This window comes from Parabacteroides sp. merdae-related_45_40 (assembly GCF_001915675.1).
This window is the reverse complement of record NZ_MNQY01000122.1, coordinates 1-57,671: the sequence shown is the minus strand read 5'-3', so window position 1 is coordinate 57,671 and position 57,671 is coordinate 1. Positions and strand designations below refer to the sequence as shown.

The 57,671-nt window shown below is 43.6% G+C and carries 32 protein-coding genes and 1 pseudogene (1 of these 33 running past the window's edge); 16 read left to right on the top strand and 17 right to left on the bottom strand.

From position 1 onward, the window contains the following. From BHV83_RS16795 to BHV83_RS16760, 8 genes are all read left to right on the top strand, one after another. Positions 1 to 1,855: the 3' portion of a SusC/RagA family TonB-linked outer membrane protein gene (locus BHV83_RS16795; RefSeq protein WP_286757795.1), read on the top strand. The gene continues 1,304 nt to the left of window position 1, outside the view; the window shows 1,855 of its 3,159 coding nt (coding positions 1,305-3,159); the start codon falls outside the window, past its left edge; it ends in the stop codon at positions 1,853 to 1,855. A 19-nt stretch (positions 1,856 to 1,874) separates the two neighbouring features. Then, positions 1,875 to 3,413: a RagB/SusD family nutrient uptake outer membrane protein gene (locus BHV83_RS16790; protein WP_122131163.1), complete on the top strand. Its 1,539-nt coding sequence runs from the start codon at positions 1,875 to 1,877 to the stop codon at positions 3,411 to 3,413. Positions 3,414 to 3,495: 82 nt separating this feature from the next. Next, positions 3,496 to 4,980 (top strand): aryl-sulfate sulfotransferase, encoded by a 1,485-nt coding sequence (locus BHV83_RS16785; protein ID WP_119216426.1) that lies wholly within the window; start codon positions 3,496 to 3,498, stop codon positions 4,978 to 4,980. A 1-nt stretch (position 4,981) separates the two neighbouring features. Further along, the gene (chrA, locus tag BHV83_RS16780) at positions 4,982 to 6,160 is read left to right on the top strand and encodes a chromate efflux transporter (RefSeq protein ID WP_122121809.1); all 1,179 of its coding nucleotides are present in this window, start codon (positions 4,982 to 4,984) and stop codon (positions 6,158 to 6,160) included. 4 nt (positions 6,161 to 6,164) lie between these two features. Continuing rightward, complete coding sequence (locus BHV83_RS16775; RefSeq protein WP_122205558.1) at positions 6,165 to 7,172, top strand: sulfotransferase family protein; 1,008 nt, start codon at positions 6,165 to 6,167, stop codon at positions 7,170 to 7,172. Positions 7,173 to 7,190: 18 nt separating this feature from the next. Further along, positions 7,191 to 10,175 (top strand): glycoside hydrolase domain-containing protein, encoded by a 2,985-nt coding sequence (locus BHV83_RS16770; RefSeq protein ID WP_122205557.1) that lies wholly within the window; start codon positions 7,191 to 7,193, stop codon positions 10,173 to 10,175. A gap of 102 nt (positions 10,176 to 10,277) precedes the next feature. After that, complete coding sequence (locus BHV83_RS16765; RefSeq protein WP_122205556.1) at positions 10,278 to 13,439, top strand: DUF5107 domain-containing protein; 3,162 nt, start codon at positions 10,278 to 10,280, stop codon at positions 13,437 to 13,439. Between the two features lie 43 nt (positions 13,440 to 13,482). Continuing rightward, complete coding sequence (locus BHV83_RS16760; RefSeq protein ID WP_122205568.1) at positions 13,483 to 14,712, top strand: alpha/beta hydrolase family protein; 1,230 nt, start codon at positions 13,483 to 13,485, stop codon at positions 14,710 to 14,712. A 781-nt stretch (positions 14,713 to 15,493) separates the two neighbouring features. Here the strand turns inward: BHV83_RS16760 and BHV83_RS16755 are convergent. From BHV83_RS16755 to rbr, 8 genes are all read right to left on the bottom strand, one after another. Further along, positions 15,494 to 16,207, bottom strand: coding sequence for a carbon starvation CstA family protein (locus BHV83_RS16755; protein WP_005639576.1), 714 nt, complete (start codon positions 16,205 to 16,207; stop codon positions 15,494 to 15,496). A gap of 76 nt (positions 16,208 to 16,283) precedes the next feature. After that, positions 16,284 to 21,122, bottom strand: coding sequence for an efflux RND transporter permease subunit (locus BHV83_RS16750; RefSeq protein WP_122205555.1), 4,839 nt, complete (start codon positions 21,120 to 21,122; stop codon positions 16,284 to 16,286). Next, positions 21,119 to 24,226 carry an efflux RND transporter permease subunit gene (locus tag BHV83_RS16745; protein WP_286757793.1) on the bottom strand — a complete coding sequence of 1,036 codons (3,108 nt, stop codon included), beginning with the start codon at positions 24,224 to 24,226 and terminating at the stop codon, positions 21,119 to 21,121. Before BHV83_RS16745 ends, BHV83_RS16750 begins: the two co-directional genes overlap by 4 nt. Next, a complete protein-coding gene (locus BHV83_RS16740; RefSeq protein WP_374938852.1) occupies positions 24,223 to 25,281 on the bottom strand; it encodes an efflux RND transporter periplasmic adaptor subunit in 1,059 nt (352 codons plus the stop codon). Before BHV83_RS16740 ends, BHV83_RS16745 begins: the two co-directional genes overlap by 4 nt. A 1-nt stretch (position 25,282) precedes the next feature. Further along, on the bottom strand, positions 25,283 to 26,758 hold the full coding sequence (locus tag BHV83_RS16735; protein WP_374938851.1) for a TolC family protein: 1,476 nt from the start codon (positions 26,756 to 26,758) through the stop codon (positions 25,283 to 25,285). Between the two features lie 37 nt (positions 26,759 to 26,795). Beyond that, the gene (locus tag BHV83_RS16730) at positions 26,796 to 30,068 is read right to left on the bottom strand and encodes a golvesin C-terminal-like domain-containing protein (RefSeq protein ID WP_286757792.1); all 3,273 of its coding nucleotides are present in this window, start codon (positions 30,066 to 30,068) and stop codon (positions 26,796 to 26,798) included. A 16-nt stretch (positions 30,069 to 30,084) separates the two neighbouring features. Beyond that, positions 30,085 to 30,978, bottom strand: coding sequence for an ABC transporter ATP-binding protein (locus tag BHV83_RS16725; protein ID WP_122204919.1), 894 nt, complete (start codon positions 30,976 to 30,978; stop codon positions 30,085 to 30,087). A 164-nt stretch (positions 30,979 to 31,142) separates the two neighbouring features. Then, positions 31,143 to 31,721, bottom strand: a complete 579-nt coding sequence (rbr, locus tag BHV83_RS16720; protein WP_005639590.1) for a rubrerythrin — start codon at positions 31,719 to 31,721, stop codon at positions 31,143 to 31,145. Between the two features lie 300 nt (positions 31,722 to 32,021). Here rbr and BHV83_RS16715 point away from each other — a divergent pair, with 300 nt between their 5' ends. Continuing rightward, positions 32,022 to 33,698, top strand: coding sequence for a SulP family inorganic anion transporter (locus BHV83_RS16715; RefSeq protein WP_005639592.1), 1,677 nt, complete (start codon positions 32,022 to 32,024; stop codon positions 33,696 to 33,698). A gap of 87 nt (positions 33,699 to 33,785) precedes the next feature. Here the strand turns inward: BHV83_RS16715 and BHV83_RS16710 are convergent, their stop codons facing one another. Beyond that, on the bottom strand, positions 33,786 to 33,950 hold the full coding sequence (locus BHV83_RS16710) for a hypothetical protein (protein ID WP_005645178.1): 165 nt from the start codon (positions 33,948 to 33,950) through the stop codon (positions 33,786 to 33,788). 164 nt (positions 33,951 to 34,114) lie between these two features. On the opposite strand from BHV83_RS16710, the gene BHV83_RS16705 reads away from it, so the two are divergent. Both BHV83_RS16705 and BHV83_RS16700 read left to right on the top strand, forming a co-directional pair. Then, positions 34,115 to 34,753 (top strand): hypothetical protein, encoded by a 639-nt coding sequence (locus BHV83_RS16705; RefSeq protein ID WP_286757788.1) that lies wholly within the window; start codon positions 34,115 to 34,117, stop codon positions 34,751 to 34,753. Beyond that, complete coding sequence (locus BHV83_RS16700) at positions 34,747 to 36,918, top strand: T9SS type A sorting domain-containing protein (RefSeq protein ID WP_286757786.1); 2,172 nt, start codon at positions 34,747 to 34,749, stop codon at positions 36,916 to 36,918. The genes BHV83_RS16705 and BHV83_RS16700 overlap by 7 nt, the downstream gene beginning before the upstream one ends. Positions 36,919 to 36,990: 72 nt before the next feature. Here BHV83_RS16700 and BHV83_RS16695 read toward each other — a convergent pair. The 3 genes and pseudogenes from BHV83_RS16695 to BHV83_RS16685 all read right to left on the bottom strand — a co-directional run bounded on the left by BHV83_RS16695 (position 36,991) and on the right by BHV83_RS16685 (position 40,678). Beyond that, a pseudogene (locus BHV83_RS16695) lies at positions 36,991 to 37,745 on the bottom strand (radical SAM protein). Between the two features lie 86 nt (positions 37,746 to 37,831). Further along, the gene (locus tag BHV83_RS16690) at positions 37,832 to 39,859 is read right to left on the bottom strand and encodes a helix-hairpin-helix domain-containing protein (protein ID WP_122205550.1); all 2,028 of its coding nucleotides are present in this window, start codon (positions 39,857 to 39,859) and stop codon (positions 37,832 to 37,834) included. 12 nt (positions 39,860 to 39,871) lie between these two features. Then, positions 39,872 to 40,678 (bottom strand): PorV/PorQ family protein, encoded by an 807-nt coding sequence (locus BHV83_RS16685; RefSeq protein ID WP_122205549.1) that lies wholly within the window; start codon positions 40,676 to 40,678, stop codon positions 39,872 to 39,874. A gap of 242 nt (positions 40,679 to 40,920) precedes the next feature. Here BHV83_RS16685 and BHV83_RS16680 point away from each other — a divergent pair, with 242 nt between their 5' ends. Beyond that, positions 40,921 to 41,526: a DUF4294 domain-containing protein gene (locus tag BHV83_RS16680; protein ID WP_122205548.1), complete on the top strand. Its 606-nt coding sequence runs from the start codon at positions 40,921 to 40,923 to the stop codon at positions 41,524 to 41,526. Here BHV83_RS16680 and BHV83_RS16675 read toward each other — a convergent pair. Further along, positions 41,518 to 42,048, bottom strand: a complete 531-nt coding sequence (locus BHV83_RS16675; protein WP_005639610.1) for an RNA methyltransferase — start codon at positions 42,046 to 42,048, stop codon at positions 41,518 to 41,520. The genes BHV83_RS16680 and BHV83_RS16675 overlap by 9 nt on opposite strands. A gap of 753 nt (positions 42,049 to 42,801) precedes the next feature. Here BHV83_RS16675 and nadA point away from each other — a divergent pair. Beyond that, entirely contained in the window at positions 42,802 to 43,788 is a 987-nt protein-coding gene (gene nadA / locus BHV83_RS16670; protein ID WP_286757781.1) for a quinolinate synthase NadA, read from the top strand. Between the two features lie 75 nt (positions 43,789 to 43,863). Here the strand turns inward: nadA and porZ are convergent, their stop codons facing one another. From porZ to leuS, 4 genes are all read right to left on the bottom strand, one after another. After that, positions 43,864 to 46,194, bottom strand: coding sequence for a type IX secretion system anionic LPS delivery protein PorZ (gene porZ / locus BHV83_RS16665; RefSeq protein ID WP_286757779.1), 2,331 nt, complete (start codon positions 46,192 to 46,194; stop codon positions 43,864 to 43,866). Positions 46,195 to 46,207: 13 nt separating this feature from the next. Beyond that, positions 46,208 to 46,789, bottom strand: a complete 582-nt coding sequence (locus BHV83_RS16660) for a non-canonical purine NTP diphosphatase (RefSeq protein ID WP_005639618.1) — start codon at positions 46,787 to 46,789, stop codon at positions 46,208 to 46,210. Between the two features lie 84 nt (positions 46,790 to 46,873). Next, positions 46,874 to 47,752 carry a YitT family protein gene (locus tag BHV83_RS16655; protein WP_005639620.1) on the bottom strand — a complete coding sequence of 293 codons (879 nt, stop codon included), beginning with the start codon at positions 47,750 to 47,752 and terminating at the stop codon, positions 46,874 to 46,876. A 10-nt stretch (positions 47,753 to 47,762) separates the two neighbouring features. Then, positions 47,763 to 50,600: a leucine--tRNA ligase gene (gene leuS / locus BHV83_RS16650; RefSeq protein WP_122205544.1), complete on the bottom strand. Its 2,838-nt coding sequence runs from the start codon at positions 50,598 to 50,600 to the stop codon at positions 47,763 to 47,765. A 446-nt stretch (positions 50,601 to 51,046) separates the two neighbouring features. Here leuS and cas9 point away from each other — a divergent pair, with 446 nt between their 5' ends. The 3 genes from cas9 to cas2 all read left to right on the top strand — a co-directional run bounded on the left by cas9 (position 51,047) and on the right by cas2 (position 56,730). Then, positions 51,047 to 55,345: a type II CRISPR RNA-guided endonuclease Cas9 gene (cas9, locus tag BHV83_RS16645; RefSeq protein ID WP_122205543.1), complete on the top strand. Its 4,299-nt coding sequence runs from the start codon at positions 51,047 to 51,049 to the stop codon at positions 55,343 to 55,345. A gap of 123 nt (positions 55,346 to 55,468) precedes the next feature. Next, positions 55,469 to 56,398 carry a type II CRISPR-associated endonuclease Cas1 gene (gene cas1, locus BHV83_RS16640; RefSeq protein ID WP_119216499.1) on the top strand — a complete coding sequence of 310 codons (930 nt, stop codon included), beginning with the start codon at positions 55,469 to 55,471 and terminating at the stop codon, positions 56,396 to 56,398. Continuing rightward, on the top strand, positions 56,398 to 56,730 hold the full coding sequence (gene cas2, locus BHV83_RS16635) for a CRISPR-associated endonuclease Cas2 (protein ID WP_122205542.1): 333 nt from the start codon (positions 56,398 to 56,400) through the stop codon (positions 56,728 to 56,730). The genes cas1 and cas2 overlap by 1 nt, the downstream gene beginning before the upstream one ends. Positions 56,731 to 57,671 lie beyond the last annotated feature (941 nt).

Below are 57,671 nucleotides of genomic sequence, written 5' to 3'. Positions count from 1 at the left end.
TTATAATGAAGATGGTACGTATGGACGTGTTCCAGGTGGTCGTGGGGATAATCCATTGGCCAATTTGCTAGAACGTAAAAAAGAAATGGTAAATGACAAGTTCAACGGAACAGTTTTCCTTGAAGTCAATCCATTTGATGGATTTACGGCTAAGGCTACAGCCGGTGTCGAATTGTTGCATAATTTCAAAGGTTCTTATTTGCCGAAATCTACTACTTATGCAGGAGAAATAGAAGGGGGTATTGCTTCTACGTATGATTTCAGGTCAACTCGACAGGTGTTTGAAGGTATTTTAAATTATATGAAAACTTTCAACAATATACACGACTTGAATGTAATGTTGGGGTATTCGTATGAGAAGTACAATGCGGAGTCTCGTTCGGCAAACGGAAAAGGTTTCTCTACCGACTTGTTTGAATGGAACAATTTGGGGGCAGCTTCGATTAAAGGAGTCTCTTCTTCTAAGACAGAGAATTTGTTGGCCTCATTCTTTGGTCGTGTAAATTATACGTTCAATGATAAGTATTTGGCAACGGTAACAGTTCGTCGAGATGGTTCTTCTCGGTTTGGAGCTAACAATCATTGGGGAACATTTCCTTCAGGATCTTTGGCATGGCGTGCCAGCGAAGAAGATTTTGTGAAGAATTGGGGTGTTTTCAGCAACTTGAAAGTACGTGCCGGCTATGGTGTTACTGGGAACGAACGTATTGGCGATTATGCATCGTATGCGTTGGTTTCTACCAATCATGTCACTTTAGATGGTTCAAACAATATGCCGGGTACGCATCTTAACCAAAGCAGTCCTGAAAATGCCAGTTTGAAGTGGGAAACGACAACTCAGTATAATGTCGGTTTCGATATGGGCTTTTTTAACAATCGTTTGTCTGTTACTTTAGATGGTTACTGGAAAAAAACAAAAGATTTGTTACTGAAAGTTTCCTTACCTTATTATACCGGTTTTACTTCCGGTCAGCAGAATGTTGGTGAGATATCGAATCGCGGTTTTGAATTGGATATTACTTCTCATAATTTGACTGGTGATTTCGTTTGGGACACAAAGTTTAATTTAGCACTCAACCGGAATAAGGTATTAGACTTAGGAAGTAGTGGTGACATACGTATCACTTCTTCAAAACCGATGGGAACTGTATCGGAAAATGATTATGCTATCGTACGTGAAGGAGAGCCTCTGGGCTCTTTGTATGGATGGAAGTATATAGGTGTATTGCAAGAAGGTGAATCGTATGCTGCTCAACCGAATTCAAAACCAGGTGATCCGAAATTCGAGGATGTGAATAATGATGGTAAAATCGATGCAGATGACCGTACAATTATAGGCAATGCCAATCCTGATTTGATTTTTGGTTTGACCAATAACTTTGCCTGGAAAGGATTTGACTTGTCAATTTTCTTCCAGGGATCTATTGGCAATGATCTGTTAAACATGACACGTATGAATTTGGAGTGGAAACGTACTACAGACGCATTGAATCGTTGGACACCTTCAAACAAGAATACAGATATCCCGCGTAACGGTTTCTACTATTCGCAGTATGGCGGATATGTGAACGACCATTTTATCGAAGATGCTTCATTCCTTCGTTTGAAGAATTTGACATTGGGTTATACGATTCCGTTTAAAAAGATAGTAAGTTCTTGCCGGGTTTATTTCTCAGCCGAGAACTTGTTTACAATCACAGGTTATTCCGGTTGGGATCCGGAAGTGGATACAAAAGCTAACGAGGCTGCCCAGTCAGGTGGAAGCCAACAAACGGCAAATGCTGGTGCAGGTATGGATTTCAATGCTTATCCTGCTATGCGTACTTATACGGTAGGTTTGAATATTACGTTCTAATGGAAAGGAGAATTTGAAAATGAATTGTAAGAAATATTTATTAGGTCTGGTTACGATGGGGTTGGTTACGGCTTGTACCGATCTGGATCCTGAAATATATAGTAATTTGACGACAACGAATGCTTATAGTACGGAGTCGGATATTGAAGCAGCCGTCGTGGGTTTATATTCGGATATGAATCCTTATCCGGGAGATGCTTGGTTATATTACGGGGGGTATATGATTATGATTACCGATTATGCTACCGATATAGGTTATTCTACAGCGGCTGGCGACCCGACTAAACTAAGTAATATGACGTATGATGCCAGCAACCGCTATTTCAGTAACAACTGGAGGGATATGTATAATGTGGTATCGAATGCCAATACGATTTTAGATAATGTGGATGCTGTCAATATGTCGGAAGAAAAGAAGAATCTGGTGAAGGGGCAGGCTAAATTTTTGCGTGCAATGGCTTATCGTGATTTGACAGATGCATGGGGAGCAGTTCCTTTTATCACTTCGTTGGTGAAGAATCCTTTTACAATGAATGATGCGACATTGACTCCGGTATCCGAAATTGAAGCGACATTGATTTCTGATTTGAAAGAATGTATCAACCTTTTACCTGCTAGCTGGAGTGGTCAGGATTTGGCTCGTGCCACGAGTGGAGCCGCCGCTACGTTGCTGGGAAAGATCTACTTGCGTAATCATGATTATGCGAATGCGAAAACATATATCGACATGGTGTTGAACAGTGGCCAGTATGAATTGGAAAGTGATTTCAAATATGTATGGTCGGAAAACAACAAATATGGAAAGGAAATGATTTTTGCTTTATTGCATGAAACGGGAAATAATGCTGCCGAGATTGCCTGTCACTTTGGTCCTTCGGATCATCCGGAAGTACCGGGGCGTTGGCAATATTATGGCGTATCCCTTCCGTTTTGGCGTAGTTATGACAAAGAAGATCCACGCCGTGAGTTCTTTTATTATGATTATACGGGAGATGCAAAACGGGATGATCAATCTGATTACGGTTTCCATTACATGGTTCCGGAAGAGGGGGTAACGGTTGTTCCGAATGATACGACCAAGTATATGCAAAATGTAGCTACCATGAAATATACGTACGACATGATTTCAGATGCTTATTATGATGGGCGTACGATTTGTATTTTCCGCTTGTCGGATGTGATCCTTTGTAAGGCGGAAATCGAGAATAACTTGAATGGTCCGGCTGCAGCTCTTCCTTACTTGAATCAGATTCGTGCTCGTGCCGGTGCTCCGGAATATGGAAAGCATAATCGTTTCCCAGCTCCTTCAACAAAAGAAACAATGAATGATGCTATTCTTAAAGAACGTGGTTATGAACTTGTGTTTGAATTCCAGCGTCGTGCAGACTTGATTCGTTTTGGAAAATATGAGGAAGTCGTAAATGCGCATTTAAAGAAGCTGGGTATCGCTCAGCCGACAAATGTAACTTCTAGTTTGCGGTATTTCCCGTATCCGTTGAATGATGCTCAATTGAATCCGAATTTGGCAGCAGAGAATCCTTCACGGTTGCCGAAATAAATAATCTTCAAGGGGGGGCTGTGTTCCTTAATTCCGACTTTTGACATGCCCCCCTTACATTTAATTAATACATAAGATCGATATGAAGCGTTTGATAGGAATTGTTGTTGCCATCTGTTTGTTGTCAGCTATTTTTATATGGATTGAAAAGAATACATTGAGATCGATAACTCTGACTTCACCTCGTAATACAGCCATGTATAATAAGGTAGATGTTTCAATAGCCAAGCCAGCTCCTGTATATATTGAATATACGGAAAAAAAGACCGGGAAGTCTTATCGGACCCGAACTTCTCCGGCGGATACGCTTCATCATTTGGATTTGTTACTTTTGAAGGCTAATACCGAATATACTTATCGAGTGGTTATCGATAACCTTTTTAAGCAAAAATCAAAAGAACTGACTTTTAAAACTCGTGAGCAGTCTTCTTGGTTGGTCAATCATTGGTTTAATGAACTACATCCGCATGACACAACGGCTTTGGGGGATGGGATGATATTAATTTGTTTTGGTCGTTTGCCTGGCTACATGGCATTGATTGACAATGAGGGTGAAGTACGTTGGGTTTGGCAGGTGGATGATATTGGAGTACGTGCAGCTTCTATTACGCCGAGAGGTACATTCCTGGCAATGCTGCGTCCGTTTGTGAAGGACGTAATAGATGATTATACGATGACTCCGGAGCAAGTACGCAACGATGAACATAAAAAACCGATGCGTCGAGGTTCGATTGGGTTTGCCGGCGGAACCGGGCTGGCGGAAGTATCTCTGACGGGCGAAACGATGTGGCGCCTAGACTTGGATAAGATAGAAAAGGAAAAGGATTATCAGGTGATTCATCATGATGTATTAATGGATAAAGACCATCATATACATACATTGTACCGTCCGAAGAAGATTGCTACAATATCCGTAAACGGTAAAATGGAGACGGATACGTTAGGGGGCGATGGCATTATGGTTATCGATACACTGGGGAATGTGTTAAAGACATGGTCTGCCTGGGATGTATGGGATATAGAGAATGATCCGTATATCGGAGAATACCGATACGATCGTTTTCATATCAATGGGCTTTGTTTTGATAGAGACGATAATTATTTATTATCGGCCCCTATTGAAGATCAGATTTGGAAGGTGGATGCCAAAAGCGGTGAACTGGTCTGGCGTTTTGGGAGGGACGGAGACTTTAGAATGGATACAACGGCTTATTTCTCTTTCCAACATTCACCTTATATTATGGAGAATGGCGATCTGATGCTTTTCGATAATGGTTTACATAATCAACGTTCCGGAGGTAAGGCTTTCCGGTTGGATGAAGAGAACCGTACGGCCCAAATAACAATCAATGCTTTATTACCTGCCGATAAATATACTTCGCGGATGGGCAATGCCTCTATTTTGCCGAATGGGAACTTACTGCAATGTAGCTCGAAGACCGGTTCGGTGATGGTTACGGATAAGGAAGGAAAGGTTCTTTGGGAAAGTGTCCTGCATTTTGCTCCTTATCGGGCAGTGTATGTTCCGGTAGAAACCTGGGATAAATATTTTAAAGAAATCAAGTAATATGGAACGTGCATCGCTATCCTATATCTTCTTTACATTCCTGAAATTGGGAGCTACGGCATTTGGCGGTTATATGTCGCTAGTGGCTATCGTACAGAAGCAGTTAGTGGAAGTAGACAAGAAACTGAAAGAAGAAGATCTGCTGGATGGGATTTTCCTGACCTCCGTACTGCCAGGACCCGTAGCCGTAAATACGATTGCCTATGTCGGGTACCATTTAAGGGGGATACCGGGGGCGGTTGTGACTTTTGCCGGAATCATTATTCCCTCGTTCTTACTGGTTATATTTCTTTCGTGGTTGTATTTCTCCTACGGAAATATACCTGCGGTAAAGAATGTGTTCAGCGGAATCACTCCGGCTATTACTGCTTTGATCGTTACGGTGGCTATCGGGATGACACGTAAGACGATCAAATTACCTGCCCAATGGGTTCTTTGCCTGCTGGCGGCTTTGTTGCTGATTTTTATCGGTGGTTTTACGGTTACTTTTCTGTTGATTATCGGTAGCGGGATAGTCGGCGGTTTCTTGTTTCGCCAGTCTGTGGGACAAGAGTTGATATCAGATGGGGAGAAGCGGACGGGTAGCAGGCAGCTGATGACTTCCGGGATTGTTCTTTTGCTATTACTCTGTATCTTACTTTGGGGAGGACAATATCCGGGTGCTCCAGAAGGTATTCAGATTGTATCGACCTTCTCCGGTATCAGCCTGACTTTGTTCGGAGGAGGATATGTTGTTATTCCGGCTTTGCATGAGTTGTTCGTGGATAACTTGAACTGGCTGACCTCGGCTGAGTTTGCCGACGGGATAGCGATAGGGCAGATCACTCCCGGACCGATATTTATTACAGCGACCTTCATCGGGTATAAAGTGGCAGGTATCACGGGGGCGTTGCTGGCAACGTTGGCGATGTTCACTCCGCCGGCTGTATTAACCGTCTTATTATCCCGTTTTGTAAAAATACTGAATCAGTCATCCGTTGTAAAAGCAGCCATGAAAGGGGTACGGGCGGCTGTTATCGGAATGATCTTTGCTTCAGCCGTTACGATCGGACAGACGATTATGCTGTCGGTTGTTTCGGTTATTATCTTCCTGGTTACATTTTTTATTTCACTAAAATACACAATCAGTCCGGTTTACCTGATCATCGGAGCAGGTGTGGCGGGCTTTATCTTATTCTAATTCTATGAATACAATACAAGGTATACAAATGATTGGAACCCAGCGATCCGGATCCAATCTGTTGCGTGTCATGCTAGATGGAATCCGGGAGATCGCTGCTCCCCATCCTCCGCATATTCTTCAGCGTTTCTTACCATTGCTTCCCAAATATGGCGATTTGACGGATCAGTCTAATTTTTATCGGTTGGCACAGGATGTGTGCGAGTTAGTCACAGTGAATCCGGTTCCCTGGGAAGGTATTACGATTCGTGCAGATGAAGTAGTAGCAGCCTGCAGGCAACAAACGTTGTATGAGTTGTTCCGGGTGATTTATGAATCAGCAGCCCGTCAGACCGGAGCTTCTTTCTGGCTATGTAAAAGCATGAAAAATATGCTGTATGCAGAAGGCATTGAATCTACCGGGATTTCTCCTTATTATATCTATCTATACCGGGACGGTCGTGATGTCGCTCTTTCGTTTAAAAAGGCTATTGTCGGAGAGAAACATATTTATGCACTGGCTGAAAATTGGAAAAAGGATCAGGAAGCTGCTCTCCGTTTGAAGGACAGGACGGCGGCCGATCATTTCTTTATGCTGAATTACGAAACACTTATTGCCAGTCCGGAAAAAGTGATGCGGCAGCTTTGCAATTTCCTGCATCTTCCTTATTCTGATAGGGTGATGGATTATTATAAGAGCCGCGAGTCTGAAAATACAGCGGTTGCAGGCAAAATGTGGGCAAATGTAACCAAACCGATCCTGAAAGACAATACAAAAAAGTTTCTGCGTGAATTATCTTCCGAAGATATTGCTATCTTTGAATCCGTAGCCGGAGATCTATTGCAGCAACTGGGGTATTCCTTATATACTCCCCTTGATCTGTTAAAAGGCAGTTTCTCTGACGAGGAAATAGTGTTTTTTAATGAGGAAAACATACGTTTGAAGAATGTCTTTATCCAGCAGGCTGATCCGGCCGATCTGGCGAAAAGACGTCCGCAGGATGAATTGATCAATCGTATAAAGCAATATTAAAGATAAATACTAGTGCACATGAAACAATTGCTATTTACACTTTTTTGCCTGTTTGCCTATAGTAGTTTGCAGGCACAGGCTGTACCCACAGACGAACTTTATGGGGTAGGTATATGGAATGCCGATTCATTGGGAAACCATCGGGTAATTGTCTCTGTAGATAAACCGGCCGATGCTGTATTGGCAACGATCGACTGGCGTCGCCGCGATCTGAACCCGGAAGCAAAAAATCTGATCGTTGTGGATGCTGCAACCGGTGAACGTATTACGAATGTATGCCGCTTTACTATCGACCGGGAGCGGGGAGAGGTGGTTTTCCAGCCGCAGACTGTTCCGGGAGAATATTATATCTATTATCTGAAGAATGTAATGAGCGGTAGTCCTTACTATCCGACCGTTAATTATCCGGCTTTCGAGAATACGGCTTCGGCTGACTGGGTAAAGAAAAATAAACTGTCCGGGAAGAAAGCACCTGCCCTTCCGGCGGCTAAAGTCGTACAGTTCCAGGCAATCAATGAGTTGAACAGTTTCTATCCGATGGAAGTGATCGCTACATCGAACGAGACTGCCCGATTATTAAAAGAACATCCCGGGGAGAAATATATTCTCTTTACGGAAGACCGCAAATTCCCCATCCGTATGACAACGGATATTCCTTATAAATGGATTGCTGACGATCGGCATGATTTCTTTAACGGGCAGGCGGATAAGGGAGAGTATTATGTCTTTCAGTTAGGTGTTTGGGCGGCACGTTCGAATGTAGAGAATCTGCATGTCGATTTCTCTGCCCTTACGAATAAAGCGACCGGCGAGCAGATACCAGCCTCCTCATTTACCTGTTTCAATACGGAAGGGACGGATGTGACCGGTACCGTCTTTGAAAAGAATTGCTCTGTGGATAAGGGTAAAGTGCAGGCATTATGGGTTGGAACCCAGTTGCCGGAGCATCTTTCTGCAGGTACTTATCAGGGAACAGTGACTGTCTCTGCTGCCAATGCCGAAAGCAAGACCGTACAGGTCTCTCTGAATGTTTCGGAAAATGTAATTGCCAATCATGGAGATAATGAACCTTGGCGTCATTCCCGTCTGCGTTGGCTGAACTCGCAGATCGGTTTTGATGATGAGGTGATTGCCCCTTATACGCCGCTAGTGATGAAGGATAAAACGATCAGCTGCCTGGGACGCGAGATTAAACTCTCTGACTTAGGTTTGCCGGAACATATTACCAGTTATTTCAAAGAGACTATGACGGGCATCGGTACGAATGGCCGTAGCGTATTGGCTGCTCCTATGGAACTGGCTGCCGATGGCGGTGCATGGGAAAACCTGAACTTCGAAATCACCAAACATAAACAAGGTGCAATCGCCTGGAAAGCCCTTAACCAAAACAGCCGTTTCCTGATGGACCTGGAAGGAGAGATGGAATCGGATGGAAACATAGCATATAAAGTGACATTGGTCGCCCGTGAAGATGCTTCTGTGGAGGATGTAGCGTTGCGGACACATTTAGCATCCGGTGTCGGACGTTATATGATGGGTTTGGGAGAGAAAGGCGGTTACTGTCCGAATGATCTTCGCTGGAAATGGGATGTAGAGAAAAACCAGGATGCTGTTTGGGTGGGTGATGTCAATGCCGGTATCCAGATCCGCCTGTATGATAATAAATACGAACGTCCGCTGAATACCAATTTCTATCATCAGAAACCGTTGCACATGCCGGTATCCTGGTGTAATGCCGGAAATGGAGGTATCGATATTCATAATGCTGCCGATGGAACACGTATTAATGCTTATTCCGGTAAGCGCAGCGTGAAAAAAGGAGACCGGCTGTATTATTATTTCAACCTGGCGTTGACTCCGTTCCGTCCGATTGATACGGATAAACAATGGCGCGAACGCTATCATCATAACTATGAGTTCCTGGATGGTATACAAAAGCGAGGTGCCAATGTCATCAATATCCATCATGCGAATGCTATCAATCCGTTCATCAACTATCCGTTCCTGCGTACCAAAGAGATGAAAGCGTACATCGATGGTGCTCACGCCCGCGACATGAAGGTGAAAATTTACAATACCGTTCGTGAGTTGTCCAACAGCTGTGTGGAAATGTTTGCTTTGCGTAGTCTGGGGAACGAGATCTTCTCGGAAGGTCCCGGTGGCGGCTTCTCCTGGTTACAGGAACATTTGGACCAGAATTATATCGGCGCCTGGTTTGTACCCGGACTGAAAGATGCAGCGATTGTGAACAGTGGCATTTCCCGCTGGCATAACTATTATCTGGAAGGTCTCGACTGGCTGATGAAGAACGTCGGTATCGACGGGCTGTATATCGATGACCTGGCTTTCGACCGGATGACGATGAAACGTATCCGCAAAGTGATGAACCGTACGAATCCGGGAGCTATGATCGACCTGCATTCTGCCAATCAGTATAACCCGAAAGACGGTTTTGCCAATAGTGCCAATCTGTATCTGGAACATTTCCCCTACCTCGACCGTCTGTGGTTCGGTGAATACTTCAATTATGATTTCCCGCCGGAGTTCTGGCTGGTTGAAGTTTCCGGTATTCCTTATGGTTTGATGGGCGAGATGCTGGAAGGAGGCGGTAATCCGTGGCGCGGCATGCTGTATGGCATGACAGGACGTAGTCCTCGTGTGGATAACGGACCGCTGTGGAAACTGTGGGATTCTTTCGGTATGCAGAATAGTGAAATGATCGGTTACTGGGTGAAAGACAATCCGGTGAAGACGGGTAGCGAAAAGACGTTAGCGACCGTTTACAGCCACATGGGTGATAAAGCACTGATCTCATTGGCTACCTGGGAAGATACGGATGCCAAAGTGAAGCTTTCCATCGACTGGGCTAAACTGGGTCTCGATCCTTCGAAAGTGACATTGCATGCCCCGGCTATCGAGAATTTCCAACAGGAAACAACCTGGAAACCCAGCGATGAGATTGTTGTTCCGAAAGGGAAGGGCTTGTTAATTATTGCAAAATAACCTCTTCCGATATAGTATAATTTACCGGAAATGTACTCTTTAACCGTATATAAGGAGGATTAAACTCCTTATATACATTATTGTCCATATAAATGAATTACCATGAAAAAGATGCTCATCCTTCTTTGTGCAACCTCTTTGTTGCAACCCTTGTTTGCACAGCAAGCGACTGTAACCGAGACAGTAGAGACAGTTAAAACCTATCCTTTCTCTGATCCTGATCCGGTGGCTGATCCCTCCGATCTGTTTTATCCTTATTTCCGTTTTGATGGTTTTTCTGCTAAAGGAATCAACCGGCAATGGAAAGTAGTCTCTCTTGAAAATGATTATATCAAACTGACCCTCTTCCCCGAGATAGGTGGAAAGATCTGGGGAGCCGTAGATAAAACGACGGGTAAGGAGTTTATCTACAACAACCACGTCGTGAAATTCCGTGATATTGCGATGCGTGGTCCGTGGACATCAGGCGGTATCGAGTTCAACTTCGGTATCATCGGTCATGCACCGACTTCCAGTACGCCGATCGACTATGTGACCCGACAGAAACCGGATGGAAGCGTGAGTTGTTATGTATCCTCCTATGAACTGGTTACTCGGACACTGTGGACTGTGGAGGTGAATCTTCCGAAAGATAAGGCTTACTTTACGACGACAACGACCTGGCATAACAGTTCATCCATTGACCAGCCTTACTATCAATGGATGAATGCCGGCTATCCGGCAGCGGGGAATGCCGAGTTCTGCTATCCCGGAACCAATTATATCGGACACGGAGGCGAACTCCATTCGTTTCCTTTGGATGAACAGGGCCGGGATATCTCCTGGTATGAAAAGAACGACTTCGGTAATTCCAAATCGTATCATATTGTAGGGAAGTATAACGATTTCTACGGTGCTTACTGGCACGACAACGATTTCGGCTCTATCCATCATGCGGGTTATGACGAGAAACTGGGAATGAAAATTTTCCTTTGGGGACTTTCCCGGGAGGGAGGTATCTGGGAAGATTTGTTGACGGATACGAACGGGCAGTATATCGAACTGCAATCGGGTCGCATGTATAACCAGCCGGCTTCCAATAGTAGCTTAACTCCTTATAAACATACGGCATTCGGTCCGCAGGCGACCGACAGGTGGACTGAGTACTGGTTTCCGGTAAAAGGAATAAAAGGAGTCTCAAAGGCGAGCCGTATCGGAGCGCTTAACGTGTTGAGGGAAGATGGCTTTCTGAAGTTATATTTCTCTCCTTTGCAGAAATTATCTACAACCATAAAACTCTATGAAGGAGAAAAGGAAATGAACTCCATCCCGTTGAACTGCGGTGTACTGGAAACCTGGAAAGATTCTATCCCATTGAATAAGGCTGTTGCCGCCGGTCGACTGAAAGTCGTCGTAGGCGAAGACTTGCTGGTGTATTCGGAAGTACCTTCGGATAACATCACCAGTCGCCCGAAACAACTGCCTGCCGATTTTGACTGGAGTTCGGCATATGGTCTTTATACGCAGGGAGAACAATGGATGAATCAGAAAGTACTCGACAAGGCAGAAAAGTTTTTACTGGCTTCCCTCGAAAAAGATCCTTATTTCGTGCCTGCACTGACTGATCTGGCTTCCCTCTATTATCGTCAGGGACGTTATGAGGAAGCGCTTGCCCGTTGTAAAACAGCGTTAAGCATTAACACGTACGATGGAGATGTCAACTATCTGTATGGATTATGCAACATGGCATTGGGAAATCATACGGATGCCAAAGACGGCTTTTCTGTAGCTTCTTATTCTCCGAGAGTCCGTAGTGCAGCCTATGAGAAATTAGCTGAAATGTACCTGATGGATAGGAACTGGGCAAAGGCTGAACATTATGCCTTGAGAAGTAAAGAGTTCAATCAAATGAATCTGAGTGCTGACCATGTTTTAATGGTGGTTTATCGTAAGACGAACCAGCCGGAGAAAGCTAAAGCGCTTATCGATCCGTTGCTGGAAGACCTTCCGCTGTATCATGCAGCACGTTTTGAACAGCTCTACCAGGGGGAAGGCTCCGGTCATCCTATCGATGATCTTCAGTCGTTGATTCGCAACGAACTGCCTTTCGAAACCTACATGGAACTGGCTGAATGGTATGAATCGGTCGGTTGCACAGAAGAAGCATTGTCTCTCCTGTCATGTGCAGGTAACTATCCGATTGCTCTTTACAAACAGGCTTATTTATTGCATCAGGCTGGCAACGACGATGAAAGCCGCGGAATGTTGCAACGCGCCGGAGCTCTCTCTCCGGCAATGGTATTTCCTTTCCGTCCTTCTTCTTTAAAAGCGTTGGAATGGGCGAAGACGGTACAGCCGGACTGGAAGATCGATTATTATGAAGCATTGATCCGGTGGGCTAACCAGGATAAGGCAAAGGCGTTGGAGCTGCTGGAGAATTGTGGTGAAGCCGACTATGCACCATTCTATTTAAGCCGTGCCTCTTTAAAAGAGGGCGAATCCCGGTTGGCTGACCTGTTGAAAGCAGAGCAGATAGAGATGTCATGGCGTACCGGATTTGCTTTGATCAACCACTATGTCGCCAATAACCAGTGGCAGAAAGCTGTTGAGACAGGAAAGAAGTATACGAAGAAGTATCCGTCGAACTATTATATTGGTTTGAAATATGCAAAGGCTTTATGTGAGACAGGCCAGTATCAACCTTGTATCTCTCTGTTGAGCCGGATGCAGGTTCTTCCGAATGAAGGTTCGTATGCAGGACGCGCTGTTTATCGCGAGGCTAATTTGTACCGGGCAATGGAACAACTGAGCCATAAGAATTATAAACAGGTAGTGAAGAGTGTGGAGACATCAAAAGAATGGCCGGAAAATTTGGGTGTCGGAAAACCATACGACAATATGATTGACAACCGTCTGGAGGATTATCTGGAAGCAAAAGCAGCGGCAGGGCAGGGAGATAGCCGAAAAACATCTGCTTTATTAGCTGCCGTAGCCGACTATACGATATCCCGTTCTCATTTTGAGTCTGGTAATCTGTTAAGTGCATTGGCTTTGCGCGAGTCAGGAAAAGTGCAGGAAGCAGATCATATGGTAGCTGCCTGGAGCACAGATTTCCCTGAAAATCGTGTAGTCCAATGGTGTACGGCTATTTATCGGGGAGAAAAAGAAAAGGCTGTGGGAATGCTTCAGTCGCGTAATGACCAAACGAATACGACACCCTGGGAGGCATCTTTCCGTGATTCTAATTTCGATTTGATCGTTCGTTTATTTTCAACAGAACAGTGATATTTATATGATGGTCGTATAGAAATTGAATTAAATGAATATCATGTATAAAATAATTAATACATTATTTACTCTGCTGTTGATCTTGCCGGTAATGGGACAAACGTCTGATCTCAACAATTCTTTTAGGATAACAGCAAATCGTGAAGATGGTCGTTTCTCAAGTTCAAGAGGAGCTGTCCAATATATGTTGAAGCAGAAACCTGCGTTTACTTTCAATCCGGCATTTACGGCGACGGAGTTTAAGAAATGGCAGTTGGACTTGTGTTCCACTATGAAAGAATTGATACGTTTTCCGGAGGTGAAAGACCAGCCCGCCCCAGTACGTATCAAAATGGTACAGAGGGATGGCTATCGGGTGGAGAAATGGGAGTCTTATCCGTTGCCAGGAAGTGTTGTTCCTTATCTGGTATTGATACCTGACGGGATCGATACTACTCAGGATAAGGTGCCTTCTGTGCTTTGTATACCGGGTTTTGGTGGCAGTAAAGAGGAACTGGCGGGTGAGACGGAGGGTGATTACGGTTTGACATCGTTGCCTGTTAAGCCGGTGCGAAAGAATGCGATGGCTTTGCATTATGTAAAGAAAGGTCTGGTTGCGGTTGCTGTAGATAACCCGTCGTGCGGCGAGCTTTCTGACAACGGGTATTTCGATTATCTCAATACTTCGCGTATCTTATTGGAAGTGGGATGGAGCTATCTAGGGCTGACTGCTTGGCAAGACTGGAATATTCTGAACTGGATGAAAGCACAGAGCTATATAGATAAAGAACGAGTTATTATCAGTGGCTTTTCTTTGGGGACCGAGCCGTTGATGGTCTTAGGAGTTTTGGATCCGTCTATCTATGCCTTTGTATATAACGATTTTCTGTGTCGTACACTTGAACGGATTTTGGTGATGACAAAACCAGATGAGAAGGGGAGGCGACCTTTTCCGAATTCTATCGAGCATTTGATACCTGGTTTCTTGACACAGTTTGATTTTCCTGATTTGGTCGCAGCCTTGGCTCCCCGCCCTGTTATTTGTACCGAAGGAGGACTTGACCGTGACTTTGAGCTGATAAAGGAAGCCTATCGGATAGTAGGTAAACCGGATAATTTTACGTTCTATCATTATAAGAAGTTTGCCAACCCGAAAGACCGACAGCAGATAGATCGAGTACCCGAGGGCATTGATCTGGATACATTCTTCCAAGTGGTTAATGTCGATCCAATGAATCATTATTTTAAAGCAGAATTGGTGTTACCATGGATAGACAAGGTGTTGAAATAGATTTTTTAATTTATTTTGGTTCTTCGTCACTTTCGGGACAGCAAATATGCTAAAGGGCTTTATATATGGACTATGCCAGCATATTTAAGGGAATAAATATTCAGTGTTATAAAATGGAGTTAGGGACATTTACTGAATATCCCTAATTAATAATATGTTGTTTATGTGAATTATGCCCCCAAAAAACATATGAACAAACAGAAGCAGTTTTTGTTAAAAACGAAATATTTCCCCGAATAAAAAACAGAGTATAAAATCCCTCCAAACAAGGCAGAAAAGCAGTCCGACATCCCTGTCACAGTTCCTTGACATCCGGATCTCCCACCTTCCAGCATCTGGATCTCAAAGCTCCGACATCCGGGTCTCAGGAAGCTTTTCAAATTGTTTTCCCCAAAAAGGCTTGATTATGTGACAAAATAAATGGCTTTAGCATATTTTCCATCTAAGGAATACTGATCTTTAATTTGATATTTGACTGATCTATAGCTATTTTTCGTTTTAAATCATGATGGTATATGATGAATAATAGTTAAAAATTAAAACCATCATACCTTAACATGTTGTTTTCAAACAATATAACTTCATTTATGATCGTATAATAGTTATTGTTCCCGAAAACTTTTATTAATAAGAAATCTCGTTCACATAGGCACATTGGCCTTCCATATAGCTCACCCCAATCAAGTGCCCATCAAGGAAGAGAGCGATCTCCTCTATAACACATACCCTAAATCGTTCGTTATATGACGTAGACTATCAAAGGTTTCCACCGGGCTCGCAATCAAACAAACTTCTCCCTCTTTTGCAAGTTCAGAAGCCCGATCAGCATCCAGATGGTACTGGCGACCAGGAGGAAGATGCGACTTTTGATGATGATGCTTTCCCAGATGACCGGCAGGGAATTGCGGGGGATGGAGAAAGGATTGAGGAGGATATTCCAAAAAGAACGCTCAATAAGAGGCGTATTGCTGAAGATCAACAGGGCGATGCCGATGATAATCATCAAAACGGCAGTTCCGTTACCACTGCGGGTAATGGTGGAAAACATGAAGGCGAGGTTCCCGAAAAAAAGGATCGGGAACATCAGCTGAGCCGACATCTCAAGAAGGTTGACAGGATAAAGCAAGAGCGTAGCCAACCAGGAAAAGACGATCAGGATCACGAAGATCGCCACGTAGATCATCAGTAGACGGACACCCCATACCTTATATTTATAGTCGGGGATGCCGAAAAGGATTTCCAGTATCCGGCTATCCTCATCGTTCTGGATACCAAAAACAGCAGGATAGAACACCAACAGGACACAGGGGAACATCAGGAGGTTGTAGACCACCCCTTCATTGACCTCCGATCGGCTCCAAGCAATCTGAAACATGAAATAGGCAAAGAACAGAAATGCCGCCAGGAGAAACCAGATGAATTTCCCGGCAAAGATAATCTTCAGGTTATATTTAACCAAGCGAGGCAAGAGATATATGAATTGTTTCAGTGTCATAATGATTTATGATTTGAGATTTGAGATTTATGATTTATGATTTATCATCGACGCATAAATCATAAATCATAACTTTTTAAAGTTCTTTCAACAAGCAAAGATAAGCATCTTCCAAGTTCGGTTCCACTTGTACCGCTCCATCATACGGAGAGGTGGTCGAGAGGTAACGGACCCGGATACGGTCGTCTTTTTGGATATGGTTGACGATCCGGGACTTATCCAATGCCTGTTCAAATTCTGTCTTACCGATATCGAACTGCCAGACCTTTCCGGCCGCCATGCCGACCATATCAACCGGATCGCCAAAATACTTTAGGCTGCCTTTGTTGATCACGACCACCTGGCTACATGAACTGGATATGTCTTCGATGATATGAGTAGAGAAGATCACGATACGATCCTTGCTCAACTCCACCAACAGGTTTCGGAAACGGATGCGTTCGCGCGGGTCGAGTCCGGCAGTAGGTTCGTCTACCACTAAAATACGTGGCAGGTGCAACAGAATCAGAGCGATACCGATACGTTGTTTCATACCGCCGGAGAAAGAACCGATTTTCTCATCTTTACGGTCGAACATATGGACGGCGCGGAGGACATACTCCAACCGCTCACGGCGCAGCTCGGGATTGACGAGGCCCTTCAAGATCGCCTGATAATCGAGAAATTCCCAAGATGACATATTCTCGTATGTCCCGAACTCCTGTGGCAGGAAACCGATCAGGCTCTGCAGTTCCTCCCGGTAGACACGCGTATCCAGTCCGTTGATCCAGATACTGCCGTAGCTCTGTTCCAAAATGCCGCAGATGATACGCATCAGGGTGGACTTACCTGCTCCGTTCGGTCCCAAGAGGCCGAACATACCTGTACGGATCTCGAACGATACGCCTCGGAGTGCCTTGAACGGCTGCCGACGTTTCCCGATCAGCGGAATACTTTTCACCATACGGAACCACGAACGACGCAGCCCGGCGAAACGTCCTTTTACACGCTCGATATTGATTTCCTTCTCATACAGATAGCCAGAAGTCACATAGATTGCTATGCAGAACGCCCACAACACCCCGATCGTCCCCACCAAGTTCGGATTATCCAATTTGCGGAACAGACCAAAAAGGATCAGTGGAGGAAGGCCCCAAAAGATGATCCGGTTAACGTATTTCACTATCCGGCTTCCTGCAAACCGTCCATAGAGATATTCACGTACCTTGCGCCACAGGTAAAGCGTTGCGGCGTAGACTGCGAAAGAGAGAAGAAATATCCACAACCTGTTCCCGACAAAGAACCAGGTGAACCAGACACCAAAACCTAACAGGACGAACTGCCAGCCCAGTTCCATAAAGAATCCTCTTTCTCGCGTCTGAAGCGGGATCGCAGAAGCACCAGTGGTATCCGCATAATCAGAGGAGGTATCAGGACTGATCTTTTGCGATTCCATGTCAGGCACGGGAACGGGACAGTCATCCGGCAATCCGGCAGGTATAAGGTAGTTTTTCTCCAAACCTAACCGTCGACGGATCAGCAGGCCACTCTTCCACTGGCGGCTGACACGTCCCGGCCAGTCGTATATCTTCACCAGGTTGCGGACGGATATATGGATGTCCGTCTCCGGATCGATCACCTTCGAACGGGCACGGCGGAGACTTGTCTGCATAAAATAGGTCACTCCCGGAATACCGGCCAACAACAACACCCCATAGACGGACTGCCACAGGAGGCCACCACCATAAAACCAGATACAGCCGGCTCCTGCCATAAAGAGCAAACCGTGCAGAACCCATACTTTCGCGGACAGCTCCTTGTACCATTGCAGCGTGTTTTCCAGTCCCATACAAACGGTAGGGATCAGGATCAGCGTCAACAATGCAGAGAAGGAAAGACCGCCGATCACAGTAATGGCAAACGGTGCACCGATCGCTCCGGCATACTCAGAGTTACCCATCGCCATCGGCAACATGGCTACGATCGTCGTGATGGAAGTAATTAGGATCGGGCGAATACGTGACAGCCCAGCCGTCATCAACGCCCTGTTGCGGCGATAACCTCGCCGGCGGAGAATGTTGGCATAATCGATCAGGATAATACCATTGTTCACCACTACTCCCAGTAGGATCAGAAACCCGATCATCACGTTCGCATTGTTCAGCAGGCTGTTGCCCGTCAGCAACAACGCCAGCAGCGAACCGATCGCAGCCAGCGGGATGGAGAACAGCAGGACGAACGGCGTCACAAAGGACTCGAACACCGAAGCCAGGATCATAAAGATCAGGATAAAGGCAGCCAACAGCAGAAACTTGAAGTCGGCAAACATATCTTCCTCGTGAAACACTTCGACCGCCACGCCCGAAGGCAGGTTATAACCCGACACCAACTGGTCGATATCCGACCGGTAGCCTTCGAGGAGGTCTCTCGACTCTTCAACGTCGCGCGAGAAAGAATAGAACAACTCAATCTGCTTGTCCTGGTTCACACGGGTGACACGGGCACGCCCGCGGCCATAATTGACGGAGGCGATATCTTCCAGCCTGTGCAGGCTGCCGGAAGCGCTTGGTATATGCACTTCGCGCAGGTCGTCCACCGTCTTGTCCCGATTCTTGCCAGCCTCTTCCTCCTCTACCGTCCGGTTACGGATGATGATATCGTAGGTATCCTCCCCCACCTTGAAAGAAGTCCCGGACGAAATCTCCGGGTTCAGAGACGTGAGGCCGGAAGCTATGTTCTGGCGAGAGATATCGTAGGAGGTCAGCAGGATCGGGTCGAAACCGAGACGAATCTCCGGCTGCGGGCGACTGTAGGAGACACGGGTATTGCGGATGAACTCCTGTTCGTCGAGGTAATAGCGGAAATCCTCCGCCACCCGCTGCATAAGGTCAAAATCAGAGCCTTTGATCACAATGCGTTCGCGGTTCTCACCGATACCCAAAAGACGCATGAAGCTCCCCATGCCACCCATCATATCCCCGGAGCCGCCTCCCCCTCTGCTCCCACCGCTTCCGGCTTCAGAAAGTGATATTTCGGCGCCGTTGATGGTACGGAGGCGAGTTTGCACATCGGATTTAATGTCAGTGATGCTGCGCTTCCCGATCTGGCGGTAATCTTCTTTGAGAACAAGTGTCAGCTCGGCGTCCGTTTCCCGGATACGGCTGATCAGATCTTGTTTCTCCGGAAACCCGGCAAGGCGTTCCTCGATGACACGAACGACCTGGTCGGCATTCTCCAGCGTGCTGCCGGTCGGCATCGTCACATAGATGCTGAAACGGTCGCTCTCCACCTCTTTTCGGTCCTGGATATTCAGGGAGACAGAAAGGATCAAGCAAAGGAACAGCAGGATGACGGCCCCAAAGACCGTCACACCGGAATTCCTCATGCAGGTCTTCAACAACACCAGATAGATTTGTACCGGCCGCTGCGTGACAGATACTTTTTCATAAAAGACCGTGCCCCTATCCGGCTTCCTCAGTACCGTATAGGTAGCCATCGGAATGAAAAGGAGGGCGACAGCGAGAGAGATCAGGAGAGTCGAGATGATGGAAACGCCGATATGGTGTCCCATCAGCTTGATCAAAAAATTATCGGAAAAGACGAATGGAAGGAAGACCGTAACCGTTGTTAGGGTAGCGGCAAGGATGGAGCGCCAGACCTCGCGCGTACCTTGCGTCACGGAACGTTCGGGTGTATTGCCGGTAGATGAGATGCGGTAGATGTTCTCCAAGACTACCACACTGTTGTCCAGCAGCATACCAATCGCCAGCGCCATACCAACCAACGTAAGGCTATTGATCGTAATCCCTGCCCCGTAGAAGAAATTGAATGCCGTATAAACGGAAATCGGGATGGACAGAGCGATGAAGAACACCAACCGTAGGTTCTTCAGGAAAAGCCAGAGAATGACGACGGCAAGTAGACCACCCACGATCGCAAGGCGGATGATTTGGTCAATGTTATCCTCCATCGTCTCCGCTTGGTTATTCTCTACGACGATCGAGAGGTCGAGCGGGGCAAGCTGCTCGTTCAGACGGTCAATCACTCCGACCGTACGGTGAGAAAGCTGGATCAAGTTGGCCTGCGAGTCAGCAAGCAGGGAAACGGAAACGGCATCTTTGCCATTGACCCGACTGTAGCTTGTCTCCTCTTTCATGTCGAAGAAAACGGTGGCAACGTCTTTCAGCAACACGGGGCCAGAGGCAACGACGATGTTTTCGAGGTCGGAAACTTCGGTATAAGGAGAATTGACATGGACAAAGTATTTCCCGTCCGGCTCACTGGCATAGCCGACAAACGCCTTCTCTTGCGTATTCTGTGTTAAGAGGCTGCTAATAGCGGAAGGAGTCAAATTGAGGGCTTTGCAGGCATCAGGATCGAGTTGCACCTCTATGGCCTTCTCGCGACCACCATAGATATTGACGGAAGCGATGCCGTCAATGTTTTCCAGGTCGGGCCTTATCTCTTTCTCCACTAAGTTACGAACCCGGTCCGTACCACCCGATCCACGCACCTGGAGCGACATGAAGCCACCGGCAAGCATCGAAACATCGATCTTTTGTACCTGTACTGTAAAGCCTTCGGGAAGAGAAGAGGCGATTTCGTTAATCTTCTCCTGCAACTTCAGGGCAGTAATTTTGAAGTTGATATTTGACTTGAAGTCAATCTTGATGGAAGACTGGCGGCTATCGATCAGGGATTCGATTTGCTCTACTCCACCTATGGTCCCAATAGCCCCTTCGATAGGGATCACGACTTCCGACTCGACATACGACGGATCCATATCCTGTGCCGAGGTGACCTGTACAAACAGCATCGGAAGCTCCGCATTAGGCAACAGTTCTACCGGCAACTGCTTGTACGACACGTAGCCTAATCCTGTCAAGGCTATGAACAGCATACAGATCGCAATCTTCCTATGTAGTAAAAAATTCATTTTCCCCTTTTCATTTTTTCAAATACATAATATACACACGGGATTACCATCAGACTCATGACGGTCGAAGTCACCAACCCACCGATCACTGCGATCGCCATAGGTGAACGAAGTGAAGCACCTTCGCCGAAGCCGAACGTCATCGGCAGGAGAGCTAGGATCGTCGTGAGCGTCGTCATTAGGATCGGGCGGATACGTTGCTGGCCGGATTCCACGATGGCATCCGTCAGCTCCATGCCGGATTGTTTCAACTGGTTGATACGGTCGACTAGGATAATCGAGTTGTTCACCGCAATACCGACCAGCATCACGATGCCGATCACTCCCATCATATTGATCGTCGTCCCCGTCAGAAAGAACAGTAGAATCGCCCCTACCACCGCCAACGGGATCGTCAGCAAGATCGTGAAGGGATGCAACAGCGACTCAAACTGCGAAGCGAGTACCATATAGACCAGGATCACCGAAAGGGCCAAAGCAAACATCAGGCTGTTCATGGACTCCTGGCGCTTCTCTTCCTCGCCGGTAACGGTAATCAAATAGTTGGCAGGCAAGTCAATATCTTTCACTGCAAAGCGTATTTCGTCCGCCACCTTGTCAAGCGAATAGCCAACATCGAGATTGGCCGTTACCTTGCTGATGCGGTTCTGTCCACGACGGAAGATTTCTTTCGGAGCCTGCGAACAGGTGATCGTTGCGATCTCCTGCAAGCGGAATTCTTTCTCACCGTTTCGTATGACCAGTCCACCGAGGTCGTGCAAGGTGATATCGGGAACCTTGATCAGGATATCCCGCATCTCTCCCCGGTACTCCATCTTGCCGGATTCGAGGCCGCCGAGCTGCTGCTTCAACTGTTCGATAACGGTCGAGACGCTGACATTATGAATGCCGGCAACCGTGCGGTCGACGGAAATCGTTACCTCCGGGGCACCGTCTTCAACGGACGACTGGACATTGTAAAGTCCCGGCAGACCGGTGATCCGTCCTTTTACTTCTTCCGTGATAGACGCTATTTCGTCCAGTTCCTCTCCTTTTACCTTGACCACGATGGGGGCTCCTTCGCTTCCCAAAAGGGAGCTGAGGGAGTTCTCTTCCTGCTTCAGGGTGACCTCTAACCCTTCGGTATCTTCGGTAGCCTGTACGAACTGCGCCATCACCTCTTCGGGCGGAACGGGGCAGGAAGGCGAAAGGATCACTTTCATGACAGCCGTATTCTCCCCTTCGAATATATCATTCTCCGAACCGCTACCCGATCCGACATGGCTGTAGATCGTACACAGGGAGTCTTGCGAGATGGTGTGCATCAAATCCTCCAGGTTACCGACAGCCGAAGCGGTACGCTCCAACGGAGTCCCTTCCGGCAACTTGATAACGGCAGAGAACGCCTTGCTCCCGGCTCTCGGCATAAACTCCGTACCGATAAAGGGAACCAACAACCCCGCTATCACCAGCAACATCAAAGCGCAGCCGATCACCACCCAACGGCGGCGGAGCAGCGTGCGCAACAAGGGGCTGTAACCGGTAATCCGGATGCCGTTTCCCCCCCGTGTACCACCACCAGCACCACGATCCTGCCATCCGGTAATCCGGTCATACAACATCGGGATCACCAAGATCGCCACAAACAACGACGATACCAGCGAGAACGTCACCGTCCAGGCCTGATCTTTAAACAGTTCTCCAGAAGCGCCATGTAGATAGACAATCGGCAGAAAGACGACGATCGTCGTCAACGTCGAGGCAATGACCGCACCGGCCACTTCGGAGGTTCCCGCTATGGCAGCTTCACGTATCGTCATCCCTTTCTCCTGATTACGGAAAATACTTTCGATCACTACGATCGCATTATCCACCAACATACCGGCTCCGAGCGCCAATCCACCAAGCGTCATGATATTGAGGGTAAGATGATTAAAGAACATCAAGTTGAAAGTTGCGACAATGGAAATCGGGATAGCCAAGCTGACAATCAACGTCGTCCCCAAACGACGAAGGAAGACGAACAAGATCACCACCGCAAGGATAATCCCTAAAACGGCACTGCTCTTCACCTCTCCTATTGCATTCTTGATAAAGGTACCCTGATTCGTGATCACCTGAAAACGATAGCCGGGCAACGCCTGCTCAATAACCGCCAACCGGCGAATCACACCATCGACAACCTTCACCGTATTGAAACGCATTTCCTTGTAAACAGACAATCCGATACTGCGCTTGCCATTGATGCGGACAATATTTTCCGGACGATCATTCTCGAAGCTGACAGTAGCGACTTCACGTAGGAATATCGGAGCTTTGTCCATAGACGATGTGGAAACCGCACCGGAAGTCCCCGAAGCCGTAGCCTCAGCCGCAACCGGCTTATAACCGACAATCAGATTCTCAAAATCACTCTCCGTCGCAAACAAGCTCGAACTCTTGACCAAGTATTGCAGTCCCAACTCGCTGACACGACCGCCGGAGACGCTTTGGTTATTCGCCTCTATCTTGGAAGACAAATCATTTATCGTCAATTTAAAGGCATCCAGCTTATAAGGGTCCGTACGGATCATTAGCGTACTAACCTCATCGCCCGACAACGTAACATCCGCAACCCCTTCCAGACTGATCAACTCGTTACGAATATAGCTCTCCGCCACCTTCCGAAGCTCCGCCATATCGGTAATGCTACGGTGCGAAAGTCCAATCAGAACGACAGGAGACTGATTCGGATCATGCTGCGTGATCTTGAGTTCGGTGATATCTTTATTTTGGGCAAAAGGGTTCATAGCTTTCTGCAAGTCAAGAAAGGCCTCATCCATATCTTTCTTCCAAGTGTACTCGACCGTAATGCGGGCGGAACCGGCACGGATCACGGATGAAACCTGTATCACGTCACTCTGCCGAATCGCCATCGACTCCATGTTCTTGACAAACTGCTTCTCAATCTCCTCCGGCGGACGTTCGCCTGCCTTCAACTCGATAAAAAGACGGGGATTATTCAGGTCGGGCAACAGGTCAACCGCCAACTGGTCATAGGAAATCTTGCCCAACAGCAGGATCGCCAATACCAACATACAAATTGTGACCGGATTGCTTACCGCAAATTTGATAATACTTTTCATTTCTGAACTTTTACCTTTGCATTCTCTTTTAATGTCTCGAAACCTTTCACCACCAAATTATCGTTCTCTTTCAGCCCTTCCAGAATCTGGATGTTCTTGTCGTCTTCCAGTCCGGTCTTGAGTTCGCGAAGCAGGGCCGTGTTCTTCTCGACGATATAAACGTATTTGACACGGCGGTTGGACTGAATCACATCTTTCGGTATGATGATAGCACTGTCCGCCTTATTCACCACGATATCAGCTTTGACAAACATGCCGGGACGGAGTTTCAAACCGTCATTCTGTATCAGTATCTTCCCTTTGAAAGTACGGGTTTCGGAACTGATGGCAGGCGACAATTCGCTAATCACCCCTCGGATCGTATCTTTGGGCAACGTATAATGGGTGATATAGACCGGCTGATCCGCTTTCACATACCCGATAGCACTTTCCGGCAGATTGATATCCATGTACATACGAGCATAGTCCATGATACCGACTATCGGTTTCCCTTGTTCGATACGGACATCAGACGTATAATGGGGCAAATCCACGATCACACCGTCGAAAGGAGCTTTGACATTCATCTTCTCCAAATTGAGCTTACCGTTCTCGTAATCATAGCGGGCGTTTGTCACTTTTACCTCCGTATTACGCATTTCGCTAAGCGTCACACCGCCTTTCTCATACAAGGCTTTCTGCTTCACTTGCTCCTGCTCGGCTATTTCAAGACTCAACTCTTTGGCATCTATAGCGATACCGTTTTCGTATTCCCGGTCTTCGAGGCGGACGATCAGTTGTCTTTTGGAGACGATATCTCCCAGTTTAAAGGGCTTGCCTGTACGGGGATTGGTTTGCAGTTTGTACAAGCCACTCATTTCGGAATTGAGCGTTACTCCATAGGTAGGCTGTGCCGTACCGGTCGTATTGACCAGCTTGCTAATAGAACCTTTCTTCAATTTCGTTACCGACACGGGTGTAGCAATATCGTTCTGTGTATTCTGTGGCTGATTATTACAACCTGCCGTCAACAGGACGAACAATAAGAGAGATGTGATTGTATATTTCATATTCATATTATTTTTTCGTTACTAAATCTTCCATCGGGACAATAGGCACATCGTGCTCGAAATCGTAGAGGGAAAGTATCTTAAGGTTCAATAATTCGATCTTATAATTGATAAGCGCCTGCGTATAGGCGATCTTTTTATTTGAAAGCTGGGTCTGGAATTGGTTCATGTCCATACCAGTTATATCGCCTTCCCGGTAACGGGTCAGATTCAAATCATAGGTACGCTGTGCATTTGCAACATTCTGCTTGGCTATCTTGATCTGCGAAAGCAAGTTTTCCAGGCTACGCCAGGTCTGGCGGATGTTCAGTTCAATGTTGACTTTGTCTTCATGGAATTCCAGCCTGTTGATCTTCTGGGCTACTTCCTGTGCCTTGATACGGGCTTTCTTCTCTCCCCAATCAAAGATCGGGACACTGAAGCTGATGGCAACACGCGGATTCTGCGTCGGGTTATTATAAATTTTTTCCAGATGTCGGTTATCACCGATCAGACCGAAGGAGAGAGCAATATCTCCCTTGAACTCGTTCAGAGCCTTCGTCTTAATCATATCGAAAGCTAGTTCTTTGCTCTCAATCTCACGCTGACGCAGTTCCAGACGCGATTCAAGACCATGCTGTATCGCCTTTTCCAGATTCACTTCCACCGGCTTGATCTGTACTTCGGCAAAGACCATGATATCCTCGTTCAGATCCATCCCCAACGTCTGCTTTAACTGGTCTTTCGAGTTTTCAAGCGATACTTGCTGTTCTTCTAGAGAAGAACGCGCGGAAGCGAGATTCACTTCCGCTTGAAACAACTCATCGCGAGCAGCCAGGTCGGCTTCCACCTTATTCTTGATAATCTCATAGCTTTGCTGTGCATTGGTCAGTTCTTCCCTAGTAATAGCCAATTGGCTTTGTGCCATATAGACAGAATAGAACTGTTGGGTAATATCCTTTTCCGTACTCAACCGTTGCAATGCGTAGCTGATATTGGCATTTTCATAATCGTATTCGATCTGTTGCAGTTCCATCTTACGCTTGTTATAAGTAAAGATGGGTTGCGAAAGCTGCAGGTAAAGGTCGTTGCTGAACGCCTTGTTACTGGTCTTCGTACCGTCGATATTGGAGTTATTATCCTGCCAGCCGAAACGGTTGATCAATGAGAGAACACCATCCGTCCACAAGATCGGTTGATCCACCTGGAATGTTCCAGTCGCACTGAACCTCTCATTCGTATACCACTGAGACAGGCGGTTATCGAAACTGCGGCTCTTGCTGTAATCCACCGGATTAAGGTTCAACGAGAACTTCGATTTCAGGGAAGCCCGCTGTGCAACCAAGTTCTGCTGATAACGTTCCAGATTCATGTGGGAACGGCGCAGGGAAGGACTATGCTCTTCCGCTATATCCATCGCCTTCTCGATCGTCAGCGAGACCTGCCCCTGCGACGAGACATACCCACCTAGGCAGACGGCAGCCGTCAGTATTATCTTTTTCATGGATAGTAACTCTCTTCGTATCATGTATCTAATTCTATTAATATCGTTTTACTATTTTGACCGCATCTGCCGTCACGCTTCGTAGTTTGCACTCGTTCGTCAGGGTGATCCGGACCGTATCGGAACTGAAGTAGTAGGCGCCTATGGGTTCCCAGCCTTCATTCGCTTTTTTCAGATCTATATAAGCATCTTCGTTTTCTTCGTCATACTCCACCTTAAAATGGTATTCACCGCCAGCCTGCTTATTATATTTCAGCTCATTGTCTTTGGAAACATAATAGTAGACATCATATTGTCCGGCAGAAAGAATCGGAACTTTCCAGGTTGCCGTTTGGCTGCCGTTACCACTCTTGATCACATAGGCTGACCGGATATAACGGCCATAGTAGGAGGCATTCGTCGTAGCCGTCCACTGCAACGGGGCACGCCAGGGAGAGACACCGGCATATTTAAAAGAAGTATTTTCGACCTTATCGAGCCACTTGGGCAGAAGCCCAACCACGGCTGGTTCGGACAGGAAAAAAAGAGAATCTTCATTATCGACGATCACCTCTCCTTCCACTACGGGAGAAAAGTCTGTAACAATGAAATCTCCTTCGGTATCGACCGCCCTCTCTCGTTCTTCCCGGATGTTAGTAACAGGCAGGTTCAGTATACTCGGCAGATTTCCGGCTATCAGCGTATTCACATCCACTTGGCGAGGCGCTTCCTCCCAGACCGTTACCAGCAACTTGGTCTGTCGGGCGGCAAGAGGCAGTTTACGGCTCACACGCGGATCGATACTCGGACCATAGCCTCCGATCTGTATATTGAGTTGAAGCATACCGTCATTATCAGAATTATTGCTGACCAATTGCTTCAGCACGAAACTCTCCTGTCCCTTGTTCGTGATCTTGGTCACTTCGGGCTGCCCGATCGTATAGAAAGGAAGAGGCGTCGGACGATCCCATCCGGAAATACCTGCACGGATATCGGCCCCGCTGATCATCTCCAACGTATCTAACAGGTTCTCGAAGCGCATATTACGAAATTCGTTCCGTTCCAACAGGGCATACAGGGAATCCCTGAACAGACTTATCCCCATATTCACTTCGGCAGGAGCAAACAAGCAATACCCTTTCAGACTGATCGTGTTATTCAGCAAATCGAGATGTTTCACATCAGACAGAAGCTCTTTAAACGAATATCTCTCCATCAGCAGGTTCGCTTTCTCATTATTGCTGATCCCGTTTATCTCGCGTTCCCACCCATTATTATCGGATTTCCTCTGCAGATAAAGTTCGACCAACCGGTTCGTAACAGACCATTCGGAAGAATAGATATTATACCGGAAATTATAGAGTTCGGGAAACAGGAAATATGGATTGCTTTGGGAAGAGATATTGAACTTGCCTCGACTGCCAGAAGAGAAATTATAGTTACCTTCCGTCTGCGAAAAAATCCACAGGAAACTGTTCATCACCCGAATCTCCGCCTCTTCTTCACTGATCTCACGCCCTCCCCGCTTCGACCATTTCAACTGGTTTTTCTTGCTTCTGACAAAATCCATCTGATTGAACATACAGCCCAGTTCCGGGAAAAGAACCATTTCCGGCTGCACCACTTCCTGCGCTTGCGACCAGGAACGGACATAGCTATAGAACTGTGCCGGAACTTCCACCACTGAAAACTGGTCGAACGGGTAACTCAACTTATACGTACGTTCGAGATTCTCCCGCAGGTTGCGGATCAATCCCGGAATCGTATCACGGATCGAATCGAACGCCGCCTCGTAATAATCGTGCCCTTTTATATGCCAGATGCTATAGAGCGTACTATCACTTTCCACACTCTTCTGTTCGTATTTTCCGATAATAAGGGAAATGGACTGATAGGGATTGTTTGCTGACTGCGAAATAGCAACCAGTCCGGGAAGCGGCTTCACATCCAACCGAAAACGACTAAAATAGGTCTGTTGCCAATCAGGACTCTTGTCGCTATACCCCGTTCCGGGACGCGGATACCAATAGGTTTCGGGCGTAAACAGCACATAATCTGATGTCTGAAAACTATATTTCTTATCGAGCTTAAGCATTTCCTTATCATACGGTTGCTGCAAGACCTCCTCCGGGATATCCAGATAACAAAAATCATCCTTTATCCTCCCCTCATAACTGACCGAAAACGAAATGGTATCACCCTTTTCTATCTTCCTTCCGAAATCCACCGCTAAAATCTGTTCCTCCCGCTTAAAATTCAACGACTTCTCTCCATCCTTTACCTCCTCGACCCTCAATCCGGGATTCAGGCAAAAGATAAATACTTCCGATGCAGCAAGCGCCGTTCCCTCCATCCCGACAACGGAACGGATTGTTTCAGACTTCTGTTCCACCGAAATATCGTAGTAATCAATCGCCATCTTTGGCTCATATACATATTTATTATTAATACTTGTGTACAAAGCACGCATCTCCCCTTCCCTGAGAATCGAACGTACATGTCGAAAACCCGCCGTCCCCATTAGCAAGAACATGCAGAACGAAAGGAATAACCACGGATAATGGCTTCTCCTAGCATTCGGCAACCGCTTGAACAAGAAGATCGTAAAGAAGATAAATCCCAAACCGGCAAAGAAATAAATCGCTCGGTGGTTTAAGATCAGCTCCAGGTTACTGAACCCGACGATCGTCGATTTGAACAACGGCAGGTTATACACCATATAATCGAACAGATAGTAGAACTTATCCTGTATATAAAACAAGGTCAGCCCAATATACCCTAACAAAAGTATAAAAGTGAGCGCCTGATTCTTTAACAACAACATAAGGAAAATTGAAAGTCCGATGATAAATATCAAAGTAGGAATACTGATCAGAAAGAAATAAACCAGATAAACCGGCAAATCGACCGTCACGCCCGATGCCATAAAGTTAAAAGCCAGCACAATCGCCAATACCAGCAGGTTCAGGAACAGGAACACCCTGAGGTTTCCCCATATCTTCCCGACCACATACTCGGCATTACTGAGCGGCCGGACATAAAAGACCTCGGAAGTATCGAGCTTCTTGTCCCTTTTCAGAAATTCGGAAGAAAGGAAAACTGCGACCACCGCCTGTCCCGTATTCAACAACAAAAGGTTCAGATAGGGTATATTGGATGAAACCGATTTTGCAAACCACAGGCCGAAATTGTCCTCCATCAACATCATGGCAAAGTTGAAAAATCCTAAAAACACCACGGCAAGCAGGGTGAAGATACGGAAGAACCAACTCCTCACCAATATCTTGCTTTCGTATTTAGCTACAGATCGTATGTTCGTGATAAATGACATAGGCAAGTGATCTCTTTTAATCGTTTCTCCAACGGTTCAACTTGTTTTCCATATAATAGACATAGGCATGTTCCAGATTAGGCGGATAGGATTCCGCATCATATCCCTGTACCTCGTCAGCCACGACCTGCACTTCCCAGCCCGTACCAGAGGGAATCGTCGAGATAACCGGATACAGTTTATCCACCTCATGCAATTCGTCGCTAGTCACCCGTATACGCCACACTTTTCCTTCCGCCTGCCTCAACATATCTTGCGGGGAACCGTAAAAAGAAACTTCTCCCTTATTCATAAGCGCCATACAGTTGCATGTACTCGATATATCGCCCACGATATGGGTGGAAAGGATAATTGTCACGTCGTTTTCGCTGACTTCCGACAGGAGATTGCGAAAACGAATCCGCTCCTCAGGATCGAGCCCCGTCGTGGGTTCGTCTACAATAATCACTTTCGGATGATGAATCAATGCCTGCGCAATCCCCAAACGGCGCTTCATACCTCCCGACAACTTATTGGCATACCGGTCGCGAACATCGAAAAGTCCGACATTCTCCAACATCTCGTCCACTGCATTTTTCCGCAAAGACTTACAGTTCATACCGGAAAGACGCGCAGCATAATCTAAAAACTCGTACGTTTTATATTTGGCGAAAAAACGGAAATCCTGTGGTAGATATCCCAATACCCCCCGTATCTCCTTGCGCTGCCGCATCAGGTCGTACCCGCAGATATTCACCTCACCCGAAGTAGGTTCCATAAGAGCTACTAAAATACGCATCAAAGTAGATTTGCCAGCCCCGTTCGGGCCCAAAAGTCCGAACATACCAGTCGATATTTCTAGACAAACATCTTTCAATGCATGGTTTCCGTTCGGATACACTTTATTGAGTTTTCTAATCGATATGCTCATCAACAAGTAAATTCAAATTCATATAAATAGAGAGTCTAAAGATAATAGTTATAATATAAAAACAGGCACGGATTACATGGATTTCACAGTTTTAAATCAAATTAAACCGTGCAATCCGTGTAATCCGTGCCCGAAAAACAGATAAAACTATGTAAATCTATCGATTAATAGTTCTGTTTCATCGGTTCGAAGTAAGCCTGAGGATGTTCGCATGCCGGACATTTCTGCGGAGCTTTCTTTGATTCGATAACGAAACCGCAATTACGACACTGCCATAAGATAGCTTCGGCTTTTTCAAACACCGTACCTGTTTCGATGTTAGACAACAGCTTGCGATACCGTTTTTCGTGTTCAGCCTCAACCTTGGCAATCATACGGAAAGCAACAGCAATAGTTTTAAATCCTTCTTCTTCAGCAATATCAGCGAAAGCAGGGTAAAGGTCAGCCCACTCTTCGTTTTCTCCGGCAGCAGCAGCAGCCAGGTTTTCAGCAGTTGTTCCGATCACGCCTGCCGGATAAGCTGCTGTGATTTCAACCATACCACCTTCGAGGAATTTGAAGAAACGTTTGGCGTGTTCCTTTTCCTGTTCAGCTGTTTCCATAAATACACCTGCAATTTGTTCGTAACCTTCTTTTTTGGCCACGCTTGCGAAGAACGTGTAACGACTTCTTGCCTGAGATTCACCGGCAAATGATTTCAGCAGATTCTGCTCGGTACGAGTACCCTTAATACTTTTTTCCATAATGCTAATTTATGTATATATAAAATAAGTTCATATAATCACTCTAAATAAATAACGTTCAAAGGTAGGAAAATGTTCAGGCAAACAGCAAATTTACATATACAAAATATTTCTATAATCCAATAGATAATATTTATGCTAACCCGAAAATAAATTATTTAAGTATCTAACTGCAGATTCCTTTGCAGGAGACAGAAGGTTTCATTGCAACAACAGATTCATACAAGCTTATAAAAAAGATTAAAAACATATTTACTTTTTTTGTAACTTTGCAGCACTTTTAATCAATCAGGCAGAAAGATGAAGAACAAGTTTGATTTTCAGCCCAAGCTAGTATCAGCGCTGAAAAACTACTCTAAAGAGAAATTTATGACCGACCTGATGGCCGGTATTATTGTTGGGATCGTAGCATTACCACTCGCTATCGCTTTCGGTATCGCTTCGGGAGTAAGCCCGGAAAAAGGGTTGATCACCGCTATTCTCGGTGGATTTTTCGTATCGTTGTTAGGAGGATGCAACGTACAAATCGGCGGACCGACAGGTGCGTTTATCGTAATCGTATACGGCATTATCCAAAATTTCGGAATCGAAGGACTGGCTATCGCCACTGTTGTCGCCGGTATTATTCTAGTAATCATGGGGGCGTTGAAACTAGGAACAGTTATCAAGTTTATCCCCTACCCGATCGTTGTCGGTTTCACCAGTGGTATTGCCCTCACCATTTTCACCACGCAGATGAAAGACCTTTTTGGGCTGACAATGGATAAGGTCCCTGCGGATTTCATTTCCAAATGGATCGCCTATTTCGAACATTTCGATACGATGAACCTCTGGTCGTTACTGATCGGGCTTACCAGTATCGTGATTATCGCCATCACACCGAAGTTTTCCAAAAAGATTCCGGGTTCGTTGATTGCCATTATCCTGATGACAGTTGTCGTCTACGTCATGCGCTATCATTTAGGGATCACGGGAATCGAAACGATCGGAGACCGTTTTACGATCAATGCTTCCCTGCCTGGTCCCGAAACGATCAACTTCAATATGGAAACGATCAATCTTCTGCTTCCTTCCGCATTCACTATCGCAATGTTAGGAGCGATCGAATCGTTGCTGTCCGCTACGGTAGCTGACGGTGTGACGGGAGACAAGCATAACTCCAATACCGAATTGATTGCACAAGGGGCCGCTAATATCATCGTACCTGTCTTCGGCGGTATTCCCGTTACCGGTGCGATTGCCCGTACCATGACGAATATCAACAACGGCGGACGCACTCCGGTTGCCGGCATCATCCATGCAATCGTATTGTTACTGATTTTGCTCTTTTTAGGTCCGTTGACCAAACATATTCCGATGGCTTGCCTGGCAGGCGTGTTGATTATCGTTTCGTATAATATGAGTGAATGGCGTACGTTCCGTTCGCTGATGAAGAACCCGAAAAGCGATGTGTCGGTGTTGCTGGTAACTTTCTTTCTGACGGTTATCTTCGACCTGACGATCGCAATCGAAGTCGGATTGCTTATCGCCATGTTCCTCTTTATGAAGCGTGTAGCTGAAACGACTCATGTATCGGTAGTAAAAGACGAGATCGATCTATCGGACGATGGAGAAATCCACCATGACGAAGAAGTCCTTTCCCTTCCTAAAGGTGTGGAAGTATATGAAATCGACGGTCCGTTTTTCTTCGGGGTGGCAAGTAAGTTCGACGATATCATGCACAATATGGGAGATAAACCGAAGATCCGTATCATCCGCATGCGTAAGGTTCCCTTTATGGACTCGACAGGATTGCATAACTTAGAGAACCTGTTCCGCCTGTCACAAGCCGAACACATACATATGATTCTTTCAGGGGTGAACGAGCATGTACGTCGTGTACTTGTCAAATCTGGTTTCGACAAAAAGATCGGAACGGAAAATATTTGCAGCAATATAAACGAAGCTGTAGCAAAAGCACACGAAGCAATAAGATAAATAAAAAATAGCTCCCGTCCTCCTTTTTTCAGATGGGAGCTATTTTTTCAGATTGGAGACAAAAGATAATTCCGTACGACTCAAACATCACACAAACGCTATATGAAGAAAACGGTCTCCCGATTTATCCTTCCTTGCCTCAAACACAAACTCTTTTGCAATCGTCTCTGCATCTTCAAAGCTAAACCCATTCTCCGGCTGGCTCCAATACCAGAGCTGCGGGACATTTTTTTTGCTATTCGATGATTCCATTATTTTATATATTTATCCAACTTTATTCATAAGACACAGAATATGAAAAAACCCCTATCCAAATCAGAAATAAATATTACATTTGTCAATTCTGTCTATACCTTTAAATTGGATACCAGGATATTGGTTATACAAAAACAAATTTATATCCAATTATAAAATATATGAACAAAAAGGCCCTACTCCCGCTAATCGGTTTATTCCTGTTGGTAACAGGAATAGTTCTTCCCGGATCTGCCCATGCACAAATCAGCGAAGGTGGAACACCCACTTCCTTCAAGTATCAAAACACACTGAAAAGCGATCTGCCAACCGTTCAGATCCCCATCAATTTCAGCGTAGAGGACCTGAAAACAGTAGACAGATGGCAGGTCAGCCAAGGGGCACCGTTGAAAGTAGGAGTTTTACTCCCGACAGACCTGACAATAGACAATGCTGGTAGCTGGAATACCCTACCTGATGGCAAAAGAGTATGGCGACTACAAGTACAGGCAAAAGACGCCATAGCTTTAATGCTCAGTTTCAGAGATTTTTATATTCCGGAAAATGGGAAACTCTTTATTTACAGCTCCGATAAAACACACCTGATTGGTGCCTTTACCCATCATACCAATCCACCAACGAAAGAATATGCTACCGAATTTTTAGCCGGTGACAAGATCATACTCGAATATGAAGCAGGCATATCGGAAAACGAACATCCCCGCATCGCAATAGATGCTGTAGGATACGGATATAACCATTTGCATGTTTCACGTACGATGCCGATACAGGCCCTGGCACTTCCGGATCTTGTATGGTAAATATCAATTGCGAAGAGGGAGAAGCTTGGCAAACAGAGAAAAACGGTGTTTGCCAAATGACATTGCCTATTGGAAACTACATCTATATCTGCTCCGGAGCTTTGGTAAACAACACAGCTGAAGATTTGAAACCTTACATCCTTTCTGCTTTCCATTGCATTGACTTGGATATACCAGTCACAGAAAAAAGCTTAAACAAATATACTTTCTATTTCCATTTCGAACATACCGGATGTGAAAATAACTCCAGTATCGCATCTTATAGAACAATAACCGGATGCAAGAAAATAGCCGGAATCCCATTAGATGGCGGTTCAGACGGTCTGCTTCTTTTATTGAACCAAACTATCCCGGAACACTACAATGCCTACTACAACGGTTGGGATCGGAGCAACACAGCCGCCCAATCAGGAGTAGGTATCCATCATCCGTCAGGGGATTATATGAAGATATCGACTTTCAACAAGGTGGCAAGGACCTCTACTTGGTATGGTATAGACAACATCAAAGGCGCACCAAACGCACATTGGAACGTCGTGTTCGAACAAACAGCCAATGGGCATGCTGTAACGGAAGGAGGATCCTCAGGTTCTCCATTGTTCAATCAAAACAAACAGATTGTCGGTACATTGAGTGGCGGTTCATCTTCTTGCGAAAAACCGAACGGAGCCAATACTTATGGTAAACTTTATTATCACTGGGATCAATATCCAAACAAAGACAATACATCTCGTATGGATATATATTTAGATCCCAATCATACCGGCAAAACACAACTGGCCGGCCGATACGCGACAGCTCCGAAAGCAATGCCAACTGATCTGACATCGGTCTACCAAAACGGAGAGGTTCTATTGAAATGGAAAGCACCCGTCTCTGCCAGCGAAAAACCGGAACAGTATAACGTTTATCGAAACAATATATTGATCGGACGTACCTTTTCTACATCTTATATTGACAAAGAACCTGAAACCGGTATCCAATCTTACAGCGTTTCCGCATCGTATACAGACAACAAAGAGTCTGCTGTAGCCACCACATCTATTTATGTCTATGAACTGAAGATCCCAACCGATGTAACCACCTCAACTGATGGCAAGAATATCCTCGTCAAATGGAAGGAACCTATTTACCAGCAAATGATCTACTGGGGAAATGGGACAGCTTATCTTTCGTTAGGTTTCAAACAACCTTTCTATTTCGGACAAAGATGGAATAAGGAAGATCTGAAACCTCTGCACGGGCACCTTGTTGAATCTGTTTCCTTCATACCAACCTCAGGTTCATCTTATACGCTGAACATCATACAAGGAAAACGAAAATATATACAAAAGTTGACTAATTTACCTTTTGATAAATTAATTGAAATCCCGCTTAAAGAATCATTTGTCATTGATGCTTCCCAAGAACTAATCATTGCTTTCCACGCTGAAGCTAAACTATCCACCGCCTATCCAGCAGTCATGGACGAAGGACCAGCAGTCAATGGAAAAGGTAATTTGATTTCATTCGATGGAGAAACGTGGGAATATCTGTATGAACCTTCTGAAAATGAAAATGAAAATTATGATTTCAACTTCTTTCTTGCCGCCACCGTCAGTTCAAAAACAAAGGATATACCAACTATAAAAACTGCATCCAACGACACAACATTGTTAAGTAAGTCATCAGCAATGCCCATACTCACTCGGATATCCGAAGTCGGTTCTTCACTCCGGAGCAGCCAGGCAAGTGCATTTCCGACAATAACAGGTTATAACATTTATCGTAATGGAAGCAAAATCGGCAACGTCCCCAATAAGTTTATCACCCAATATATAGACAAGCAAGCACCGACAGGTAGTATCTTGTATCAGGTTTCCACTCTATACGGAAAAGACGAAAGCAAGAAAGCGGATGCCGACAAAGAAGTAAATGTAGGAAATGAAAAGATCATCCTTTCGGAAACAACGATCTCTCCCACTGTGTTTACAGATCAGGTAGAACTATTCGGAAATGAAAAAGTGGATTTGCTAGAAGTCATCACGTTAGACGGTAAAACGGTCATTCGCCAAAAGAACCCTGGAAAGATCGTTTACACCGGCTCTCTTTCTTCCGGTATTTATATCTTCCGCATCCATACAGATGGAAAAGCTAAGACAATGAAAGCACAAAAAATAAATTGAGAATTAAAAATGGAGAATTGAAAAGCATTGTGACTTCTTACAATGCTTTTCAATTCTCCATTTTTTAATTTTTCAAGCTGACACCGTTACATCAAACCCTTCTTGACGGGCACGGTCGGCAATAGCTTCCAATTCATCTTTTGTCACCTTCTTCAAGTTTTTTACGGGAGTTTCACGGTCGATTGTATAGATCATGACCTGTCTAGGCTTGATTTGTTTTAAAGCTTCCAGCCAACCGGAAATTTCGTGTTCGGTTGTATTCGTCACGCTTTCTCCATCCACTTCCCCTTTCAGGAACATGGTTTGTATAATCAGATTGCCATTAAAACGGCAAAGTTGTTCCAACAACCTATCGAAAGTAAAAGTCGAGGAATTGGGAACATTCAACTGCCCGATACGACTATCCGATATGGAGTCGAGTTTCAGTATATTATCTTCAATCTTATTCAATGCCAAGAAGACATCCTCTTTATGGAGCATGGTCGAGTTCGAGAGCACGGCAATCTTAGCCTTCGGGAAAAAACGGTTACGGGTTTCAATCGTATCATCGATAATATCGGCAAATTCAGGGTGCATGGTAGGTTCACCATTCCCAGCAAAAGTGATTACATCGGGAGCAACACCCTCTGCCTGCATGGAAGACAATTTATTTATCAAAGCCTCCTTTACCTCTGCACGGGTTGGCAGTCTACTGCGCGTACGATGATTCTCGTTTAGTCCGCATTCACAATAAATGCAATTGAATGAACAAAGTTTCCCGTCTGTAGACCTAACCGACGGCTATGTATCGGTCCGAATACTATTTTATCAAAAAGAATTGTAGACATAATAATTTATATTTAAATGCAAAGCTACAAAAGCTATCAAAATGAAGATATGAATCTCCCCTGCTTTAGGACTATTTAGCAAACCGTCAAAATTTCCAGCGCAGTAACGTATATATATCTGCTTTAATATTCCCTTCGATCTCTTCTAAGTCAGTACCGACCACGTCACGATCAGCATAATATGTGTATCCTAATTTAGCAGACACAGAAAGTTGCTTCACAATATCCCACCGGAAAGAAAGCGCCAACCGAACACCTTTTCCATAAAAGGAAGGCATATTGAAAGCATACAAGATATTTTTTTCATAAGAAAATATACGGGTCCGATAATTATCCGTATGAAATCCGGCTATATGAAAATCTGTTTGAACAGGAACATCAACCGGTTTCCAACCTACGCTTTGGGCAATCATCCACCCTCTGCTTTTTTCGTTCGCTTCTGTATAACAAATACCGTCTGCAGATGTCCGCAGCGAGACGGATGAAGAAATCGTATATAAGGCCTGCATACGCAAACGCTGTTGATGGTAAGGTGTTATATCTTCCCTTTGTTTGTATTTATAACGGACGTATACAGACAAATTCCGGCTCGGCGTATAATCAAGTTGAAACATATATTCCTTTCCCGTCGACGGCGCATCCACTCCATATTTCAGCCAGGGAAACCGGAATACATCCGCATACGCGGACAACTTCCAGCGGGCAAAAGGCGTCCATTGCATCCCTATATACATTCCCTGTTCATTCCGGACAGCCGAGTTTTGTGAAAAAGCATTCCCGAAAAAAGCCTGGTAACGTTTATCATAATAACGATACAATAACAGCAAGGAAAAATAAGAAACAGGTGTCAACTGCAAGGCATTCAGGGAAGCAACCGCCCCATTCCGGCTTAAAGCCGTTTCACCATAAAACTTGATCAACTTATTTTTCAACAAGTAATCCACACTGATATTCAGATTCCGGTTACCGCGAAAATAGAAAAGATTATAAGGTTTCGGATCGGGCTGTATCGAATAATTTCCAAAAGAATAAGAAAGGGCAGTCAGACCTATACATAAACCGGGAGTTGCATATCGTACATTCCCGCCATATGTCTGCATGGAAACTTTATGCATCTTCTCCCTGTCCCGTACCAAACGATGTAAACCGTCCGTTTTAAACGAAGTAACGATCGTACTGTCCACACCTCCATCCAACTTCCGATACGAATAGAAGAAGTTGATATCTAAATTTTTCCAATTGACAGTAGCCGCAGCTCCCCGGAAAAAGTCATTTTCATTGATTGAAAAATGACGGCGAAATCCGTTTGTCCTTCTTTCCGTTTGTGAAACAAGAGCATTTCGGCCTGGAGAAAAGTCATTGCTGATCACCAAGCCTTGTCCAAAAGATATTTTATAATCACCTATGGCAAGACTTTTCAACCATTTATTCATTTCTTTGAGAAAAAGATGCACCGAATAATAGTCATACCCTTTATGATATTCATTCCAGAAAGGTTCTCCCACATCTTTTTCTGCAACCAGACCGAATTGAATACGTTCATCAAATTCATACGAATAACGAACAGAATGATAGAACGGCTCTCCCAGATAATTCCGATTCGGATATTGTTGTAGTACACTATCGGGATATGAACAATAGCCTTTCTTTTGTTGAAAACATCTGTCATATCTGATTTGTAAGTTATTAGAACCTCGTTTCAACAAATTTTTCACTGTAATAGGACGTTTATCAACTATTATTTCACTTATATAAATAAACGGGACAAGCAGAGAAATCGTCTCTAAATCGAATGCTTCCACATTTTTAAGCTCATAAAGGGTTAACATTTTTCCATAACGGGAACGATATTCCAGCAATTCCCTTATTTGTAGATCAGATAGGAAAGGGAGACGTTTCAATTGTCCCTCCGTCACCGTATTGAGTTCGAAAGGATGTTCAATAAGATAGGAAAGATCAGTGTAAAGTGCTTCAATACGCTCTTCATCTTCTGTTTCCGAAGCCATTTCTTCTATATATTCCATCCACTTATCAACAGAATATAATGTCTGACTTTTAAGCTGATAACTACTTATTAACAGATACATCAACAGATTTATAAACATTCGTTTCATAGTCAAGCCTGATTAAAAAGAATAGCTCAACCCCAGTCCGGTACTGACTCCCAAAACCGGATGATAAATAGTCGCGACATCTACTGTAAATCCAATCAGACGGTATCCGATTCCCAAAGTGGGTAGGAGGGGAGTAGTCTGTACTCCCGCCCGTATATGGAAGTTTTTGAACGGAGCATATTCAATGCCCACATTTCCCATCCACGTATGTTCTTTATTACTTTCGATAGTTCCTACTATCAACAAGCTGTTAATTATCTCCCATTGAAAACCTATTTGTACAGAATAACCGGTAAAGTATTTTATTTCAGTAGTATATTTATGAATACCTATAGAAGGAAAATTCATTATCAACATTCCAATCAACAGTTTGTCAACGGGACTAAACAAGATTCCGATATCTGTGGAAAGTTGTTTCGGTACTTCCTCCAACAACTCGGTCTGTACCATCTTATATTGGAAACCAATACCGATCCTCCACCGGCCATTCAGCTGTTTCCCTACCGATAACCGAAAAAGAGTTTCCCTATACTGATCATATCCGAAAGAAGAGATATCAACACCTGCCGACAACAACGGATTCGGATATACAAAACCTATTCCAACCGTTCCCAGTTCTTTTACTCCATAACGATTAAAGTATTCCAAATGAAGAACTTTATCCGTATTCAAAGCCACCAATGCCGGATTAAACAAAACAGATTGTGTAACCCCGCTTCCTCCCATTCCCAAACTACGGATATCAGGTATACGAAGGTTATCAACAGCATGAATGTTGATAGATGCCCAAAACAAAACGAATAAACTTATTGATTTCATAGCAAGGTTTTGTTTAGGTTGTCAACTTTCCGGATTATCTCTTTTCACAGCCTGAAGTTCTCTACTATCTTCATTTTGGGCAATCAGATAGCATAGCTGTAACTTATTCAGAATTAATGAATATGGAAAGATGGCAAAATATTTCATAGTCTGTTGATTTTAGTTGTTTGTATTATCACAAAGATATGAATTTTCTGTAAAATCTGTAGTTACTATTCGTAAATCAATTACTTTTGTGAACGATGTTGAGAAAAGACAAGTATAAAATATTGATAATATTCATGTTGTGCGCAATAGGAGTCCATGCACAGAAATTGAAGATCAATACCGTTCCCGAAGGATTACAAAAGGCTTATCTGGATGGAAAGGATACGGTACCTGTTGTTAACTTGAAGGAAATTTACATTTACCCGCCGGTCAAGTTTAAAAACAAACGTGAACAGGCACGTTACACCAAACTGGTCCGTGACGTAAAGCGCACACTACCTTATGCCAAAATGGTTTATGAAACACTGATCGAAACATACGAATATATAGAGACACTCCCCGACGAAAAATCCCGTCAAGCTCATTTGAAACGAATGGAAAAAGAACTTTTTCAGGAATATAAACCGCAGTTGAAAAAACTGACCTTTTCACAAGGAAAACTGCTTATCAAACTGATTGACAGAGAATGTAACCAATCGAGTTACAACTTGTTGAAAGCCTATTTAGGTAGTTTCCGGGCAGGTTTCTGGAACATATTTGCCGGCATGTTCGGCGCCAGCCTGAAAACCGAATACGATCCCAAAGGAAAAGACGCCATGACGGAACGGGTAGTCGTACTTGTTGAAAACGGATTAATCTGACAATTGCTTAAAGAAATCCCAGATGATAATACCGGTAGTCACCGAAACATTCAAAGAATGCTTGGTCCCATACTGCGGTATTTCAATACACATATCACAGTTATCAACGACACATTGTTGAACACCTTTCACTTCGTTTCCCATGATAACTGCATACTTTTTATTCTTGTCCAACAACAAATTATCCAACATCGTACTCCCTTCGGCCTGCTCAACCGCACAGACAGTATATCCCTGTTGCTTCAGTTTATCAACAGCCTCCATCGTATCTTCAAAATACTCCCAATCGACAGTTTCTTCCGCTCCCAAAGCCGTCTTATGAATCTCGGCATGAGGCGGACAAGCCGTGATACCGCACAGGTAAATACTCTCCACCCTAAAAGCATCAGACGTACGAAACACGGATCCTACATTGTTTAAGCTTCTTACATGATCGAGCACAACGACCAACGGAATCTTTTTACTATCTTTGAATGCTTCCGGAGTCAGGCGATTCAACTCTGTTATCTTTAACTTGCGCATAGCTATCGTTTCTTTGCTCGCAAAAGTAGTGAATTAATGTGGATATACCGTTGAAAAGCTATTGATAAGTGGTGGACACAAAATGAAAAATAGTTCTTGCATTATTCAATTTGTTCACTATACATCCTCTAGTTTCTATTATGCAATAAAAATAACGGATTATTTATTACGCCCTATCAACAGTGGTTATACACGTATCAACAACGCTCAACTGCCATTAACTTTTACACACAGGTTATTTTCAACTGAATACTAATAAAGTCTATAAAGTAAAGGATATCAGTATGTAAAACGATAAATAGGATGTTGGTATCTATTTAATAAGTCATTTATATCGTTTAATAACGAACTGGACAAGTATTATAGCACAATTGTATTAACTGTTTCAACAGGATATTATATTCATCATATTTAGATTTAAAATAAAGAATAAATAAGATAATAATAATATGATTGTGGATAACTTGGGAAAAGAACGCAGACGTTTGGGTGAATATCTGCCGGAAGTCTTTGAGACTTGTTTAGCAAATTTTTTACATTACCTCCTGCTTGTTTATTCGTTTTATATATGTTTCCTATGGGAAAATCAATAAAGTTTTTACCTTTGCACATTATCAACTTATAGTTGATAATAGGAGTAAAATAAAGATTATCAGTTATAAAGAATGATGATAACTTTGTTGATAGACTGTAAATAGCGGTTTATACTCATTAGTGATTATCGAATTTTACAATCATTTAATACAGGTAACTATGTTGACAAACCAATCGATCGGATATATAGACGCACCCATCCCAAAGGGGTTGGACCTGAAAGAAGAGATAAACAGGATGCGTAGAGAAAAAAACGCCGTTATCCTTGCTCATTATTATCAGACAGGTGATATTCAAGATATAGCAGATTTTGTGGGAGACAGTTTGGCATTGGCGCAACAGGCAGCTAAGACGACGGCCGATATCATCGTTTTCTGCGGTGTTCATTTTATGGGTGAAACGGCGAAGGTGTTGTGCCCGGACAAGAAAGTGCTGGTCCCGGACTTGAATGCCGGTTGTTCATTGGCAGATAGCTGTCCGGCTGTCGATTTTGCGGAATTTGTCAAACAGCATCCCGATCATGTGGTTATTTCGTATGTAAATACGACTGCTGCTGTAAAAGCCGTGACGGATGTTGTGGTAACGTCTACCAATGCACGTCAGATAGTCGAAAGTTTTCCGGAAGACACGAAGATCATCTTCGGTCCAGACCGGAACTTAGGCAATTACATAAATGGCATTACCGGACGCAAGATGGTGCTTTGGGATGGTGCTTGCCATGTGCATGAACAGTTTTCATTGGAAAAGATATTGGAATTGAAAAAACAATACCCCGATGCGGAAGTCATTACTCACCCGGAGTGCAAACAACCCATCGTACAGGTCTCGGACTTCGTAGGATCGACTGCGGCTCTTTTGAAGCACACTGTTAAGTCGGATAAGAAACAATTCATTGTAGCGACCGAAAGCGGTGTTATTCACGAAATGTGCAAGCAGAGCCCCGATAAAGAATTTATCCCGGCTCCTCCCAATGACAGTACATGTGCTTGCAACGAATGTAATTTTATGCGCTTGAACACGATGGAGAAACTTTACAACTGTTTGAAATACGAACTTCCTGAAATATTTGTCGATGAACAAGTACAGGAAAAAGCGATCCGCCCGATCAAGAAGATGCTGGAGATATCGGAGAGGTTGGGGTTGTAAGAATTGTTAGATAGACGAAACAAGATAAAATGATCCACTGTGAATAAGACAAATACCACAGTGGATTTTTATTTTTTATTTTATAACTGCGATTTTAGTAACTACACTTTCTTTTGAATCTTCGGTGGCAGAGAGCACCAGATATACGCCTGAAGCAACACGGACACCTTTTGTATTCCGGCAGTTCCAGATAGCTTGACCACCTAAAGATTTAGTCTGATAGACCAGATTTCCATTCAGATCGGTGATTTTGACGATCGAGTTATCCATCAATCCCGTGATGGTTACTTTGTCCCTGTATTCAGGTCGTACGGGGTTCGGATATGCATACACGTCTGAATAGTCATCTTTACCTTTTGTCGCTTCTCCTTTGTAAGAAACCAAACCTTTGTCGGAACCGATGAACACTTCGCCAGTATTTTCATTAATTTCTATGGAATATATTTTATCTGATAGTAGCGGACTGTTGGATGTATTGAACTGATGGACGATTTCCTGATTGTCTTCGCTCAATACATAAACACCGCTACCGTCCGTTCCAATCCATTTCCGGTTTCCGTTATCTACCTTGATGGTCGTTATTATCGTATTGTCGAGAAAATAATAAGGGATTCCTTCTTCATTGATTAGTTTTACACGTGTGCAACGCATAGATTGATTGTTTTCTGTCGTTGCCAACTTTGGATTTGTTAAGTATATAGCTCCTTTATTGGTTCCTATCCATATATATCCGTTTTTATCCTCTGCCATACAAGTATAATTGTTAGGGGAAAAGTCGTTATTATCTGTGTCAATGAAGTTTTTAAATTCATATGATGTCGCTTCATCTAAAGAGTTGCTGTTGGTTACGACTGTTAGACAGGCTTGACTGGTAGGGCGAGATATATTGATCCATTTGTCATTGTTTGAGGTGACGAGTATGTCGTTTATCGTGTATTTTCCATTTAACGACTCGACAGACAGGCTATGCCATTTTCCTTCTTTATCCAATATCTTGATAGCTTTGCTCACTTCAGAGTTAGTCATCCATAGGTTTCCTTCCTTATCGAAAGCAAGTCCGTCTACACGACAATAAAAGCCCTCATTGCCATGTGCGTTTTCAAGCGGACTGTTTGTTTTGTTATAAACGGCGGAAGGTTCTCTGTCTATGAATTGAAAAAGGCCATAACCGAAGGAAGATACGTAAATAATCTCTTTTTCAGTATCATTTTTTGTGACGACAATGCTGGTATAGTCTTTAGGCCATGTATTTAGTTTATTCTGAACGACGGAAGGTTCTAGTACACTCCATTTTTCATAGTCATATATCATGACCGATCCAGCTTTATTAAAAGAATTATCCCCTGTCAGGCTTTTTCCACCAGGTATAATATATATTTTATCGTTTTTTGATACGATATCATAAGAACTGTTGGAGTAGGGGCCATCCAAAATTATGGCTTCGTTTATGGCTTCGAACTGGTTGGCTCCTTTTCTTTGGATAGAACGTAGACCTTTGCTTCCTTCGGCTATCCAATATTTGTCAGTCTGATAAGTGCTGATATCTTTGATGGATAGATTGTTGATTTGGTCAAAAGTTTTCGTATCTGTGAAAATATAAACTTGGGATGTGGCCATGCAAGCCAGTTTTTCTCCCACAATTTTCATATTGTTCATTTGTGTGTTGCTGACCAAAGGGACTGTAGTTTCATTCGATTCATAGTAGATACCTTTATTTTGAGACAAATAGAATAGCTTATTTTTAAATGAGGATATTTTGTCTATGGAATTTTCAGATGGGAATCCCGGAATCGAATAAGTTTTCCAGTTTGATCCGTCTAACAGATTATCATTCAAAGAAGCGTATATGACCGTAGACTTTTGACCTTCTTTTGTGGAAGCATATATATTATTGTTGAAAATAGCACAGGATGTTATATTCTTAGATAAGTTATAGGTATCGGTTATTTCTTTTTTGTCCATGTTAACAACTACTATGCCCGACTGTATGGATAAATAGGCATATTCGTTATAAATCATAACGGAATTAAGTGATTTATCTCTTAAAGATGTAGTCGTGTACAGATAAGGTATGTTTTTTACTGAACCTTCTTCTAAAATGTCTATATTGCAGTTTTTGTAAACAATCAATAGTGATTTTGTTTGTTTGTTGTAGGAAATAGATTGGATATCCGTGTCACTCAATCCATTTCCTTTATAATATTGTTTGATGCTGTTATCTTCTTTCCCATATGTGTATAAAGCACCTTCTGCTACGACAAATACTTGGTCTGCGGATTCTTCCACACAATCGGTATTATTGTAGGAGAGATATGTTTTCCATCCAAGCGTGTTGTCATTGTCATTAACTGATAAGGCAGGAAATGATAATAAGAAAAGCAAGATGACAGTTAATATATTTCTCATATTAATTACAATATTAAAATGTGTAATTCGATAAAAAAGCAGTCAATTTTTTGACAGCTTCGGCACGGTGGCTGATCTGGTTTTTTATATCATTGCCCATTTCGGCAAATGTTTGTGAGTAAGTGTCGGGGACAAATATGGGATCGTACCCGAAACCGCTTTCGCCTCTTTTTTCGTTTATGATCGTACCGTTGACAATACCTTCAAACAAATATTCTTTTCCATTCAAGATAAGAGCGATTACCGTACGGAAACGAGCTTTCCGGTTTTTCTTGTTTTCCATTTCATGGAGAAGTTTGTCCATATTGGCTTCCGAATCATGTCCGGGACCGGCATAACGTGCCGAATATACTCCGGGAGCGTTGTGTAGGGCTTCTACTTCAAGGCCAGTGTCGTCTGCAAAACAGTCATATCCAAAATGTTCTTTTATGTAACGGGCTTTTTGCAAGGCGTTGCCTTCTAATGTTTCTGCTGTTTCGGGTATATCCTCATGGCAGTTGATCTCTGAGAGGCTGACTATTTCGGTATATCCGGATGTGATTTTCCGGACTTCATCTAGCTTATGTCGGTTGTTTGTTGCGAATACAAGTTTCATGTTTGTTGAGTATGAATAAAAAAGCACTTCTATACGATGTGTATATAACGTATGGAAGTGCTTTAAATTGTTTGGATGATTGTTTTATGTTTTTATCTGGTCAAACCCTTCCCCGTATACCCCTCTGACGATACTTTGAGAGATGAAGGCCTGATGGTCGATTTGTTTTACCAGACGGAAAATGGAAACGGATTCTGATTTTTTTGCCAGCAATACAACGACCTTGACCGGTTTTCGGGAATATCCGCCTACACCGTCGAGAATGGTACAACCGCGATCCAGGTCATGGATGATCCGCTCAGCTATTTCATCGTATTTCTGAGAAAAGATCAGGAATTGGACGGATTGACGGTTTCCGTTCAGTACGGCATCTATGATATAGTTGCTTACGAACATTTCGACAAAACCGAACACGATCTTTTCAACATCATGGAAAAGAAAAAATGAGGAACCGATGATAATGAAGTCACAAAACAACAATGCACGCCCGATGGAGATATTTTTGTATTTGTTTACAATAGCTCCCACGATATCCGTTCCTCCGGTACTACCGTTTGCCGAAAAGACAAGTCCGAGACCTGCCCCGCAAAGGAATGCACCAATAATAATGGACATGAACGGTTGGTCATGTAGAAGTGGCTGTCCTTTCAGAAGCCATTCGAAGAATGACAAGGAGGCTGACAGGGAAAAAACTCCGAAAATTGTTTTTATCAGAAATTTAAGTCCTAGAATTTTTAAAGCAGCCAATAATAGAACAACGTTGATAACGAAGTAAGACACAGAAACGGGAATAATCTCGTTACTGGCAAAAAAGATTAAGGCACAAATACCACTGACTCCACCGGTGATGATTTCATTCGACAGAATGAAAGCGTTGAAGCCGAAGCCGTACAAGAGAGTACCCAACAGGATCATCAGGTAATCTTGTACAGCAAAATAGACTTTGTTGTTTATAAGCTTCATATAAATAAATTTAGATTACGATGTTTACAATCTTTCCTGGAACAACGATAATCTTTTTCGGAGTCTTGCCTTCCATCCACTTAGCCGAATTTTCATGGGCAAGAGCGGCTTTCTCAATCTCTTCGCGAGGCATATCGGCTGGAAGTTCCATGCTGAAACGAGCTTTGCCGTTGAAGGAGATAGCGTAAGTAAGCGAGTTTTCTTTCAAGTATTCTTCGTTGTAGACAGGCCATTCGGCATCGCATACGGTAGTATTGTGACCGCAGGTATGCCATAATTCTTCAGCGGTATGAGGAGCGAACGGAGCAAGCAGAACGATTAACTGTTCCAGGATCGCCCGTTTGTTGCATTTCAGGCTGCTCAATTCGTTTACACAGATCATAAAGGCACTGATGGAAGTGTTGTACGAGAAATGTTCGATGTCGTATGTCACTTTCTTGATCAGTTTATGCAGTGATTTCAGTTCGTCGGCTGTCGGTTCCGCATCCGTAATCTGCAAGGTGTCCGTATTGCCGAAGAACAATCCCCAGAGCTTTTTCAGAAAGCGGTGTACACCGTCGATACCGTTCGTATCCCATGGTTTTGATTGTTCCAACGGGCCTAAGAACATTTCATACAGACGAAGTGTGTCAGCACCATATTTCTCGACAATCATATCCGGATTGACCACATTGAACATGGATTTCGACATCTTTTCAACAGCCCATCCGCAGATGTATTTGCCATCTTCCAATACGAATTCCGCGTCGTTATATTCCGGACGCCAGTTTTTGAAGGCTTCAATATCCAGTATATCGTTTGATACGATATTTACGTCTACATGGATAGGAGTGACTTCGTACTGGTCTTTCAGGTTCAGGGATACGAATTTGTTCGTGCCGTTGATACGGTATACGAAGTTGGAACGTCCTTGGATCATACCTTGGTTGATCAGTTTCTTGAACGGTTCCTCTTCACAAACGATACCTAAGTCAAACAGGAATTTATTCCAAAAACGGCTGTAGATCAGGTGTCCGGTAGCATGTTCGGTACCACCGATATACAGGTCTACGTTGCGCCAGTATTCATCTACGTCTTTAGCAACCAAAGCCTGGTCGTTGCGCGGGTCCATGTAACGCAGGTAATAGGCGGATGAACCGGCGAATCCCGGCATCGTGCAAAGTTCCAGCGGGAAGATAGTCTTGTTGTCTATTTTGGAAACTTCCGTGACTTCCTGTTTTACGGTGTCCCATGCCCATTTTACGGCGTGTCCCAGAGGCGGTTCACCTGTTTCGGTCGGCAGGAATTTATCTACTTCCGGCAATTCCAACGGTAATTTGTCTACCGGCAACATCTGAGGCATACCGTCTGCATCGTAATAGACAGGGAACGGTTCGCCCCAGTAACGCTGGCGGCTGAAGATAGCGTCGCGCAGACGGTAGTTCACCTTTACACGTCCTAACTTATGTTCTGCCACGTATTTCTTGGTGGCGGCGATTGCTTCTTTTACGGTCAGACCGTTCAACGACAGGTCGCAATGAGGCGTTACGTCCGGTTTCGGTGAGTTGCAGACGATTCCTTCTTTCGCATCGAAACTTTCTTCGCTTACGTCGCAACCTTCGATCAGCGGGACAATCGGCAAGTTGAAATGTTTGGCGAATGCATAGTCACGGCTGTCGTGTGCCGGAACGGCCATGATAGCGCCTGTTCCGTAGCCGGCCAGTACATAGTCGCTGATCCAGACAGGCACGGCGTCGCCCGTGAACGGATTGATTGCGTATGAACCGCTGAATACACCGGTAACGGAACGATCAGCGATACGTTCACGCTCCGTACGTTTTTTAGTACGGTCCAGATAAGCGTCGACTTCTTGTTTTTGCTCCGGAGTCGTCAATTGTGCGACCAGTTCGCTTTCGGGAGCCAAGACCATGAAAGTGACACCGAACATGGTGTCGGCACGGGTTGTAAAGATGGTAAATTCGAGATCGCTGTCTTTTACTTTGAATTGGATTTCGGCACCTTCGCTGCGGCCGATCCAGTTACGCTGTGTTTCTTTCAGCGAGTCTGTCCAGTCGATCGTCTCCAGTCCATCCAGAAGCCGTTGTGCATAGGCGGATACGCGCAGGCACCACTGACGCATGATCTTTTGTTCCACCGGATAGCCACCACGTTCGGAAACGCCGTTCACCACTTCGTCGTTGGCCAGTACCGTACCCAATGCGGCACACCAGTTTACCATCGTTTCGCCTCGATAAGCGATCCGGTAGTTCAACAGGATTTCCTGTTTTTCTTTATCGTTTTTGGCTTTCCATTCACCGGCAGTGAAATGCAATTCTTCGCTGCAAGCTACATTCAAACCTTCCGTTCCGGACTGTTCGAAAGCGGCAACCAGTTCGCTGATGGGACGTGCCTGCTTTTTATCGTTGCAGTAATAGCTGTTGAACATCTGGATGAATGCCCATTGCGTCCATTTATAATATTCGGGATCGCAAGTACGGATCTCGCGGTTCCAGTCGTAACTGAAACCTATTTTGTCCATCTGTTCCCGATAACGGGCGATGTTTTTCTTTGTCGTTACTTCAGGATGCTGTCCGGTTTGGATAGCATATTGTTCTGCCGGCAGTCCGTAGGCATCGTAGCCCATCGGATGCAAGACATTGAAACCTTGCAGGCGTTTGTAACGGGAATAAATATCAGAAGCGATATAACCGAGTGGATGGCCTACATGTAGTCCTGCTCCTGATGGATAAGGGAACATGTCCAAAACGTAATACTTTGGTTTGTCGGTATTTTTTTCGACTTTATAAACCTTATTGGCAATCCAGTATTCGTGCCACTTTTTCTCAATTTCTCTGAAATTGTACTCCATGATCGTCTATCGTTTATTTTATCGTTTTCTATTTAAAGCCACAAAGTTAGTGAATTTTGTAATACATAAAGAGTTGAAGCGGCAAATTGCAAGGACGGGCAAAATAAAATTTCATTCTGGAGGTTGTGGATGTCAATCTGGAAATTACAATATCCTCCTTTAGACCTCAAAATATATAATAAATTCTTGGTTTATAGCAAAATGATAAAAATATCTGTTTGTTAAAAAATATTACCCTATATAGGGTGATTTGAATTAAACAGGGTGGAAAATCAAATTTACAAAAAAATCCCCCGCAGAAGGGCGAGGGAGCCTAATGTTTTCACAACGGAATAATCCTTATTGTGATTTGCTTCATTTTAGTTAGGCAAATGTATGAAATAAAAGATTTGTATGCAAATATATTTTAGAAATTTATATATTTGGGAGAATAAAAATAATATACCATGAAAAGAATTTTGGGATTGGATTTAGGTACGAGTAGTATAGGGTGGGCATTGGTAAATGAAAGTGAAAGAGCTGAGGAAATATCATCAATCGTTCAGTTAGGTGTAAGAGTCAATCCCTTGACTGTGGATGAAATGCAAAATTTTGAAAAAGGGAAGAGTATTACAACCAATGCCGATAGAACCCTTAAAAGAAGTATGCGTCGTAATTTGCAACGATACAAATTACGGCGTGACGTGTTAATCAAGCTTTTGAAAAAAGTCGGGTTTATTACAGATAAAACGATCCTTTCGGAACAAGGAAATAGGACTACGTTCGAAACTTACCGTTTGCGGGCAAAGGCTGCTGAAGAAGAAATATCTTTGGAAGAGTTGGCTCGTGTGTTGTTAATGATAAACAAGAAGCGTGGATATAAAAGTAGCCGGAAAGCAAAAGGAGAGGAAGATGGTTCTTTGATTGACGGGATGGAGATTGCTAAGAAATTGTATGATGAGGATTTGACTCCCGGACAACTTTGTCTGCAATTGCTTGAATCAGGCAAGAAAACTTTTCCTGATTTCTATCGTTCAGATTTGCAGGATGAATTTGATAGGATATGGAATTTCCAAAAGCAATTCAATCCCCAATCTTTTTGTGATACAGCCAAAGAGGAGGTTAAGGGAAAAAATAAAAGTCAAACTTGGGCTATTCTGGCAAAATACTTTACATGGACCAAAGAGGTAAGTGTTTGGAATGAAAATGAGGCTAAAACGGAAAATCAAGAAAAGGAATATAGGCTTGTCGGTCTTAAACGGACGGTGAAAGGGGAGGAGCTGAAAAAGGAAAACTATTGTTGGCGTGTACAGGCTCTTACCGAACGATTGGACTTGGAAGAGATAGCTGTGGTATTGCAAGAAATCAATGGACAGATTAGTGCGTCAAGTGGTTATCTGGGAGCTATCAGCGATCGAAGTAAAGTCCTTTATTTCAATCATCAGACAGTAGGACAATACCAAATGGCTGAACTCAATAAAAATCCCAATATGAGTTTGCGCAATATGGTTTTCTATCGGCAAGATTATTTGGATGAGTTTAATGCAATTTGGGAAAAACAAGCGGAGTTTCATAAAGAACTGACACCGGAACTAAAGAAGGGGATACGTGATGTCATTATCTTTTACCAGAGGCGTTTGAAAAGCCAGAAGGGTTTGATTGGCTTTTGTGAATTTGAAAACCGGGAAATTATAGTAGAAAAGAATGGCAAGACGCAGACTAAGATTATAGGATGTAAGGTAATACCTCGTTCACATCCGTTATTTCAGGAGTTTAAGATATGGCAGACATTGAATAATATCGAAGTGTTTGTGGGTGAGAGAAAGAGAAAACGCAAGCAAACGAATGTTTCCTCCGATTTGTTTGACGATACAGAGGATGTCTTGGTAACGAAAGGCAGGCGGTTTTTGTATCAAGAAGAAAAAGAGATATTGGCCAAAGAGCTTTCTATAAAAGAAAACTTGAAGAAAGCGGAAGTATTGAAACTCTTATTTGAAAATCCGCAAGAGTTAGATATGAATTTCAAACAGATAGATGGTAATCGTACAGGATTTGCCCTATTCTCCGCATATGGCAGGATGATTGAAAAGTATGGCTATGAACCTTTGGATTTTAAGAAGCCTGCGGATGAGATCATCAACCAATTAAAGGCTGTCTTTTCCGATTTGGGATGGAATACGGATTTACTTTCCATAGGTTTGGATAAAGAGGGCAAGGAATTGGAAATGCAACCTTATTTCAGGCTTTGGCATCTATTGTATTCATTTGAAGGGGATAACACGCCTGCCGGAAATGGTAAATTGATTGAAAAAATCATGCAATTGTGCAGGGTTGAGAAAGAATATGCCATTGAATTGGCGAATATCTCGTTTCAAGATGATTACGGAAGTTTAAGTGCTAAAGCCATTAAAAAAATTTTACCTTATTTGAAGGAAGGTAACCAGTATGACGTAGCTTGTGAGTATGCCGGCTATCGTCATTCCAAATCATCGTTGACTAAGGAGGAGATAGAAAATAAGGCTTTAAAAGACAAATTGGATATCCTTCCTAAAAACAGTTTGCGCAATCCTGTGGTAGAAAAGATCTTGAACCAAATGGTGAATGTGGTCAATGCAGTTATTGATGCGTATGGAAGACCTGATGAAATCCGGGTGGAACTGGCGAGAGAGTTGAAAAAGAGTGCCAAAGAACGTGAGGAACTAACTAAGGCTATTGCGAAGAATACCCGTGAACATGATGAGATACGCAAACTGTTGCAATCGGAATTCGGTATGATTCATGTGAGCCGTAATGATATCATACGATATAAACTTTATGAAGAGTTGAAAGAGAATGGATACAAGACGTTGTATTCCAACCAATATATCCCGAAAGAAAAACTGTTCAGTAAAGAAATAGACATCGAACATATCATTCCACAAGCCCGTCTTTTTGATGATTCGTTGTCCAATAAAACATTGGAATATAAGGCAATCAATATAGAAAAAGGGAATAAGACGGCCTACGATTTCGTGAAAGATAAATATGGAGAAGAGGGGTTGCAAGAATATCTCAATCGTTGTGAAACCGTATGTAATGACAAGAAAGCCAAACTCCGGAAATTAAAGATGCAACAGAACGATATTCCGGATGGATTTATTGACAGGGATTTACGGAATACGCAATATATTGCCAAAAAGGCGCTTTCCATGCTGAAGGATATTTGTCGCAGAGTGGTGGCTACGACCGGTTCTATCACGGATAAGTTGCGTGAAGATTGGCAACTTGTGGATGTGATGAAAGAATTGAACCTGCCGAAATATGAAGCCTTGGGGTTGGTGGAGAGGTTTGAGGATAAGGATGGAAGAATTATCAAGCGGATAAAAGATTGGACAAAGAGGAACGATCATCGGCATCATGCGATGGACGCTTTGACGGTTGCGTTCACCAAAGATGTGTTTATCCAGTATTTTAACAATAAAAATGCCGCTTGGGAATCCGATTGCAAGGAACATGCTAATATAATAGGTATAAAGACCCGTTATTTTGAATCGGGGAGGGCTGTTCCGCCTATGCCGTTGGGACAGTTCCGGGTTGAGGCGAAATCACATTTGGAAAATCTGTTGGTTTCTATCAAAGCCAAGAATAAAGTCGTTACTACCAATGTGAATTGCATCAGAAAGAAAGGGGGAATATCTGAAAAGCACCAGCAAACTCCGCGCGGACAATTGCATTTGGAAACAATTTATGGAAGCCATAAGCAATATGTCACGAAGATGGAAAAAGTGAATGCTTCTTTTGATGCAGCCAAGATTGCGACCGTAAGTAGGCAGAATTACAGGAATGCATTGTTAAGGCGTTTAGAGGCTTTTGGGAATGACCCCAAGAAAGCGTTTACCGGTAAAAACACGTTGGAAAAGAATCCTGTCTATCTGGATAGGGCACAAACCATGCGAATGCCGGACAGGGTACAAACAGTCGAATTTGAAGCGGTTTATACGATACGCAAACCTATTGATTCTAATTTGAATGTAGAGAAAGTGGTAGATGCGAAGGTTCGCGCTATTTTGGAACAACGCCTGGAAGAATATGGAGGAGATGCTAAAAAAGCATTTGTCAATTTGGATGAAAACCCTATATGGTTGAATCAGGAGAAAGGAATAAGTATCAAACGGGTGAGCATTCGAGGAATCAATAATGCCCAATCGCTACATGTGAAGAAAGATAAAAACGGGAATCCGATTCTGGATGAAAACGGAAAACAGATCCCTGTGGATTTTGTAAATACCGGCAACAACCATCATGTGGCTATTTATCGTAAGCCAGTTTTAGATAAGAAAGGACAGGTGATGTTTGATGAAGATGGCAATCTGATGTATGAATTGGACGAAGTGGTCGTTTCTTTCTTTGAGGCAGTAACGCGGGCTAATTTGGGGTTGCCTATTATCAATAAGGATTACAGAAGAAGTGAAGGCTGGCAATTTTTGTTTAGCATGAAGCAAAATGAATATTTCGTATTCCCGAATGAAAAAACAGGTTTCAATCCAAAGGAAATAGATTTGTTGGATCCGGATAATTATGCGGTGATTAGTCCGAATTTGTTTAGGGTGCAGAAATTTTCTACAAAAAATTATTGTTTTAGACATCATTTGGAAACAGATGTTCAAGAACGAAAAGCTTTATTAGGTATAACATATAAATGGCAATTGGGATTGAAAGCTATTAAAGATATAGTCAAAGTCCGAATCAACCACATTGGGCAAATCGTTTCAGTGGGAGAGTACTAAAGTCCTAATAGGGGTTGAAACAAATAGGGTGTATGCTATTTCCAAAAAGGTTGTACCCTTTTCCAAAATAGTATGCACCCTTTTTTTTATTCCGATTAATAACATATTAAAATCGAATAGCTTATGATCAAGAAAACCCTTTATTTCGGAAATCCCGTTTACCTATCTCTGAAAAATGCTCAGTTGGTAATAAAGTTACCGGAGGTAGTCAGGAATGATACATTGCCTGAAAGTTTCAAACGAAACTCGGAAGTGACCAAGCCCATTGAGGATATCGGAGTTGTAGTACTGGACCATAAACAGATTACTATCACTTCGGGAGTGTTGGAGGCTTTGCTTGAAAATAATTGCGCCATTATAACGTGTGATAGTAGAAGTATGCCTGTCGGTTTGATGCTTCCTTTGTGTGGAAACACTACGCAAAACGAAAGGTTTCGTGACCAATTGGATGCTTCGTTACCGTTAGTGAAACAACTTTGGCAACAGACGATAAAAGCGAAGATTGAAAACCAAGCAGCAGTTTTACAGGAATGTTCCGGGGCAGAAACAAGATGTATGAAAGTATGGGCGGACGACGTGAAAAGTGGAGATTCCAATAACTTGGAGGCTCGTGCTGCTGCTTATTATTGGAAGAATCTGTTCCCGATAAAAGATTTTACAAGAGATCGAGAGGGAATTCCACCTAATAATTTATTGAATTATGGATATGCTGTTTTGCGGGCAATTGTTGCTCGCGGATTGGTGGTGAGTGGACTTTTGCCTACTTTGGGTATCCATCATCATAATCGTTATAATGCTTATTGTCTGGCAGATGATATAATGGAGCCGTATCGCCCGTATGTGGATCGTTTGGTTTATAATATGATAAATCAAGGTGTCGATTATACGGAACTGACAAAGGAGTTGAAGGCACAACTGCTTATTATTCCGACATTGGAAACGAACATAGCGGGAAAACGTAGTCCGTTGATGGTGGCAGTTGGACAGACAACAGCTTCTTTGTACAAATGCTTTAGTGGAGAGTTACGTAAAATATTCTATCCGAAAATGTAATGAACCGATTTAGTGAATATCGTATTATGTGGGTGCTTATATTATTTGACTTGCCTACGGAGACAAAAAAGGAGAAGAAGGCGTATGTAGATTTCAGAAAGAATCTGCAACGGGATGGGTTTACCATGTTTCAGTTTTCCATCTATGTCCGTCATTGTGCCAGTAGTGAAAATGCAGATGTCCACATAAAAAGAGTTAAATCTTTTCTTCCGGAATATGGAAAGGTTGGAATTATGTGTATTACGGATAAGCAATTTGGGAATATAGAGCTTTTTTATGGTAAAAAAACAATGGAAGTAAATACTCCGGGGCAGCAATTGGAACTGTTTTAAAAAGCAAGAATCCTACTCAATGCAGGATTCTTGCCTTGAAACAACGTCTGTTTTTTATTTTTAATTTGAATTATAAACCATTGATTATTAATTGATAATAGCAATTCTGCTGTTTCTAATGGTTCAAATATACTAAGAATGAAAGCAAATCACAACTCATTCGCTGCGTTATCTCGCGTGTGGCGGCTGTTTCTAATGGTTCAAATATACTAAGAATGAAAGCAAATCACAACCTGCGCTCTGGCGAGAAATAACTCGCTAAGCTGTTTCTAATGGTTCAAATATACTAAGAATGAAAGCAAATCACAACTATCACGCAGACTGTCGAAACTGTTGATACGCTGTTTCTAATGGTTCAAATATACTAAGAATGAAAGCAAATCACAACACGAGTATAAAGCTACTTATGTAGCGGTAGCTGTTTCTAATGGTTCAAATATACTAAAATGAAAGTAAATCACAACGTATGGCTTATTATAGCCAGGGCAACCACACAAAATTCGGAAATCGTATGAACTATATCAAAGAAAAAACAGAACCTTATCATATAAGTTTTTCCCATTTCCTCTGTCACTGTATCACTGATTTCTTTTTACCAATTGATATTCAACTTGTTTGATTAGTGATATATGCCCGTTTTCTCTATCACTACGGTATCACAACCCTATCACTGGCAACTTGGATGGGAAACAGGTATACCGCTTATACATATCTGTATATTAGTATATTACAAATAAAACAAACAATAAACACTTGATTCCCATCCCTGCAAACCACTCGATTATTTTATGTAAAAACGGCTATAAAATAGGTGAAACCGGGTAGTTTTTATTGTCCGGCACGGCACTTTAGTTGCCGGACACCCCCATGTTACCCCCTTTTACACCCGGATGTACCGGCTCCCTACACCCGGATGTAAAGGATGGCAACATGGGGGTGTT

Bases quoted from the DNA above. Each gene is read 5' to 3' on its own strand.
- BHV83_RS16790 (WP_122131163.1), top strand. From the start codon at position 1,875: ATGAATTGTAAGAAATATTTATTAGGTCTGGTTACGATGGGGTTGGTT.
- BHV83_RS16685 (WP_122205549.1), bottom strand. From the start codon at position 40,678: ATGAAATCAATAAGTTTATTCGTTTTGTTTTGGGCATCTATCAACATT.
- leuS (WP_122205544.1), bottom strand. From the start codon at position 50,600: ATGGAGTACAATTTCAGAGAAATTGAGAAAAAGTGGCACGAATACTGG.
- chrA (WP_122121809.1), top strand. From the start codon at position 4,982: ATGGAACGTGCATCGCTATCCTATATCTTCTTTACATTCCTGAAATTG.
- nadA (WP_286757781.1), top strand. From the start codon at position 42,802: ATGTTGACAAACCAATCGATCGGATATATAGACGCACCCATCCCAAAG.
- BHV83_RS16660 (WP_005639618.1), bottom strand. From the start codon at position 46,789: ATGAAACTTGTATTCGCAACAAACAACCGACATAAGCTAGATGAAGTC.
- BHV83_RS16705 (WP_286757788.1), top strand. From the start codon at position 34,115: ATGAACAAAAAGGCCCTACTCCCGCTAATCGGTTTATTCCTGTTGGTA.
- BHV83_RS16760 (WP_122205568.1), top strand. From the start codon at position 13,483: ATGTATAAAATAATTAATACATTATTTACTCTGCTGTTGATCTTGCCG.
- BHV83_RS16745 (WP_286757793.1), bottom strand. From the start codon at position 24,226: ATGAAAAGTATTATCAAATTTGCGGTAAGCAATCCGGTCACAATTTGT.
- BHV83_RS16680 (WP_122205548.1), top strand. From the start codon at position 40,921: ATGTTGAGAAAAGACAAGTATAAAATATTGATAATATTCATGTTGTGC.
- cas9 (WP_122205543.1), top strand. From the start codon at position 51,047: ATGAAAAGAATTTTGGGATTGGATTTAGGTACGAGTAGTATAGGGTGG.
- BHV83_RS16730 (WP_286757792.1), bottom strand. From the start codon at position 30,068: ATGTCATTTATCACGAACATACGATCTGTAGCTAAATACGAAAGCAAG.
- porZ (WP_286757779.1), bottom strand. From the start codon at position 46,194: ATGAGAAATATATTAACTGTCATCTTGCTTTTCTTATTATCATTTCCT.
- BHV83_RS16735 (WP_374938851.1), bottom strand. From the start codon at position 26,758: ATGAAAAAGATAATACTGACGGCTGCCGTCTGCCTAGGTGGGTATGTC.
- BHV83_RS16770 (WP_122205557.1), top strand. From the start codon at position 7,191: ATGAAACAATTGCTATTTACACTTTTTTGCCTGTTTGCCTATAGTAGT.
- BHV83_RS16755 (WP_005639576.1), bottom strand. From the start codon at position 16,207: ATGACACTGAAACAATTCATATATCTCTTGCCTCGCTTGGTTAAATAT.
- BHV83_RS16740 (WP_374938852.1), bottom strand. From the start codon at position 25,281: ATGAATATGAAATATACAATCACATCTCTCTTATTGTTCGTCCTGTTG.
- cas1 (WP_119216499.1), top strand. From the start codon at position 55,469: ATGATCAAGAAAACCCTTTATTTCGGAAATCCCGTTTACCTATCTCTG.
- BHV83_RS16725 (WP_122204919.1), bottom strand. From the start codon at position 30,978: ATGAGCATATCGATTAGAAAACTCAATAAAGTGTATCCGAACGGAAAC.
- BHV83_RS16775 (WP_122205558.1), top strand. From the start codon at position 6,165: ATGAATACAATACAAGGTATACAAATGATTGGAACCCAGCGATCCGGA.
- BHV83_RS16785 (WP_119216426.1), top strand. From the start codon at position 3,496: ATGAAGCGTTTGATAGGAATTGTTGTTGCCATCTGTTTGTTGTCAGCT.
- BHV83_RS16750 (WP_122205555.1), bottom strand. From the start codon at position 21,122: ATGAATTTTTTACTACATAGGAAGATTGCGATCTGTATGCTGTTCATA.
- rbr (WP_005639590.1), bottom strand. From the start codon at position 31,721: ATGGAAAAAAGTATTAAGGGTACTCGTACCGAGCAGAATCTGCTGAAA.
- BHV83_RS16710 (WP_005645178.1), bottom strand. From the start codon at position 33,950: ATGGAATCATCGAATAGCAAAAAAAATGTCCCGCAGCTCTGGTATTGG.
- BHV83_RS16700 (WP_286757786.1), top strand. From the start codon at position 34,747: ATGGTAAATATCAATTGCGAAGAGGGAGAAGCTTGGCAAACAGAGAAA.
- cas2 (WP_122205542.1), top strand. From the start codon at position 56,398: ATGAACCGATTTAGTGAATATCGTATTATGTGGGTGCTTATATTATTT.
- BHV83_RS16765 (WP_122205556.1), top strand. From the start codon at position 10,278: ATGAAAAAGATGCTCATCCTTCTTTGTGCAACCTCTTTGTTGCAACCC.
- BHV83_RS16690 (WP_122205550.1), bottom strand. From the start codon at position 39,859: ATGAAACGAATGTTTATAAATCTGTTGATGTATCTGTTAATAAGTAGT.
- BHV83_RS16715 (WP_005639592.1), top strand. From the start codon at position 32,022: ATGAAGAACAAGTTTGATTTTCAGCCCAAGCTAGTATCAGCGCTGAAA.
- BHV83_RS16675 (WP_005639610.1), bottom strand. From the start codon at position 42,048: ATGCGCAAGTTAAAGATAACAGAGTTGAATCGCCTGACTCCGGAAGCA.
- BHV83_RS16655 (WP_005639620.1), bottom strand. From the start codon at position 47,752: ATGAAGCTTATAAACAACAAAGTCTATTTTGCTGTACAAGATTACCTG.